The following is a 55,859-nucleotide window of genomic DNA, read 5'->3' as shown; positions in this document are numbered from 1 at the left end:
CAGCGCGATCCATTCCCCTTGCGACGCGAAATAGCCGGCCAGATTGGTGGACAGCGTGCTTTTGCCCACGCCGCCCTTCGGATTCGCCACCACGATTACCGTCATGAATTCTCCCGGAAAGAAGGCTGGGCGCCGCCAGCCGGTTTACCGCGCAGTTTGCTCTGACTTGCCCAGATGTGCCCTGATCCGTGCCCGTTTCAGGTTCACCCGCCGATCCAGCCGTTGATAATATCGACAAATTCACTGGGGCCGAAGCCCCCAAACGGCTATTGACCGCCTTACATCGCTGTTTTTTCCATCGAGGACCCGAATCTCATGAGCAAACTTCGCCCGGAATACTCCATCGAGCGCCTGCACGAACGTCAGAAGGGCAAGCTGCCCGGCTTGCTAGGCGTGCAGGTTCTGGCGCTGGAGGAAGGCACGCTGACCGCTGAATTGACCGTGCGCGAGGAGTTGCTGGCGCCGAACGGCTTTTTGCATGCCGCCACGGTGATCGGCCTCGCCGATACCGCCTGCGGCTATGCATGCCTCGCCCACCTGCCCGAGACGGCGCGCAATTTCACGACCATCGAACTGAAAAGCAATTTTCTCGGCACGGCGACGGAAGGCACGATCCGCGCGGTCGCCAAGGCCGTCCACCTGGGCCGCAGCACGCAGGTGTGGGACGCCACCGTCACCGATCCGAACGGCAAAACGATGGCGCTGTTTCGCTGCACGCAGATCGTGTTGTATTGATTGATTGGCGCGGGGGGATGCGGCGCAGGGTCCGGAATGCCCGGAACGCCTGAAGTACGCCTCGCTCAACGCAATAAAAAAAGCACGCGGCCACACGGCGCGTGCTTTTTTGTTGCCGGCGCGCTGAAGCGCCGGCGCGGTTTCGTGCCTAGGTGAGGCGTATCAGGCGGCCACTGCGCGCGGCGCCTTCGCACCGCTCAGCGCCAACGCACCGGCGCCGAGCAGCGACTGCACAACCAGAGTCACCGCCCAGAAAGCCGGATATTCCCAGCCGCCGTGCGGCGACGCGAACCCCCAGCCGTTCTGCAGATGCTGCGACGTTGCGCCGAGCATGAACGGGAGCAGCACCAGCGCGACCCAGCGGACCTGCACGCCAAGCAGCAGCGCAATACCGCCGATCAATTCGACGAACGCCGTCACATAGCCGAGCCAGCCTGGCAAGCCGAGCGAAACGAAAAACTGCGCCGTTCCCGGCAGCGTGAAAACAAAGATCTTCTGCAAGCTGTGCGCGAGATAGAGAACGCCCAAGGCAAGACGAAGGATCAAGGCGGCCAGATCGGCGGAGCGGTTCGAGTTCATGACGAGTCCTTTACGAGAGGGAGACGCCCCGCATCGGGCGTCGACGTCACGACTGTATTCGAACCAAATGAGGTGAAAAACCGCCTCTTAGGCTTTGATTATTTCCCAATGGGATTTAATCACCACCATCCGGTCAAGCTCGCTTAACCAATCGCAGCGAAAAGCTTCGGAAGATCGAGGTGCTCGGCAAGCGTGTCGGCCAGGCGATCCAGCGAGGCCTCACGCAACGCCGGGTAGTCGATTTTCTCGGCGTCGCTCAGTCCCGCCCACGCCAGCAGTGCGGCGCACGCGGCCGGCGTGTCGAACAGCCCGTGCACGTAGGTCGCGAGAATTTGGCCATCGGCCGAGATCGCGCCGTCCGGATGCGCATTTGGCGTTTCGCCCAGTTGCAGCGCGGGCGAGTTGAGCGCCGGGCCCTGCGTCTCGCCCATATGAATCTCGTAGCCGGCTACCTCGGGCGCCCCGGGCAGCGCGAGATGCCCCGTCACGTTCTTGAGCGTTTTTTCGCGCGTCAGCACAGTCGAGTAGTCGAGCCAGCCGAGGCCCGCGCTCGTTCCTGGCGCGCCTTCCACGCCGTGCGGGTCGGCCACTTCACGTCCGAGCATCTGCATGCCGCCGCAAATTCCGATTACACGGCCGCCGTAGCGCAGATGCCGTTGCAGCACCGTGTCCCAGCCTTGCTCACGCAGAAAAGCCAAATCGCCCGGCACATTTTTCGAACCCGGCAGGATGATCAGATCGGCCGGCGGAGGCGGCGTGCCGCTTCGCACGTAATGAAAATCGACCTGCGGATGCGCGCGCAGCGCGTCGAAATCCGTGTGATTGCTGATGTGCGGCAGCACCGGCACGACTACCCGCAACATCCGGTTCGGATCGTCGCTTTGGCCGCTGTGCGCCGCACGCAACTCGGGCGGCAGCATGTCTTCAGCGTCGAGCGTCAGACCGTGCAGATACGGCACCACGCCGAGCACCGGTTTGCCGGTCTTCGCTTCGAGCCAGTCGAGTCCGGGCTTGAGCAAACTGACATCACCGCGGAAGCGATTGATGATGAAGCCCCGCACACGCGCCTGCTCGCTGTCCGACAGACACGCGAGCGTACCGGTCAGATGCGCGAACACGCCGCCCCGGTCGATGTCGGCCACCAGCACGACCGGACAATCGACCGCTTCAGCGAAACCCATGTTGGCGATATCGCGGTCGCGCAGATTGATCTCGGCGGGACTGCCCGCGCCTTCGACAAAAATCGTGTCGTACGCCGCTTGCAGACGCGCATACGATTCCAGCACAGCCTTGAAGGCGACCGGCTTGTAGTCGTGATACGCGCGTGCATCGAGATTCATGCGCGCCTTGCCGTGGATGATCACTTGCGCGCCACGGTCGCTCGTCGGCTTGAGCAACACCGGGTTCAGATCGGTGTGAGCGGCAATGCCCGCGGCCACCGCCTGCAAGGCCTGCGCACGGCCGATCTCGCCGCCGTCGATAGTCACCGCGCTATTGAGCGCCATGTTCTGCGGCTTGAACGGTGCGACCCGCACGCCGGCGCGGCGCGCCAGCCGGCACAGACCCGCGACGAGCGTGCTTTTGCCTGCGTCGGACGTAGTGCCCTGAATCATCAGCGTGCCACGCGGCACAGGTACGGCGTCATGCGGGTTCGAAATGGCGGTCACGGAATATCGGCTTGGACGGTGAATAGGCAAATGCGGACAACGAATGCGGGCGATGAACGCGGCATTATCCCATCGTGCCGGCACGCGCTGCACGCCGGTACAATCACGCGATGATTTCCCGCGACCTCACCTTCGTTCTCGGCGGCGCCCGTTCGGGCAAGAGCGTGCACGCCGAAAAACTGGCGAACGACAGCGCCCTACCCGTCACGTACATCGCCACCGCGCGCGTAGCCGACGACGCCGAATTCAGCGCGCGGATCGCGCATCATCGCGAGCGGCGTCCGGCGCATTGGGCTTTGCACGAAGCAGACGTGGATCTCGCCGGCGCCGTCACGCAAATCGACGCGCCGGGTCACTGCATTCTGATCGACTGCCTGACGCTGTGGCTCGCCAACCTGCTATGCCCACCGGACGGCGACGGCTTGCCGGTCGATCACTATCACACGCACTTTGCCGCTTTCGAAGCAGCGCTCATCAACGCCAGAGGCAAGATCATCGTGGTCAGCAATGAAATCGGTTTGGGCGTGGTGCCGCTCGGCGCCGAAACACGCCTCTATGTCGACGAACTCGGGCGGCTCAATCAGCGCATCGCCGCATTGAGCACCCACGTCACGATGATGGTCGCGGGCCTGCCGCTCACCTTGAAGACAGCAGGAGGCGCGTGATGCTGTCGCTGCCTTTGATCGTTACGCTGGCAACGGCAGGGGTCGCCGTCGACCGTTGGCTCGGTGAGCCGCGCACGGCGCATCCGCTGGTCGGCTTCGGCAAATGGGCGATGCGCCTCGAAACGCACTACAACACCGGCCGGCGCTTGCGTCTCAAGGGGCTGCTCGCCTGGTCGCTGACGGTGATGCCGCCGGTGCTGATCGCCTGGTGGCTCGTCTCCGTGCTGCCTTTTTTTGCGGCCTGCGCGGTGCATGTCGTGTTGCTGTGGTTCGCGCTCGGCGCACGCAGTCTGCACGATCACATTGCGCCGATCGCCGAGGCGCTGGCGCGGCGCGATCTGGCGCAAGCGCGCCTCTTGACCTCGCGCATCGTGTCGCGCGAAACCGCTCATGCCGACGAAGCGGCGCTGTCACGCGCCGCCGTCGAATCGGCGCTCGAAAACGGCAACGATGCGATCTTCGGCGCACTGTTCTGGTTCGCGATCGCGGGCGGTCCGGGCGCACTGGGGTTCCGTCTGGCCAATACGCTCGATGCCATGTGGGGCTACCGCACGCCGCGCTATTTGCGCTTCGGCTGGGCCGCGGCGCGCATCGACGATGTGCTCAACTGGATTCCCGCGCGCCTTACCGCAGCGAGCTATGCCTTGCTCGGTGACACGCGCACCGCGCTGCGTTGCTGGCGCGAACAGGCGCCGCGTTGGGACAGTCCGAATGCCGGGCCGGTCATGGCGTCGGGCGCGGGCAGTCTGAATGTGTTGATCGGCGGACCCGCGGTGTATCACGGAGCGCTTGAACACAGGCCGACGCTTGGTTTCGGACACGCTGCGAAGGCCAGTCACGTTACGGCCGCATTGATGCTGGTCGAACGGACGGTCATTCTCTGGCTAGCTGTGCTGATCGTGCTGGCGTTGCTGAGTGTGCCCTTTCATGGTTGATCGAATGATTGAGCGCACGACCAATTCCGGCATCACCTTCAATGCCGTGATTCACGGCGGCAATCTGCACGAAGCGGCTGAGCGTTACGGCATTCCGTACGCGCAATGGCTCGACCTGTCGACGGGTATCAATCCGCACGGCTATCCAGTGCCACCGGTTCCCGCCGATGCCTGGCGCCGCCTGCCCGACGACGGTGACGGTTTTGCAGCCTGCGCAGCGCGTTACTATGGCGCGCCCGATGCAGCCCATGTACTACCCGTCGCGGGCAGCCAGGCAGCGATTCGCGCACTGCCGGTGCTTTTGCCACGTGCCCGGGTTGGCATCGCGCCGCTCACATATAGCGAATACGCCCCCGCATTCGAGCGTGCGGGGCATGAGGTCGTGCCACTGGATGTGTCCTGGGACACGTTGCCCGATGCGCTCACCCATGTGGTGGTCGTGAATCCTAACAATCCGACTGCCGAGCATCTCAGCGCCGGCAAGCTGCTGCACTGGCACGCGCAACTCACCGCACGCGGCGGCACGCTGCTGATCGACGAGGCCTTCGCCGATACGATGCCTTCAGCGTCGCTCGCGGCAAGCACCCATCGCGACGGGTTGATCGTGTTGCGTTCACCGGGGAAATTCTTCGGGCTCGCGGGTGTGCGCTCAGGTTTCGTACTCGGTGCGCCGTCTTTGCTCGACGCTTTGCGGCTTACGCTCGGGGCATGGACTGTCAGCGGCCCGGCTCGTCACGCCGTCAAAGCCGCGTTTGAAGATGTGGCATGGCAGCAGCAGATGCGAACGCAGCTCGATACTGAGAGCGCCCGTCTGGTAAGTCTCTTGCAAGCACACGGTTTCGCCACGCACAGCACACCGCTCTTCGCATGGACCGACGACGCACGCGCCACCGCCCTGCATGAAGCGTTAGCGCAACGCGGCGTGTGGACACGCATCTTCACAGCAACGGGCAGCGTGCGTTTCGGGCTGCCTGCCAGCGACACGGAATGGACACGCTTTGAAGAGAGTCTGCGCGAGGCTGTTCGATGATTCGACTCTCGCGCTTCGTCATCGCCGCAGCACTTGGAGCGAGCACGCTGCACGCGCACGCCGCGATCACCGTCACCGACGACACCGGCGCGACCGTCACGCTGTCCGCTCCCGCACAACGCGTCATCAGTCTCGCGCCGCACGTCACCGAACTGCTGTACGCCGCGGGCGGTGGCGCGAAACTGGTCGGCGCCGTGTCCTACAGCGACTATCCACCCGAAGCGAAGCAACTGCCGCGTGTCGGCGACAACAAGGCGCTCGACCTCGAACGAATCGTCGCGTTGAAGCCCGATCTGATCGTCGTATGGCGGCATGGCAATGCGCAGCGCCAGCTCGATCGCCTTCGTGAGATGCATGTGCCGTTGTTTTTCAGTGAGCCGCATCATCTCGACGATGTTGCCGTGTCGCTATCGAAGCTCGGGCAATTGCTCGGCACCTCGCCGACCGCCGATACCGCAGCGGCGGCATACCGTCAGGACATCGCACGACTGCGTACGCACTATGCGGGCCGCCCGCCTGTCGGCGTGTTCTATCAGGTGTGGGATCAGCCGTTGATGACGCTCAACGGCGAACATATGGTCAGCGACGTGATCGCGCTATGCGGCGGCCGCAATGTGTTTGCGAAACTCGAACCGCTGGTGCCGACCGTCTCGACCGAAGCAGTGCTAGCCGCGAATCCGGAAGCGATCGTCACCGCGGCACCCGGCGCAACCAAACCGGACACCGCCTTGCCGCAACTCGATACATGGCGCGCGTGGCCGAGCCTTAAAGCAGTGGCGAACAACAATCTGTTCGCCATCGACGGCGATCTGATCAACCGGCCGGCGCCTCGTATAGCGCAGGGGGCAAAGCAAATGTGCGAAGACCTGGAGCTAGCGCGCTCGCGCAGGAAGAACGGCACGCAGTGATACCGCTGCGAAAGCTGTGAAGCAGGCAGCGCCGCGTTAGCGCGAGACGGCGTCCGCCCGCTTGAACGGCCAGCGTTCGAATTCGGAAAGCCGCAGCCGATAGCGCGCAACATTACCCAGGTAGAGTTGATCGAGATCGGACTGAATCGCATCGACGAACGAAGATACCTCCGCCGCATCCACCTGATTCTGTGCGAGCGTTTCAATCTCACCGCGCGTACCAGCAAGGCCGCCGCGAATCACCTCCTGCACGACCTGTATCAACGCATTGCGATACTTGAGGCGAAACGCGTCCGGCTCGCCGATAGATTGTCGAATCGCCAGATAACGCTGACACGAGCGCTCGTACGCCCAGATGAAGACATCGCGCAACAACTCGACGCGATTGGCCTCGTACACCCCGAGCGTGCCGTCGACGTAGGCCTTTGCGGGAACGTCGATGAACGACAGCGGACACAGATTCTGCCGGATCAGCGGGATATTCGCGGTCAGACGCGAGACCCGTTTGTTGACGTCTTCGAACGGCTGCAGATAGGGCAGATGCACCATGCTGAAGAAAGCCTGCTCGAAAGGATCGTCGATCTGGGCGGCCTTGTTCAACACCGCCTCGAAGCATTCCGCGATTTGCTGCGGTACGGCGAGCGGAAAAAATACGGTGCCGCTGATCTCCACTTCGCGCGCGCGCAAACGGCCGCTGGCGAACGGGTCGGACATCAGGTTGTCGGAGAGAATCGCGTGCAGATTCAGTACGGTGAATCGATTGAAGCCCACTTCGTCCGCGCTCTCGACGATCATTTCGATCGCGGCCTTGTGGTTCAGGATCATCTGCGTTTCCTGAGCGTCCTTGCCTTCCGCAATATGCCCTTGCTCGATCAGCCGCACGGTGTCGAGCCGCGTGTAGGTATTGCCCTCGAGCCGCGACGACGCCCACGACAAATCGATCAGAAGCCGGCTCATGATGTCGCGTGCGTATGTGCCGGCCGGCCGCACATCCGCCGACGTGCGGCCCCATTCATGCAGCCGTTCACGCTGCGCTTGCGATAGATACGCATCCTGATTCGGACGATAGCTTTCGAGAAACGCACGGTTATAGCCGACCGGCCGGCGCTCGTGCAGCGGCCGGTTCACTTCCGCGCGCACCTCGAGGCCCGCACTCGATACGGGCACGTAGGCCTCGCCGGAAGTGCTTGCGCCAGCGATAGGCTGGGTGGGGGAAACAGCCACGGCAGGAGCCGCAGCCTGCTTGTAGGACACTGCCCGGCCGGCACCTTCCGAGACGATCCGGCCCGTTTCGAGCAACACGTCAAGACGACGTTGCAGCGTACGGCGTTGCATGGGATGGCGGCGCCCGGCAAGTGCCGCGGCAAGCGCACGAACGCCTCGCCCCTCGGCGCTTGCCGCGATGAGCTGCTCGATCAGATCCAGTTCCTGCTTGATGCCACTGCTGTTCACACGCGCCACCTCTTGCCAATGTGTCGCGATAACCCCTAATCGCGACACTTTTCATGGCATTGTGGCACAAATCGCGCGAATCGCGACACTTTTTTCGTCTAAAAGTGTCACTATTTCTGTTTTCGCGACAAATTCCCTGAAAAAGTGTCACGAATAAGGCTGGACTGACGCGATTCGGCGGACTGCGGGAACCAAGCTTCTTCCCTCACACATTCCACCTCACCAACGACCACTGCTGCGTCTCATCATCCCTGCGCAGCCAGACAACCCCTGCCATCTCCAACGACCAGCGCAGACAGCTTTCCACCGGCACCTCCAGCACCAGCGAAGCGATCACCCGTATGACGCCGGCATGCGTGACCACGTACGCGGGCGACAACTCGCGCGTCAGCGCAAACGCGTCGAACCACGCTCGCACCCGCGCGACGAATTGCGCGACGCTCTCGCCGCCATGCGCACGCGCGTGCTCGAAGTTGGCCGCCCAGGCGTCGAGCAGTTCGCGATCGATTGCGTCCCAACGCTGCTCCTCCCAATCGCCGAAATTCATTTCCTTCAGACGATCGTCGTGACTGAGCGCGCAACCGAAATCGTTCGCCATGACCGCAGCTAGTGTCGCGCAACGCGTCAACGGACTCGACATCAGCACACGCGGCGGCGGTATCTGCAAGGTCGCCAGTTTCAGCGCAAGAGCACTTGCCGATATCTCGACGTCTTCGGCGAGCGCTACGTCGCTGTGGCCGTAGCACACCCCTGAATCGAGCGCGACGGCAGGATGACGGATCAGGACGATATCCATGCGAGCCCCACGAGGTAGATGCTCAGTTCAAAGATCTGTTGCGCGAAGCCGAGGCAGTCGCCGGTGTAGCCACCAATGCGTCTGACGAAATAGCGGCCCAATGCAAAGCGCAACGCCACCAGTATGACAAGCGTCACGCAGGCGAAGCGCCAATTCGGCGAATCCAGCAAGTTCGGCCAGAGCAACAACGGCAGACCGAACACCGCGGCGCAGAGCAACGCGGGGCCGCTCAAGCGTTGCGCAACCGGTTTGGCTTTGCCTTCGGCTCGCACGTAGTCGAGTGTGGCCAGATAGCTGATGGCGAACACACGGCTCGCGGCATGCGCTGCAATCATCAGACTTGCGGCGCGCATCGGCGGCAACGCGGTGAGCGTTTGCCACTTCAGTGCTAGCGCAATCACGAGCGCGATGGCGCCGAAAGCGCCGATGCGCGAATCATGCATGATGCGCAACACGTCCTCGCGCGTATAGGCGCCACCGAACGCATCGACACAATCGGCGAGTCCGTCCTCGTGAAAGGCGCCGGTGACGAGAAGCGACACCGCCATCGACAGAAGCACCGCCACGCCCGCGGGAAAGACATGCAACGCCGCGAGATAGACCAGCGCGCTCAATCCACCGACCAATAGACCGACGAGCGGGAAATAACGCGCCGCCGCATTCAGATAGTGCGGCTCATAGCCGACCCAGCGCGGCACAGGCACGCGCGTGAAATAGCCGAGTGCCGTGAAGAAATAGCGGAGTTCAGCGAGCGGATTCATGAGTGAGCCGGACGCACGCTTCTGTATGACTGCGCTTCGTATAACGGCTCACGCATCGCGATTGGCGACACCGGCCGATTCGAAGCTGGCCATTTCGTTAATGAACGCCGCTGCTGCGCGCAGCAACGGCACCGCGAGTACCGCGCCGGTGCCTTCGCCGAGACGCATATCGAGCGAAAGCAACGGCAGCGCACCGAAATGATCGAGCATGCGCCGATGCCCCGCCTCGTTCGACGCATGCGCGAACACACAATACTCGCGGACGTTCGGTGCGAACGCATCGGCCACCAGCAACGCCGAGGTCGCGATGAAACCATCGACGAGGATCGTCATACGCGCTTGCGCGGCAGCGAGATAAGCCCCCACCATCATGGCGATTTCAAAGCCGCCGAAGGTGGCGAGCACGTTGAGCGGATCGCTGGACGCCGCGTGATGCGCGACTGCAGAGGCGAGTACGTTGCGCTTTTTTGCAAGCCCCGCGTTGTCGAGACCGGTCCCGCGGCCTACGCATTCGTCGATCGGCACGCCGCACAAGCGGCTCATCAGACACGCGGCCGACGACGTATTCGCAATGCCCATTTCGCCGAAGCCAATCACATTGGTGCCGAGCGCCGCGTGATGCCGCACGCGAGCCGCGCCCGCCTGCATCGCGGTCAGCGCCTGTTCATGCGTCATGGCGGGTTCATGCGCGAAGTTGCGCGTGCCGGCTGCGACCGGAATGTCGATGAGCCCCTCCGTCGACGGCAGCGGCGTGGCAATGCCTGAGTTGACCACTTCGAGTTCGACGCCGGAGACGCGGCTCAACGCATTGATCGCCGCGCCGCCCGTGAGAAAGTTAGCGACCATTTGCGCGGTCACCGCTTGCGGATACGGACTCACACCTTCCTGCGCAATACCGTGGTCACCGGCGAACACAATCATCGCAGGACGTGCGACTGTGGGGTGCGTCGTACGCTGGATCAGCCCCATCTGGCGCGCGAGCGTTTCCAGCCGCCCAAGACTGCCGGGCGGCTTGGTCTTGGTATCGATGATGTGTTGCAGTTCGGCACGTAGCGTTTGATCGAGCGGTTCGACTTCGGTCAATCCCGCCAATCCCGGCAATCCTGGTAAAGAAGTCATAGACGTTTCTAGAAAAGGGAGTGTTTTTATCAAGCGCTTAGCCTGCTGACGTGTCATGCGCCGCAGGCGATTCGTGACGCGAGCGCGGCGCGGGAATCAGCGCCTCATGCTCGCCGTCGCGAATCAGAATCAACGGATAGCCGAGCGCACGGCTCGTCAGCGTCGGCGTTAGCACGTCGTGCACCGGCCCGGCATACGCACCGCCGTTGCCGTCGAGCAGCAACGCATGCGTTGCGAAGCGCCGCGCCAGGTTCAAGTCGTGGCACGAAAACATCACTGTACGCCGAGGTTCGCGTGTCCAGGCGGTCAGCGCTTCGAGACAGTCGATCTGATGGTGCAGATCCAGATGCGAGAGCGGTTCGTCGAGCAGCAACAACGGCGCCTCCTGGCACAACACCGCCGCGAGAGCAACGCGTTGACGTTCGCCACCGGAAAGCGACAGCACGTCGCGCGCAGCGAATGCGGCGAGGCCCAAGACGTCCAGTGCGGCATGCGCGGCCGCGCGATCGGCCTCGCCCTCCCAACCCCAGCCGGTCAAATGCGGAAAGCGGTTCAGCATCACGATGTCGAGCACGGTCGCGCTGAAGGCGTCCGCAGCGCTTTGCGGCATCAGCGCGCGACGCTGCGCGAGCGGCAATGGCTGCCAGTCGGCGAGACGCACGCCGTCGAGTTCGACATGACCCGCCGATGGCGGCGCCAGACCGGCAAGCGTGGATAGCAAGGTCGTCTTGCCCGCGCCGTTGGGGCCCGCGATGCACCAGATCTCGCCCGCATAGAACGTATGCGTGAATGCGTCGAGCAAGGTGCGCATGCCCGCACGCAAGGTCAGGCGTTGCACGCTAAGCGCCGAATGCGGAGCGTTGTGTGCGTTCATCATCGGCGCCTGCGCAACAGCATCCACAGGAACACGGGCACGCCGACGATCGACGTGATCACGCCGACCGGCAATTGCGCGGGTGCGATCACCGTGCGCGCAATCAGGTCCGCGCCCATCACCGCGACACCGCCACCGAGCGCCGCTGCGGGCAGCAGCATGCGCTGATCGTTACCGAAGGCGAGCCGCAGCATATGCGGCACGACGAGCCCGACAAAACCGATCGTGCCGGCTGTGGTCACCGCCGCGGCTGCCGCCAGCGACGCCACCAGATACACGCGCAGGCGCAGCGGCATCACCGCAACGCCGAGCGCCTGCGCGGCGGCGTCGCCCCGCAGCAGCACGTTCAGACGCGGCGCAGCGGGTACGATCGCCATCAGCACGACGACGAGCGCGGCGAGCGCCGTCCATGGCACCGCGCCGCCGTTCAGATCGCCGGTCAGCCAGAACAACATGCCGCGCAGCCGATTGTCCGGCGCAAGGTTAAGCAACAGGGTAATGACAGCGCCCCAGCCGGCCGCGATCACCGCACCAGTCAGCAGCAAACGCGGCGACGTATCCTGCGGCTCGCCCCGCCACAATTCACGGCGTGCGAGTCCGAGCACCAGCAGGATCGACACGAATGCGCCGGCGAATGCGCTGGCGTCGACGATCCACCACGCACAACCGGCGATCATCGCGACCAGCGCGAACGTTGCCGCGCCGCCCGACACGCCTAATACATAGGGTTCAGCCAACGGGTTGCGCAACAGCACTTGCAGCAGCGCACCGGCCAGCGCAAGCAACGCGCCGCACGCGAAGCCGGCCAGCGCGCGCGGCAAACGCAGCGTGCGCACGATCTCGCCGGCAAGATCGCCGGACGCCACATGCGACGCGTGCGACGGCAGCAACGCCGCCAACACGCGCGCCGGCGCGAGCGACACACTGCCCAGTGCGAGCGACGCCATCAGCACAACCAGCGCGATTGCCGCGAGCACGAGCCAGATCGCGGCCGCGCGCTTTGCGCTCATCACGCGCAACGTGGTCGTGGGCATCGGGCTCGAGCTACGGTTCATCGGCACGTTCTCATGCAAGTACGTTCGTCATTGCTGCTGCCAACCGACCGTGACATACGCACCGCGCCGCGGCGAGTTATACGAGTAGGCCGTTTCATAGTCCTTGTTCAACAGGTTCTGGATCTGCGCGGCGACGTACCATGCCTTCGTGATGTTGTAGCGCGCCGACAGATTCACCACGCCATACCCACCCAGCGTGCCGCTGCTATCTTCGCGGGCGCCGCTGACAATCCACTCGCCGCCGACACGCCACCCGGCAATGCTGCGATTCACCGCCAGCGACGCGAAGCGCCTTGCACGCCGCACGAGATCGGTATCACTATCGAGGTCGACAGGATTCTGCAGCGTCACCGACGCACGCACATCCGTCTTGCCCACATGGCCGCTCCACGATCCCTCAAGCCCCTGCACCTTCGCACGGCCGACGTTCTCGGCCAAAAAGATGCCGGGCGTAACCTGCTCGTAGTCGATCAGATTCGAATAACGCGTCTGGAACGCGCTCAGACGCATCACGCCAAGCGCGTTCGATGCGTACTGCAACGCTGCTTCGATCGAATGGCTGCGCTCGGGCTGGATCGACGGATTGCCGCTGAGCGGATAGTACAGATCGTCGAAGCTCGGCGCGCGGAACGAATCCGAATAGCTTGCAGTCGCCTTCCAATGCTCGGTGATGTCGAAACCGTAGGCGAGATAGTAACTGTTCGCCCCGCCGAAATCGGAATACTGATCGCGCCGCACGTTGGCCTGAATCTGATTGCGCCCAAAGCGCCCCGTGTAGCCGACAAAGCCCGAATCCACATGCCGGTCGGGCGCAGTGAATGTATCCGAGTCGAGGCTCTGATCCAGATGCTCATAGCCGACCTGCAGTTTCTGCTGCGCGGCGAGCGCAAAATCGTTCTGCCACGTGTACTGGCGATTGTCAGTATCGAAGCGGCCGTTGTAGACGCCGTTGGTATTCGACACGCTGCGGTCGTCGCCTTCGGAAACGATGAAGTGCGTGGTCCACCAGTCGGTCAGTTTGCCGTTCGCGAACACCGACATCTGGCGCACTTTGCTGTAGAGGTTGTTCAGATCGGTCGGCACACCGTACGCGTTGTCATAGCTGTTATTGCCGTTCGACTGGAAATAGGTGGCGCCCGCGTCCCACTTGTCGCTGAACTTGTGACGCAGCGAAGCCGAGATGCTTTCGTTCAGATAGCCGTTCGCGTTCGGATTCGCGTTGGGCGCCTGCGACGGATTGAGCGAGGAGAAGCCGTCGTCTTTCGAACGCGCGAGCGAAATGCTGAAGGTGGTGTTGCCGTCTTTATCCAGCGAGCCGTTCACGCCGGCCTGCTGCGTCTGCGTGTGATAGCTGCCATAGCCCACCGAAAAATTGAAACGCGGCGGATGGTCGCCGCCGTCTTTGGTGAACACCTGCACCACGCCGCCAATTGCGCCGGAGCCGTAAAGCGCGGACACGTTGCCATTCACCACTTCGACGTGATCGATCTGGTCGAGCGGAATCTGCGCGAGTTGCGGCGCGCCCAGGCTCACGGAATCGACCCGCACGCCGTCGATCAGCAGAAGCGATTGCGTCGACGACGCGCCGCGCAGAAACAGGCTCGTCGTGGAACCCGGACCACCGGTGCGCGAGATTTGCGCGCCGGGCGCGAGTTGCAGCAGGCCGGGCAAATCGGTCGCGGTCGTATCGGCGATGTCCTGCTGGTCGAACAGCGTGGTCTGCGGGATCGCATCGGCGAGCGGTTGCGGCCCGCGCTCCGCGGTCACGACAACGGGCGACAACACCGCGGCTGACGAACCGCTCGCCCCCGTATCGGCAGAAGAAGATGACGACGAGGACGGTGACGCAGAAGAAGCAGTAGCTTGAGCATGCACGACGAGCGGCAGGCTCGCAAAGGCGAGCAACGCCGCGCGAGCGATAGGGGACAGCATGGGATGACATTCCTGTGGATAGCGTGCGCGGCCCGCTTCCCCGCGGGCCGATGCGTAACGAGGCGCCCGCGTTGTTTTACGTTTGCGCGGGAACGAGCCTCTCCCTCTGGCCGGTATCCGGGCTGGCGACACATCGATCCCGCCTTCCCACGCGTGACGCGCAGTGGCACACTCGCGTGTTAAGCATCAAACACGCGATCAGGATCGACCTGCATGACGAATGCGGTCGCTTACCGTTGCGGGGGCAGCGCAGGTTGGCGCGTTCAGGCGAAGCGCGCGCCCTGCTTCCCGTTTAACTGCGCACGCTGTGGAAAAGCGCGCGCGGGCACCAAAGTGCGGCCAGTTTAGGAGCGGCCCTCGGGTCCGTCAAGAATGGTTAATCCGTGCGCAAACTGTTCTGTTAAGTGCAGGTTATTGTCCGATGCATGAGTTGTTTTTCATCATATGGTCGATAAAAGGCGGCACAAAGCGATGTTGTTACGTCTCGAAACGAGACAATTGTCGGAACCTGCGACATTCCGCGCTAAAATGCGATGTCTTTAGAGGACGCAGCAGATGCTCACCGAACTCGAAACACTTTCACAGAATATCGGCAAGCTGATCACGATCAGCCAACGCCACAATGAAGCGCGGCTCGCGCTCGAAGATCAGCTCGCCCAAACGCGTGCCGAAGCCGAGGCCACGCGCACGGAACTCGCGCTGATGCGCGAGGAGCGCGATGCGCTGCAGGCGGAACGCGACGCGCTGTCGGCAAAGATCGACGACGCACAGGTGCGCCTCAATGCGATCCTCGAAAAACTGCCGCGGGCCCGCGCGCACAGCGAGCCTGATAATCAGCTCGATCTGCTCGAGGCCGCGCCGCATGAGGAAGAAGCGGAGAGCGACGTCACCCGCCATGGAGAAAATGCATGACCACCAAGCAGATCGAAGTATCGATTCTCGGCGTGCCCTATCGTCTCGCCTGCTCGCCGGAAACTGAAGGCGCGTTGCTTGAAGCGGTTGCTCGCGTCGACGCCGAGATGTCGAAGATCCGCAATAGCAGCAACGTGCGCGGCACGGATCGCATTGCCGTCATGGCCGCGCTGTCGCTGGCATCAGAACTGCTTAAGCTGCAAAGCAGCGTGCGGCACGGAGAAGCATTTCCCGCTGAAGAAATCCGGCGTACAATGCACCAAATGAACGAGCAACTGGGTACTGTGATTCAGCAGTACAGCATGTAAAAGTATCTTGTAGCCGGTCCTGAGATCGGCTGCGGATTCAAACGAGGTGCATGAGCAAAGATTCATGCAAACGTCTTGAATTCAATCGGTTTGACTTCCCTGCCTGGTTCGCCAAGGTCATATATTCCTTGAACCAATGCCATGTGCACGGTTGTGGAAATTTGTAGCACGGGTGTGCGCGTCACTCTGTCTGATGTACCCGAAGTGCTGCTAACTGCGACCAATTCTGAACTCCCGGTTCAGGATGCCGGCCTAGCGGCTAAGGCGGGGACCTTATTCAAACGGCATCGGACTTCGGTTCGGTGCCGTTTTTTTTTGGGCCTCGATTTTTCTTGCTGTATCAAACCTTTAACGTTCAACTCGATTCATGCGCTACTGGCTAATGAAGTCCGAACCGGACGAAGCAAGCATCGACCATCTCGCAGAGGCACCGCACCACACGTTGCCGTGGACCGGCGTGCGCAACTATCAGGCGCGCAACTTCATGCGCGACATGATGCAGGTCGGCGACGGTGTGCTGTTCTATCACTCGAGTTGCCCGGAGCCGGGCATTGCGGGGCTCGCGGAGGTATCGTCCACCGCGTATCCGGACCCCACTCAATTCGACAAGAAGAGCCCCTACTACGACCCGAAGTCGTCGCAGGAAACGCCGCGCTGGCTACTCGTCGATGTTGTGTTCAAGAAGAAGATCCCCTTGATTCCGCTTGCCGCGCTGCGCGAGCATGAAGAATTGAAGGACATGCGTGTGCTCGTCAAAGGCAACCGCCTGTCGATCACACCGGTGACCGAAGCTGAATGGCGCTTCATCACCAAACGTCTTGTTTGACCTTGCATACGCGCATGTGACCCGTTGCCGCTTGCGTCACGCGCATGTCCGTGCGCCGATGAACACAAACGTTCAGCAAACGTCAAATTAGGGAACCAAGCTCAGGTTACAAGCGCCTAACGGACTCGCAAACGTTGTGCCACCGCATGACGTTCGCTCCAATCGTGCACAACCTGTTCAAGCAAGGAGTCCAAGAATGACGAAAAACACCGCACGTGCACTCGCTCTCGCTCTCGTATGCGCCGCGCCTGCTGCGCTCGCGTTGACGCCGGCCATGGCCCGCGCGCAGGGCGTGACGCAATATCAGCCCGCGGGCGTGCTGTCGCTGAATGCGCAAGCAAGCTCGGAAGTGCCGCAAGACGTCGTCGATATCACGCTGTTCTATGAGCAGGAAGCGAGTGATCCGTCCGTGCTCACCTCCACGCTGAATCAGCGCGCCGATGCGGCGCTGCAAAAAGCCAAGGGCGTGAACGGCGTAACGGCTCGCACTGGCTCCTTCTCGATCTACCCGTCCACCGATCGTGACGGCCGCATTTCCGCATGGCGCGGCCGTACTGAAGTTGTGCTTGAATCGCACGACTTCGCCGCGGCGTCGAAGCTCGCGGGCCAGATGGCATCGATCATGCAGGTCGGCAACGTGCAGTTCTCGTTGTCGCCAGAAGCGCAGCGTGCCGCGGAGCAGAAGCTCACCGGCGAAGCCATCAAGTCGTTCCGTGAGCAAGCCGCTTCGTCAGCGCAGGCATTCGGCTACAACGGCTATTCGATTCGCGAGGTCAACGTCGGGCACAACGGTGTCATGCCGCGCCCAATGATGATGATGAGCGCACGCGCAATGGGTGCCGATGCGAAGGCATCCGCGCCGGTGCCGATTGAAGGCGGAACTTCGACTGTCACGGTCAATGTGTCGGGCTCGGTGCAGATGAAGTAACGCGTTTTACACCAGATGTCCTGCTGTAAAAGAAAAAGCCACGGCATGCCGTGGCTTTTTTTGTTGGCTTCTCACTACGATAAAACGTAGCGCTCAGTTTGCGCCGACTGGCTGCGCCGGTTCACGCCGCGCACGGCGATAGGACCACACCAGTATCCCGATGCCCACGAGGATCATTGGCAGCGAGAGCCATTGGCCCATCGAGAGACCCATTGCCAGGAGCCCAAGGAAATCGTCCGGCTCACGCGCGAATTCCACCGTGAAACGCGCGAGACCGTAGCCGATCAGGAACATTGCGGAAATCGCGCCCAATGGCTTCGGTTTGCGCGAGAAGAAGAACAGCACGAAGAACAGCGCCACGCCTTCGAGCGCGATCTCATACAACTCCGACGGATGACGCGGCAGCATGTGATATTGCGCGAACACTTCGTTCAGATGCCATTGCGCGGCCAGTTGCGGATGAGTGGTGAGCCACGTGGCGTCGTCCGGCGCGGCGCCGGGAAACAGCATGGCCCAGGGTGCCGACGGATCGGTCACACGGCCCCACAACTCACCGTTGATAAAGTTGCCGAGGCGCCCAGCCGCGAGCCCGGTCGGCACCATCGGCGCGACGAAATCGGTGACCTGCAGCCACGAGCGCTTGCGCTGATAGGCGAACAGCACCATTGCCAGCGTGACGCCGAGGAAGCCGCCGTGAAACGACATACCGCCTTCCCACACCTTGAAGATGTCGAGCGGATGCGCGAAGTAAAAGCTCGCCTTGTAGAACAGCACGTAGCCGAGCCGGCCGCCGAGGATCGTACCGAGCACGCCGTAAAACAGCATGTCGTCGATATCTTTAGCGGTCCAGCCTTGCGCGGCGACGTACGGCAAACGCAGCCGCAAGCGGCCGACGACGATCGCCGCGATGAACGCAACGAGGTACATCAGTCCATACCAGCGCACAGCAAGCGGCCCCAGATGAATGGCAACGGGGTCGAAATTCGGGTGAATGAGCATCGTGTTGTTATGGGCAGTTCAGGTTCAGAAGCGGATTTCTAGTCGGGTTTCAAGTAGCAGCCGGCGGTGTGCGCGTCATGCGGCGCATGCGTTGGACGGTTCCGCTTGCAATGCGTTCGCGGCAGCGGCTCACCTAAGCTCGCCTAAACACGAGGCGCCGAGAACTGCGCCTCCATGGTGGCCGCGTGCGCCCGCACGATCTCGATGAAGCCGGCCAGCACCGGACTCACCTCCGCCGTGCGCCAAACCAGCCCCGTCTCGATCGCCGGCACCGATTCGGAGAGCGGCCGGTACACGACACCCGTGCGGCGCAGATTACGCAACGATTGCGGCACCAGTGCGACGCCCATCCCGGCCGACACGAGGCTCACGATCGTCTGCATCTGGATCGCCTCCTGGCCGACCCGGGGCGCGAGGCCCGCCACGCCGTAGCAATCCATAATGATGTCATAAAAGCCTGGCGCCAGACGTCTTGGGAAGATCACGAGCGGCTCGTCGGCGACGTCGCGCAGGCTGATGGGCGTATCCAGCCACTCCGCGGGCGAGTCAGCCTTGGAACCTGCGGCGCTGCCCACTCGCTTCGCCATGTCCGTCGACATCGCGATCACCAGCGGCTCGCGGGCGATCGGCAGCCACGAGAGCTGGGTGGCATGGCGCGACGGTAGCGGCGCGATCACGAGGCCTGCGTCGATGCGCCCGGCCACCAGTTCGTCGATCTGCACGTCGCTGGTGGCTTCGGTCAGTTCGAGGCGCACCCGCGGATGGCGCGCGCCGAAATCGCGCAGCAGCAGCGGCAGCAGGCCGTAATCGGCCGTCGAGACGAAGGCCAGCGAGAGCGCCCCGGCCTCGCCTCGCGCGAGGCTCTGCGCCAGCGGCCGCAGCCCCTCGGCGCTCGCCAGCAGGCGCTGCACTTCGGGCAACAGGTCAGCGCCCACCGGAGTCAGCTCCACCGAGCGCTTGGTGCGCGCGAACAACTCGACGCCGAGCGTGTCCTCCAGCGCCCGAATCGCCTGCGACAATGGCGGCTGCGTCATGGAAAGACGCACGGCCGCCCGCCCGAAGTGCTTTTCTTCAGCGACGGTCACGAAATAGCGCAATTGGCGCAGGTCAGGAGTCGTAGGCAACATGATTAATATATTTTACGACCTAATCGAGCCTGAATAATATATTGGACACGCGCTTCGCAAAACTGCACCCTTGCGCAACGCGTCGGAACTAAACTGAACTGACCAGAACCGCCGTATCGGCCGACGCCGCCGGCAACGCATTGCAGCGTCACCGCAAGCCTCTGCGGCAGCACCTAAGTCCCGCACACGCAGCACGGATCAAAACAAAACAGATTGGAGTTCCCCATGGCATACAACCGTCGTTCGAAGAACATCACGCAAGGCGTGGCGCGCTCACCGAACCGCTCGATGTACTACGCACTCGGCTACGAAAAGGCCGACTTCGACAAGCCGATGATCGGCATCGCCAACGGCCACTCGACCATCACGCCGTGTAACGCCGGCCTGCAGCGACTGGCCGACGCGGCCGTCGCCGCGGTCAAGGGCGCCGACGCGAATCCGCAGATCTTCGGCACGCCGACGATTTCGGACGGCATGTCGATGGGCACCGAAGGCATGAAGTATTCGCTCGTGTCGCGCGAAGTCATCTCCGACTGTATCGAGACGTGCGTGCAAGGCCAGTGGATGGACGGCGTGGTGGTGATCGGCGGCTGCGACAAGAACATGCCGGGCGGCATGATCGGCATGCTGCGCACCAACGTGCCGAGCATCTACGTGTATGGCGGCACGATCCGTCCGGGCAACTGGAAGGGCACCGACCTGACCATCGTGTCCTCGTTCGAAGCCGTGGGCGAGTTCACGGCCGGCCGCATGTCGCAGGAAGATTTTGAAGGGGTCGAAAAGAACGCGTGCCCGTCTACGGGTTCGTGCGGCGGCATGTACACCGCCAACACGATGAGCTCGTCGTTCGAAGCGCTGGGCATGTCGCTGTTTTATTCGTCGACGATGGCCAATCCGGACCAGGAAAAGGTCGACTCGGCGGCCGAATCGGCACGCGTGCTGGTCGAAGCGGTCAAGAAGGATCTGAAGCCGCGCGACATCGTCACGAAAAAGGCGATCGAAAACGCCGTGGCCGTGCTGATGGCCACGGGCGGCTCGACCAACGCCGTGCTGCACTTCCTCGCCATCGCCCACGCGGCTGAAGTGGAATGGACCATCGAAGACTTCGAGCGCATGCGCAAGAAGGTGCCGGTGATCTGCAACCTGAAGCCGTCGGGCCAGTTCGTGGCGACCGATCTGCATAAGGCCGGCGGCATTCCGCAAGTCATGAAGATCCTGCTCGACGCCGGCCTGTTGCACGGTGATTGCATCACGATCACCGGGAAGACGATCGCCGAAGAACTGAAGGACGTGCCGAGCAAGCCGCGCGCCGACCAGCAGGTGATTTTCCCGATCGAGCAGGCGCTGTACAAGGAAGGCCATCTGGCGATCCTGAAGGGCAACCTGGCCGTCGACGGCGCCGTCGCCAAGATCACCGGTCTGAAGAACCCGGTCATCACGGGTCCGGCCCGCGTGTTCGACGACGAGCAAAGCGCGCTGGAAGCGATTCTGGCCGACAAGATCGTCGCCGGCGACGTGGTCGTGCTGCGCTACCTCGGCCCGAAGGGCGGCCCCGGCATGCCGGAAATGCTCGCGCCTACGTCCGCAATCATCGGTAAGGGACTCGGCGAAAGCGTGGGCCTGATCACCGACGGCCGCTTCTCGGGCGGCACGTGGGGGATGGTGGTCGGTCACGTGGCGCCGGAAGCGTTCGTGGGCGGCACGATCGCGTTCGTGCAGGAAGGCGACTCGATCACGATCGACGCGCACAAGCTGCTCCTGCAGTTGAACATCGACGACGCCGAACTAGAACGCCGCCGCGCTGCATGGCAGCAACCGAAGCCGCGCTACACGCGTGGCGTGCTGGCGAAGTACTCCGCGTTGGCGCTGCCGGCCAACAAGGGCGCAGTGACGGGCTAAGCGGGCAGAGCGCACTACGCTGATCCGCCTCGATTCACCTCGAGTCGCCGGGGCCAACGCCTAGCATCGCTCGACGCCACATCGGTTGCGTCAGTTACGAAAAAGCGCAAAGGGGCGCACGGGAAACCGTGCGCCCCTTTCCTTTTATAATGCGTGCACCACGAGTCGGGCACCTGCACCGACGGAGACCAGAATGAAATCAATGTCGTATGCAGCGCTCGCGTCGGCCAGCGTGCTGAGCGCTATGTTAAGTGCCGGCAGTCCGGCGGCGCACGCGGAGGTGCCCGCCGCCCTCGCGCTTGCCCAGCAACAGAACTGCATGAGCTGCCACTCGGTGACGCGTCCGTTCATGGGACCGGCACTGCATGACGTCGCCTCGAAATATGCCGGCCGCGAAGATGCCGCGACCTATCTGAAGCACAAGATTCTGGACGGCAGCACGGGCGTGTGGGGCGCGGTGCCGATGCCCGCGAATACGCAACTCACGCCCGATCAGGCGGCTACGCTGGCGAGCTGGGTGCTGACGCTCAAATAATCACACTTAAACGAAGACTCAAATGAACGCCGCTTGATGAAAGCGGTGAGCGCGCCCGTAGCGCGGCGCGCCCTCAGCCACGATCAGGCGCTGCCCGAGCGCCGCGCGATCTCCTGATCGACCGCTTCCCTGACCCAACCGGTCAATTCAGTCTCCAGCGCCAACGCGACTTCGCGTGTGATCTGGTTGACGAGCCAGGATGTGTGATCCTGCAACGCATCGCGGCAACGCGCTTCGATGATGCCGCGCCCGTCGCCCGTCAGAAAACCCGCGAACCGTCCGCGCAGACGTTCGGCGATGACATCGGCATCGAGGTTCGGTTGCGGCTGCGTTTCGTAAGCGATATCCGGCGGCACGATCGTACCCGCCTCGATCGGCGCATGCGGTTCAGCCCGATCGAAGACGCCTGCTGACGGCGCCATGGCCGGCTCATGCCCGTGCCGGTGATCGGAAGCGTGGTGTGCCCTCGAACGCTTTTTCGGGTGGGCGTGGTGCTCGGCAGGATGCGCTTCCTCCGACACGTGCGCGGGCTCCGGCGCGAGCGTCGGCTCCTTTGGCGCATGCTGGGATTCTGGCGCAGGCGCAGGCACCGGCTCAGGCTCGTGTGTGGGTTCCGGCGTAAGGACCGGTTCTTGCGCAGTGGCGGGATCGGACACTGGCTGGGTAGCCGGCGCCGCTGCGCCGCCCTCCGCCTGGCGCGCCTGGGCGGGATTGCCCGGCACGAGAATCTCGTTCAAAACCGGGATCGAACTATCGTTAGGATCGGACACGCGCGCTCTCCGTGTTTGAGTCCAAGCCGAGGCAGGCCGCGCGCGCGTCGAATCCATCCGACAAAAACATCACGCGACGCGGGCGAAATAGGACCCGGCTGGGGGCCTAACTGCCTTGCTTGTAGTTGTTCAAAGCATAGCCGCGATCGCGATAGAAACGATAGCGTTCGCGGCCAGCCGCGAGTTCGTCGTGTGCGTTACCGACCACTTCCAGCAATCTTTCGAAGCGGGCGAATTGCGCCGGCACCGTGGCGCCGAGATTGAGCAGCACCTGATGATGCGGCACATCATCGAGGTTCGAGGCCAGCACGATTGGCGTTTGCGCGGCAAGCGCCGTGCCCGCCATGCAGTGCGGCACGAAGTCGAGGGGTGAGAAGGTCCACAACTGCTCGTCGAAAGCCCGCAGACGCGCGGGCTCGGCCAGCACGATGGTCGGCTGGCCCGCCTGATACGCCTTGCGGATCAGGCGGCACGCATACAGCAGCGAATCGCCGACGTTCGAGTGAAAATCGATTCTCGTCATCGGCGGCTCCGCTTTGCGTCTACAGCAATGCCTGCAACCTTACTGCAATGCGTCATTGTGCAGCGCGACCGTCCGCGGCCCTATCGATCAGGAACTGCGCGAGCAAAGGCACCGGGCGGCCGGTGGCGCCCTTCGCCGCGCCGCTCTTCCACGCTGTGCCGGCGATGTCCAGATGGGCCCACGGATACGCGTCAGTGAAGCGCGACAGGAAGCACGCCGCCGTCACGCTGCCCGCCGGACGGCCGCCGATGTTCGCCAGATCCGCGAAATTCGACTTGAGCTGATCCTGATACTCGTCGTCGAGCGGCAGGCGCCAGGCCGGGTCGGAGGCTTCACGCGAGGCATCGAGCAGCTCGCCCGCCAGCGCGTCGTCTTTCGAGAACAGGCCGCTGTTGTGGTGACCCAGCGCGATGATGCAGGCGCCGGTGAGCGTGGCGATGTCGATCACCGCCGCCGGCTTGAAACGCTCGGCATAGGTCAGCGCGTCGCACAGGATGAGCCGGCCTTCGGCGTCCGTGTTCAGCACTTCGATCGTCAGGCCCTTCATGCTGGTGACGATGTCGCCCGGCTTGGTGGCGGTGGCCGACGGCATGTTCTCGACGGCCGGGATGATGCCGACCACGTTGATTTTCAAGCCCATTTCGGCGACGGCGCGCAACGTGCCCAGCACCGAACCGGCGCCGCACATGTCGTACTTCATCTCGTCCATGCCTTCGCCCGGCTTCAGCGAAATGCCGCCGGTATCGAACGTGACGCCCTTGCCGACCAGCACCACCGGCGCGGCTTTCGCGGCGCCGCCCTGGTACTGCAGCACGATGAACTGGGCCGGTTCGACCGAGCCGGCCGTGACCGACAGGAACGAGCCCATCTTCAGGGCTTCGCACTGCTTTTCGCCGAGCACTTCGACTTTCAGCTTCCAGTCTTTGGCGAGCTTCTTCGCGGTGTTGGCAAGATAGGTCGGCGTGCAGACGTTGCTCGGCAGGTTGCCGAGGTCGCGCGTCAGATCCATGCCATTGGCGAGCGCCGCGCCCTGCTTGGCCGCGAGCTTGGCGGCCTTCTCGTCGCCGGTGTTGACGCTGAACACGATGCGCTTCAGGGCGCGCGGCGCGTTGTCCGGCTTGCTCTTCATCTGCGTGAAGCGGTAGCTCAACTCGCGCAGCGCGAGGATCGCGGCGCGCACGCCCCAATCGACCGAGCGCTCGAGGATTGGCAGCTGGGCGAGCGTGAACGTAACCTGGACGATCTTGGTGCCGAGCAGTGCTCGCCAGGCGGCCCGCACGGCTTCGCCGTAGGCTTTCTGGCTGAAAGCATCCTGCTTGCCAAGGCCGACCAGCAGCACGCGCGAAGCGCCGATGCCTGAGACTTCATGCAGGAACAGGGTGGTGCCGGCCTTGCCGTCCATGTCGCCGGCCTTGATGACGCGGGTCAGGAGGCCCTTGGTGGCCGCGTCGATCTCCAGCGCAGCGCCCGAGAGCGTTTGCGACTCGAACACGCCGATTACGATGCAATCGGATTTCCCGGTCAGGAAACCGTTTGACGAGCCTTTGGTCCAATCACAGGCTTTTATGCTAAAGTCCATCGCGCTTGTCCTCGGATAAAATCTGGGCTTAGGATGAAAGCCGCAATTATCCGCTATTTTTCCCGCGGCGGCTGCACCGGAGGCGTGACGGGAACCAATCCGTACGTCACCGAGAGCGCCCCACCTCATCATCAATAATGATCTTCGAACGCTCCCTCCAGCGCGAACTCGCGTATACGGCTGGTGCCGTGTTCATGGTTCTCCTCACGCTCGTGCTGACGACGATGATGATCCGCATCGTCGGCCTCGCGGCCTCAGGCGAGATCGACCCGCGCGACGTGCTGGTCCTGATCGGCCTGACTGTGATCGGCTACCTGGCGATCATGCTCGTCGCGACCCTGTTCGTGTCGATCCTGTTCGTCCTGACACGCTGGTACAAAGACTCCGAGATGGTCGTGTGGCTGTCCTCCGGGGTCAGCCTGACGCAATTCATCAAGCCGATCGCCATTTTTTCCACGCCGATCATCATCCTCATCATGTTCTTCGTGTTCGTCGGCTGGCCGTGGTCGAACCAGCAGAACAAGCTGCTGCGCGCGCGCTTCCAGCAGCGCGACGAAGTCTCGCTGCTCGCGCCGGGTCAATTCCGCGAGTCGGCCACCAACCACCGCGTGTTCTTCATCGAGAAGATGTCGCCCGACCAGGCGCGTGTCGAGAACGTCTTCGTGACCAGTACGGAGAACGGCAAGGTCAACGTGGTCGTGTCGAAAACCGGCCACACCGAGACTCATAAGAACGGCGACCGCTTTGTCGTGCTGGAAAACGGCCGCCGCTATGACGGCGAACCGGGCCACCCCGATTTCCGCATCATGGAATTCGAACGCTACGGCCTGAAGATCCAGAGCCAGCCAGTCGTCAATACGCCCACTACCACCAGCCTGCCCACGCTGACGCTCCTGCGTAACCCTACCGATGAAAATCTCGCCGAGTTCGCCTGGCGCGCGGGGCTGCCGCTGATCGCGATCAACCTGATGCTGCTGGCGATTCCGCTCGCGCACCAGAACCCGCGGCGCAGCCGCACGATCAATCTGGTGATGGCCGTCCTGATCTATCTGACGTATTCCAATCTGTTGAACGTCGTGCAATCGTGGATCGAGCAAGGCAGGATGTCGTTCGCGGCTGGACTGGTGGGCCTGCACGTTGTCGTGGCGGTGATCGTCGCGTTCATCTTCTGGCTGCGCGTGCGCAACCGGCCGCTATTCACGCGGGCGATGTTCAGCCGTTCGCAGGGGAGCTGACCGATGCGCATCTATGAAAGGTACTTCGCGCGTCAGATCTATCTCACGTTCATCTTCATTCTGTTTGCGTTTTCGGGTCTGTTCTTCTTCTTCGACCTGATCAACGAACTGAATTCCGTCGGCCACGGCAACTACAAGTTCCAGTACGCGGTGCTGCGTGTCGCGCTGCAAACGCCGTCGCGCTTCTACGAAATCATTCCGGTTGCTGCATTGATCAGCGCGATCTACGTGTTCGCGCAGATGGCGGCGAACTCCGAATACACGATTTTCCGAGTGTCCGGCCTCGCCACCAATCAGGCGCTGCGCTCGCTCATGAAGATCGGCATTCCGCTGGTGTTCCTGACTTACCTGATCGGCGAAGTGGTCGGTCCGTACACGGATCAGTTGTCGGAACGCGTGCGGCTTGAGGCGTTGGGGTCGTCGGTATCGAGCAACTTCGAGTCCGGTGTATGGGTGAAGGACACGCTAACCGCGCGCGCGGACGGCGAGCAGGTGACGCGCTTCGTCAACGTCGGCGAATTGAAGCCGGACGCGACGATCAGCAACGTGCGCATCTACGAATTCGATTCGCAGTTCCGTCTCTCTAACGTGCGGATCGCGAAGAGCGGCACGTATCAGCCGCCGGGTCATTGGCAGCTGACCGATGTGACGGACACGCAACTGATCGACGTCCCCCCTCCTGCGGGCACGCCGGCAGATGCATTGAATCCGGTGTACCGTGCAAAGCAGGTGGCGTTGCCGGCGTATTCGCTGCGTTCGGAACTGACGCCGCAGATCTTGTCGGTGCTGTTGGTGTCGCCGGACCGGATGTCGATGTTCAACCTGTTCCGCTACATCCAGCATTTGACCGAGAATCATCAGGACACGCAGCGGTATGAAATTGCGCTGTGGCGCAAGCTGCTGTATCCGTTTGCGGTGTTCGTGATGCTGGTGTTGTCATTGCCGTTCGCGTATCTGCATACGCGTGCCGGCGTGGTGGGGGTGAAGGTTTTCGGCGGGATTATGCTGGGGATGAGTTTCCAGCTGTTCAATACGCTGTTCTCGCATATCGGCACGTTGAATACGTGGCCTGCGCCGTTGACTGCGGCTACGCCTGGGCTTGTTTATCTCGTGCTCGGGCTGGTCGGGTTGAAGTGGGTTGATCGCCATTAGGGGCCTTTGTCATGGCTACGCATGGACTTGTTTTGTTTGCGCATGGCGCAAGGGATGTGCGGTGGCGGGAGCCGTTTGAGAGGCTCGCTGAGAAGGTTCGCGCTGCGCGCGGCGCTGATGCCGGGGCGGTTTTGTTGGCTTTTCTTGAGTTGATGGAGCCGGATTTGCCTACTGCTGTTGGGGATCTTGTCTCCGACGGGTGCTCTGTTGTGACTGTTGTGCCTGTGTTTTTTGGGCAAGGTGGGCATGTGCGGAGGGATCTGCCGGAGGTGATTGAGAGGTGTCGGGGGGTGTATCCGGCTGTCGAGATTCGGTGTGCTGTTGCCGTTGGCGAGGATGAAGGGGTGTTGGATGCTGTTGCTGGGTATTGCCTTCGGCAAGGTTGATTTTTTGCCTGTGCGGCGCTTCTTTTCTGTTTGTCTGGGGCTTTGGCCTTTCCTTGTTCTGGCTTTCGTGCCTTTCCTTGCATTGTTAGTGGTCTATTAGCGTTGCCCCTGTGCGGGGCGGCACTTACTTTCTTTGCCGCCGCAAAGAAAGATAAGCAAAGAAAGCGGCTAGAAGCCCCTGCTAAGTGGGCACCGTGGTCTGCTACGGGTAGTGGTGCGACTGGAATCCGTGTCCTCCCGCGTTCCGCGTTAGTGACAAGGGACTCATCAGCTCCCACTCCGCACTACGTGCGTCGCGGACGGGTTTGCATTGGAAACCAAGGGCTTCGTTCAAGATCTATGGGAGCCGTCGGCTTCGCCTCGGCGACACGCCTCTGCGCTCTCCAGTGCCCCCGCCGCCTCAAATGACATGTCCGGTTGTGCTGAATCTTGGTTGCGGTTGCGGTTGTCGTTCCAACAGTGTTCTCGCACACTCCGCCTTGGCAGCAACGCAGTCATATCTCCAGATTAAGCCAGTCACGGCAAAACCATCTATTTACAACATAAAAAGGCGCTAGCGCCTTTTTATGTTCGTAGCCTAGTACCGCGGGTTTTTGTCAGTGTGCTGTTGCAATAGGGCGCGTGATCGTTTTAAAGCGTCCCTGCCTGTTGCGCAGTGTCCCCATTGCGCGCATGCCTCTGCAGTTCTCCGGTGCCCTCTGCGTGGCCTTCGCCAGAAGGTTCGCTGCGCGACGCGCGGTAATGCAGCTTTGAGGCACTCCCTTCGCATCAAGCGCGATGATCTGGTACAACTCGCGATCAATCTCGACTTCTCGCCGATAATCCTCACCAGTGTCGATCAGTACTTCCAGCAATTTTCGCTGACGATGCCGCTCTTCCCTCGTTACCGCCGGACTCCTGAATATCGAGGCCGCAAGCGTGACCAACTTGTCCAGTTGGCTTAGTTGCCGGTCAACAAGTCCGAAAGCGGACAGGGCAAGTTTTTCGTACTGAAGTGCGTCAACAGGTGGGCGCGATGTGGTTCGTGAATTCTTGACGGATTTACTCATGGCGCGATCTCCCTGAAACTTATCTGGACCGCCCGACGCACTAGCTTGTAGTTTGCAAAGTGGTGAGCGGGCTCAATGACAAGGTTGGCGACCGGTGCCAAACGAAAACCGGCAGGCCCGAAGGCCTCCCCATCACGGCCCGCCCATAAGACGCGCAGAGATCGACACAGACCTGCTGAGGCAGGTCTGCGTTTGGCAACAGGCCGCCAAGCCTGACCGTCGTTGTTTTGACGGCGAATTGAGTTTAAAACGTATCGTTTCGCGAGTGATCGCCTGCCTAGGCTAAAGAGCGTGGGAAACCATCATTTCCGAAATTTCCCAAACGCGCGCCCAAACACAGGACTACAGCACCGAAGAAACTTCACCAAAGAAACGGAGTATTGATAGACAACCGACGCGACGTCGCGCGAAGCGCGAGGGGGCAAACGCTTCCGGCGAGCACGAAGTGTGAGACGGGAAGTATGACGCCCTTGTCACTAACGCCGAATGCGAGAGAGCACAGATTCCAGATGCGCCACTACCCGTAGCAGACCACGGAGCCCACTTAGCAGGGGCTTCTAGCCGCTTTCTTTGCTTATCTTTCTTTGCGGCGGCAAAGAAAGTAAGTGCCGCCCCGCACAGGGGCAACACTAATAGACCACTAACAAATCAAGGAAAGGCACCAAAGCCAGAACAAGGAAAGGCCAAAGCCCTAAGAACACGGCCAAAACAAGCGCCGCAAAAGGCAAAACAAAAACCTCAAGCAGCCACCAACATCCCATCCGCGGAGCGCCCCACCTGCTGCCGAGCAGCAAACGCCTCCCCGATCATCAAAAGACTAGGCTGCGAAGCATCAAGCCACTGCTGAGCCTCGCCACAAGCGAGGCCCGAAAGCGTAAGAGTAAGCATCCGCTCACGAGGCGTACTACACGCCTCCACAATCGCCACAGGAGTCGCGCCATCGCGCCCAGCATCAATCAACTCTTGCGCTATCTCAGGCCCGCTATCCCGCCCCATATAGAACACGAGCGAATCCGCATTCACCTGCTCCCGAATCGCCGCAGTATCAGCCGCCCGGCTATGCGTAGCCAACGCAACACTGCGAGACACGCCGCGAAGCGTCAACGACCGCTTCAACGTCGCCGCACTGGCAAGCGCCGCCGTAATCCCAGGCACCACCTCATACTCGATACCCGCCGCCTCAAGCGCCCGCATCTCCTCATCAGCACGCCCAAACAACATCGGATCGCCGCCCTTCAACCGCACCACCACGTCGTGCTCAAGCGCCGCATCCACGATCTGCTTGTTGATGAACTGCTGCGCGGTCGACAACTGCCCGCACCGCTTGCCAACCGCAATCCGCCGCGCGTGGGAGGGTGCGTAGTCGAGCATTGCCGGCTCGACAAGCGCGTCGTGCAACACGACATCCGCCGTGCCGAGCAGCCGCGCGCCGCGCACCGTGATGAGATCCGCGGCCCCTGGCCCTGCACCGATCAGATACACCTTACCCATTCGCCTTAACCCCATTCGTCCAGTTCGTGCGAAACCCGAAGCCGCGAGCGCGCGTTAGTTGCCCAGTCGGTGACTCAAGCCGAAAATGCCCGGATCATCCCGGCCGCGACGGTGTGATGCGTCGCTTCGTCGATCAGCACGAATGCGCCCGTGCCCTGATGCGAGTCGTACACGTCGCACACCAGCGGCTTTTGCAACGTCAGCGATACGCGGCCGATGTCGTTCATCGTCAGGTCCTTGCGATCGGTTGCCTGCGACAACGTATGCACGTCGAGCACTTCCTTGATCGCGCCGATCCGAGCGAACACCGTGTTGGTGGTCTGCTTCAGCAGATACTTGCGTTGCGTCGACAGCGGCGTGTCGTCAAACCAGCACAGATCGGCTTCCAGCTTCTTCGCCGGTTCCGGCGCTGCTTCGCGCAGCACGAAGGTGTCGCCGCGCGATACGTCGACGTCTTCCGCCAGGCGAATTGTCACGGTTTGGCCGGCAAACGCGCGGTCCACCGCCGCCGTTCCGCCCGTCACCGGCGCGATGATCTCGGCAACCGTCGCTTCACGGTTCGCCGGCAGCACGACAATGGTATCGCCGACCTTCACCTCGCCCGCTTCGACACGGCCCATGTAGCCGCGAAAATCGTCAGCCTGGCTGCCGTCCTGACGCGCCACCCATTGCACCGGGAAACGCAGCGCCTGACCCGTCGGAACTTCCACCGGCAATGCTTCGAGCAAATCGAGCAGCGGCTCGCCCGCGTACCACGGCATGCTTTCGCTAGCGGTCACGATGTTGTCGCCCTTCAGCGCCGACACCGGCACGAAGCGCACATCGTTCAGACCGAGTTGCCGCGCGAGATCGACATACGCATCGCGAATCTCGTTGAAACGCGTTTCGCTGTAGTCGACGAGGTCCATCTTGTTGATCGCGACGATCGCGTGTTGCAAGCCGAGCAGCTTCACCAGCGCACTGTGGCGCTTGGTTTGCGGCAGCAGTTGCGCGACGCCATCGATGAACGTCACACGCGTTGCGTCGACCAGGATAATCGCTGCATGTGCGGTCGATGCGCCCGTCACCATGTTGCGCGTGTACTGCTCGTGGCCCGGCGTGTCGGCGATGATGAACTTGCGCTTAGCCGTTGCAAAGTAACGGTAGGCGACGTCGATCGTGATGCCTTGCTCACGTTCGGCTTCGAGGCCGTCCGTCAACAACGACAAATCGATTTCGTCGCCAACGGTACGCTTATTCTTCGCGCGCGACAGTGCGGAGAGCTGGTCGCTCAACACCGCTTTGCTGTCGTACAGCAGGCGGCCGATCAACGTGCTCTTGCCATCGTCGACGCTACCCGCAGTAATGAAACGCAGCACGCCGAGGTCTTCTGGTTGGTGAATACCGCTCATGATTGCTTTACCTTGGTTCGTGTGCTTAGAAATAACCTTGCTTCTTACGCTGTTCCATCGCGGCTTCGGAGACCTGGTCGTCCATCCGCGTCGCGCCGCGTTCCGTGATTTCGGTCACGGCCGTTTCGGCGATGATCTTCTCGAGATCATCCGCATCGCTTTCCACCGGGCACGTGCAGCTGATATCGCCCACCGTGCGGAAACGCACCAGCGCGGTTTCGCTGGTCTCGCCTTCACGCATCGGCGTAAGCGGCGTAACCGGCACGAGCAAACCATTGCGGCGCACGATTTCGCGTTGATGCGCGTAATAGATCGACGGCAGCTCAAGTTGTTCGCGGGCGATGTATTGCCACACGTCGAGTTCGGTCCAGTTCGAGATCGGGAACACGCGCAGGTGTTCGCCGTTATGCAGACGCGCGTTATACAGGCTCCACAGTTCCGGGCGCTGCGCCTTCGGATCCCATTGGCCGAATTCGTCGCGGAACGAGAAGATCCGTTCTTTCGCTCGGGCCTTTTCTTCGTCGCGGCGCGCGCCGCCGATCAACGCGGTGTACTCATGTTCGGCGATCGTTTCGAGCAGCGTCACGGCTTGCGCAGCATTGCGCGAATCCAGTTCGCGGCGCAGACGCACGGTGCCACGCTTGATCGAATCTTCAACGTGACCCACCACCAGTTCAGCGCCGATCTCTTTCGCACGGCGATCGCGGAAGTCGATCACTTCGTCGTAGTTGTGACCGGTGTCGATATGCACGAGCGGGAACGGCAGAACGGTCTTGCGATTTGCGCCAATGCCGAAGGCTTTCAGTGCGAGGTGCAGCACCACGACCGAATCCTTGCCACCCGAAAACAGCAATGCGGGCTTGCTGCATTCGGCGACCAGTTCGCGCAGGATGTGGATCGACTCGGCCTCGAGCCAATCGAGGTGATCCATCCGGTTCGCCGTGTTGGTAAGCGGTGCATTCACAGTGGAATCGAGCGTGGTGCTCATGTTTGGGTCCTTCGTTGATTCGCGTCGCAAACGGTTGCCTGCGTCGCGGAAGTATTCAAATCGGTATGTGAGGCGTTCAGGTCGGAAACCAAGGCCTGAACCACCTGAATGCTTTATGCCGAAGCGTTTTCGCTGCTGATGACAGTGATCGGCGTAATCGTCGTGATGTGCAGGCCGCACTCCTTCGTATCGCGCGATTCCCACCACCAGCGCCCTGCCCGGCTGTCTTCACCAGGACGGATCGCGCGGGTACAAGGCTCGCAGCCGATGCTCGGATAACCGCGCGCATGCAGCGGATTGACCGGCACGTCCAATGCTTTCAGATAGTCCCACACTTCGGCTTCGGTCCAGTCCGTCAGCGGATTGAACTTGGCGATATTGCGAGCGGCGTCGTGTTCTTCCTCGTGCAGTTCAGCACGCGTCACCGACTGCTCGCGGCGCTGACCCGTCACCCATGCGCTGACATCCGACAGCGCGCGGTTCAACGGCTCGACTTTGCGAATCTCGCAGCAACGCTTGCGCAGATCGACGCTTTCATAAAACGCGTTCAGACCATGCGAGCCGACATACTCTTCAACCGCGGCAGCCTGCGGGTGAAACTGCTCGATATCGTAACCGTAGCGCTCTTTCACGCGATCGAGCATGCCCAGCGTTTCCGCGTGCAGACGGCCTGTGTTCAGCGAGAAAATGCCGATCTTCACACCACGCGACAGAATCGCATGCGTGAGCAGCATGTCTTCCGCTGCGAGGCTGCTGGCGAGCTTCACGTTCGTGTGACGCGCGGCGATCGAATCGAGCAGCGCATCAAGGCGCTCGACCTTCGCAGCGAGTTCCGGCGTGAGCAATTGTGCGCCGCTCATGCCGAGGCCTTCGCCAGTTCGCCCGCTTCGCGGCGACGGAACAGCGGCGACGAGTTCACCGCGCCCTGATAGTTGAAGCTGAATTCGTCGAACGCCTTGAGCGCGTCGTCGAAGTCTTTGTCTTCGCGCAGTGCATAGGCGTCGAAGCCGCAGCGGAACATGAACGCCAGCTGATCGCGCAGCACATCGCCGATCGCGCGCAGTTCGCCCTTGTAGCCATAACGCTCGCGCAACAGGCGGCCAATGCTATAGCCGCGGCCATCGCGGAACACCGGGAAATCCACGCCGATCAGCGCGATCGTGTCGAAGTCGCCGACGATATCCGCCGGTTCGCTATCCGGCGCAAGCCACACGCCAATTTCAGCGGTGCTGCGCGAAGCGATCAGCGCGTCGCGCGAAGCTTGCCACAGCGCGAGCGGCACCAGCACCTTGCCGGCCGGCAAAGCGTCGACTGCGGGCAGCGTGCCGTCTTCAGCGGCGCGCACCACCGTCCAGTCATCGTTGACGATCGCGCGATTCTTGATAATAGAAGCCATCTGTTCAGTATCCTTTTCGCGGTTACGCGTGAGCCGGTTGACGCGAGGCGTACACACGTTCCTTGAACGGGGCCATGCCGATGCGGTTGTACGTTTCGATGAAGCGTTCGCCTTCGTGGCGATTCTCCACGAACGTGTCGATCACTTTGCTCATCACGTCCGGCATTTCTTCCGCCGAGAACGACGGGCCGATCACGCGGCCGAGATGCGCACCAGTTGCACCCGTGCCCTGCTCGCCGCCGAGCGTCACCTGATACCACTCCGAGCCGTCCTTATCGACGCCCAGAATGCCGATGTTGCCGACGTGGTGGTGACCGCAAGCATTGATACAACCCGAGATGTTCAGCGACACGTCGCCGAGGTCGTACACGTAGTCGAGATCGTTGAAACGCTCCTGAATCGCCAGCGCGATCGGAATCGACTTCGCATTCGCGAGCGAGCAGAAATCGCCGCCCGGGCACGCGATGATGTCGGTCAGCAAGCCGATGTTCGGCGTCGCGAAACCTTGCGCCTTGGCCTTTTCCCACAGCGCGAACAGGTCACGCTTCTTGACGTTCGCGAGAATCAGGTTCTGTTCGTGCGACACGCGGATTTCGCCGAGCGAGTACTCGTCGGCCCAATCGGCGACCGCTTCCATCTGCGCGTCGGTTGCATCGCCCGGGGCGATCGTGGTCGGCTTCAACGACAGCGTGACGGACGAATAGCCCGACACTTTGTGAGGACGCACGTTACGTTCGACCCAACGGGCAAACGCACGGTTTTCCAGCAGATGGTTCTCGAACGAAGCATCCGTATCCGGCAGCTTTTCATACACCGGCGGCTGGAAGTATTGCGACACGCGGTCGACTTCAGCTTGCGTCAGCGTCGAAGGACCGTCCTTCAGGTGTTGCCATTCTTCTTCGACCTGCGCCGAGAATTTCTCCGGGCTCAGCGCCTTCACGAGAATCTTGATGCGCGCCTTGTAGATGTTGTCGCGGCGGCCGTAGCGGTTGTACACGCGCAGCACGGCTTCGCAGTACGTCAGCAGGTGTTGCCACGGCAGATCCTTGCGGATGATCGCGCCGATGATCGGCGTACGGCCCATGCCGCCGCCGGCCAGAATGTCGGCCACCAGTTCGCCCTGCTCGTTCGTCTTCAGGTACACGCCCATGTCGTGAATCTGCACGGCGGCGCGGTCTTCCTTCGAACCCGACACGGCGATCTTGAACTTACGCGGCAGCCACGCGAATTCCGGGTGGAACGTCGACCATTGGCGCAGGATTTCTGCCCAGGGGCGCGGATCCACCACTTCGTCCGGCGCTACGCCGGCGAATTGGTCAGCCGTGATGTTACGGATACAGTTGCCCGAGGTCTGGATGCCGTGCATCTGCACAGCCGCAAGCTTGCGCAGGATTTCCGGCGTCTCTTCGAGCTGGATCCAGTTGTACTGGATGTTCGAGCGCGTCGAAAAGTGACCGTAGCCGCGGTCGTGCTCGCGCGCGATCTGGGCCAGCACGCGCATCTGGTCGCTGCGCAGGTTGCCGTACGGAATCGCGATGCGGTGCATGTACGCATGGCGCTGCATGTACAGGCCGTTCTGCAGGCGCAGCGGACGGAACTCCTCTTCGCTCAATTCGCCCGACAAGCGGCGGCGAACCTGATCGGCGTATTGCGCGACCCGCTCATCGACGATGGTCTGGTCGTACTGATCGTATTGGTACATTCGGGGACCCCAATTTTTTTGCGTGACACACGACGTTCCGGTTACGTCGCGCCCTGGATATCTCTATTTGTCAGTCCAGCCGAGTCAGGGTTTAGACCCATCTCTCATTTGCTTATGACAAATACAGATATCCATATTGAAAAAGATGGACAGATCGTAATAAACTCGCCTTATATTTCAAACGACTAAAAAATTCTTTTGATATGCGGAGAGGTTATATATGAACCTGCATCAATTCCGCTTCGTCCGCGAGGCTGTGCGGCAGAATTTCAACCTGACCGAAGCGGCCAAAGCACTGTTTACAAGCCAGCCGGGCGTCTCCAAGGCGATCATCGAGCTGGAAGACGAGCTGGGCGTCGAAATCTTCACACGACACGGCAAGCGCGTGCGCTCGCTGACCGAGCCGGGGCGCATCATTCTTCAGTCGGTTGAGAAGATTCTGCAGGAAGTGGAGAGCCTCAAGCGAGTCGGTAAAGATTACGCGGCCCAGGATCAGGGCAACCTGGTGATCGCCGCCACCCACACCCAGGCGCGCTACTCACTTCCGGCCGCGATCGCCGAATTCAAGAAGCGCTTCCCGAAAGTTCACCTTTCAATTCTGCAAGGCAGCCCGACCCAAGTGGCCGAAATGGTCATCCACGACCAGGCCGACCTCTGCATCGCCACCGAAGCGATCGCTAACTATAAGGAGCTGGTTTCGCTGCCCTGCTTCCAGTGGCACCACGTCGCCGTGATGCAACCGGATCATCCGCTGCTCGACCGCAAACTTTTGTCGCTGGATGATCTGACCCAATATCCGCTGATTACGTACGACAACGCGTTCGCCGGCCGCACCAAGATCAACGAGGCGTTCCGCCTGCGCGGGCTGCATCCGGACATCGTGCTGGAGGCGATCGACGCCGACGTGATCAAGACCTATGTGGAACTGGGTCTGGGCGTCGGCATCATGGCGGATATCGCGTTCAACGCCGAGCGCGACCGCCATTTGCGCGCCATGCCGGTCGGCCACCTGTTCGGCAGCAATGTGACGCGGGTCGCGCTGAAACAGGGCGCCTATCTGCGCAGCTATGTGTATACGCTCGTCGAACTGCTGTCGCCGAGCATGAACCGCAAGCTGATCGAACAGGCGCTCAAAGGCGAACACGAAACCTACGAACTTTGAACTGACTACGCTTCCTGCTACGGAGACCCTTGATGATGTCGCATAAGAACAAACTTCGCGGCCTCGCCGCTCTCGGCGCGCTCTTGCTCGCTACCGCAGCACAGGCCGACATCAAGGTCGGCATCGATCTGTCGAGCACCGGCCCCGCGGCCGTGATCGGCATCACGAGCAAGAACGCGATGCTGATGTGGCCGGCCACGATCGCCGGCCAGAAAGCGGACTACATCTTCCTCGACGACGCTTCCGACCCGGGCGCGGCGGTGCGCAACATCCGCAAGCTGATCAATGAGGACCACGTCGACGTGATCGTCGGCCCGAATATCACGCCGGCGGCAATGGCCGCGCTCGATCCGGTCGCCGAAAGCCAGACGCCGATGATCACGCTGATCGGCTCGGCAAGCGTGGTCGAGCCCCAGGAAGGCAAGAAGGTGTGGGCCTACAAGATGGCGCAGACCGACAGCGCGATGGCCGACGTAATGACGCGCTACATGTCGAACCACAACGTGAAGACGGTAGGCTTCATCGGTTTCGCGGACGGTTACGGCGAGAGCTGGCTCAACGAGTTCAGCAAGTTCGCGGCCTTGCGGCATATTCAGCTGGTAGCCACCGAGCGCTATAACCGGACGGATGCCAGCGTCACCGGCCAGATCCTCAAGCTGATGGCCGCCAAGCCCGACGCGATCCTGATCGCCGGCGCCGGCACGCCGACCGTGCTACCGCAGCGCACGCTGATCGAACGCGGCTTCAAAGGCCCGATCTATCAGACGCACGGCATCGCCACGCCCGAGTTCATCAAGCTGGGCGGCAAGGACGTGGAAGGCACGCTATTCCCAACGCAGCCGGTCGTGGTGGCGCGCACGTTGCCGGCCGATCATCCGGCGAAGAAGGCGGCGCTTGCGTTCACCAACGAATACGAGGCGAAGTACGGCCCGGGCAGCGTGACCCAATTTGCGGGCGATGCGGCGGGTGTGTACCCGCGTTTGCAGGATGCAGTTGCGCGTGCGTTGAAGACGGCGCAGCCGGGCACGCCGGCTTTCCGCACCGCATTGCGTGACGAACTGGAGCATGCGCATGAACTGGTCGTGCCGAACGGTGTGGTCAATACGAGCCCGAAGGACCACGTTGGTCTGGATCAGCGCGCGAGCGTGATGGGCATCATCAAGAACGGCAAGTTCGTTTATTTGAGCCAGTGAGGGTTGCGGCGCAAGTTCGGACGCAAAGTGGACACCGTGAAGGATCACGCCATCAGGGATAAGACCGCGCAATGATGCAACTTCGCACGCCCCGCGCGAAGTTGCTACAGTGGAAGTCTTTCCCCGACCAGCCGTCCCACATCATGCGCACCACCCGAGCCATCCACGCCGTCGAGCGGCTAAAAACCCGCAGCGGCAACCCGCAGTTCGCGGCGATCAGCCTGTCCGGCGGCCTGTTTTATCTGGTCGACAAATCGAGCGGTACCGATAAGAAAGTCTCCGATCCGCTGACGCTCGACGATTTCGTCAAATTCGTCGATGGTTTCGGACCGCCGAAGCCGCGCAAAGCGAGCAAGCTCGATATTGCTTTTGAAGAGCAGATCAAGAAGAGCAAGGGCGGTTGAGGCCGAGGGGCACGCGACGCCAACACCGGGCTATTAGCGGCGGCGGAGGTAGCTCGGCTACTACGCTCAACCATTCGCAATCTCTTGCCACTGACCGTCTGCCGCGCTGCTTGCCAACACGGCGTCGATAAAACGTAGGCCCGCCAGACCGTCATCCACCGTCGTGAGCAACAGGCTTTCAGGGGGCAACGGTTGACCTGCATTCAATGCTTCGATCTGTAACGCCGCATCCTTGTACAACTGCGCGAACGCCTCCAGATAGCCCTCAGGGTGCCCCTGAGGCACACGCGTCGCATGCGCCGCGATCGCACTTTTCACCCGTCCGCGTGTCAGTCGCTCAGCCGACCCACCGAGCGGCGTGAACCACAATTCGTTCGGATTCTCCTGATCGAAGGCGAGATTCGCTTTCGTCCCATACACCCGCAGACGCAGCGCATTCTCCGCGCCGCTTGCCACCTGACTCGCCCACAGCATGCCGCGCGCACCGTTCGAATAGCGCAGCATCGCCTGCACGTGGTCGTCGATACGGCGTCCCGGCACGAAGGTATGCAACTCGGCGGATAGCGACGACGGCGTCATCCCCGTGATGAAGGCAGCGAGGTGATAGGCATGCGTGCCGATATCGCCGAGGCAGCCGGCAGGTCCCGCTAAAGAAGGATCCGTGCGCCAGCCTGCCTGCTTGTTCGTACCGCTCGCTTCTATCGGTTCAGCCAGCCAGTCCTGCGCGTATTCGACTTGCACCACGCGTATTTCACCGAGCTCGCCTTGTTCGACGAGCTCGCGAGCATGGCGCACCATCGGATAACCGGAATACGTATGCGTCAGCGCGAACAGTTTGTTCTTCTCGCGCGCGAGCTTCGCGAGCGCCTCGCCTTCCGCCAACGAAATCGCCAGCGGTTTGTCGCACACCACATGAATGCCCGCTTCGAGAAAAGCCGTCGCCACCGGCGCATGCAGATGATTCGGTGTGACGATCGCGACCGCGTCGATACCGTCGTCGCGCGCGGCTTCGGCGCGCGCCATCTCGCGCCAGTCTGCATAGCTGCGCGCGATGCCGGCCTCAGCGGCGCTCGCCTGTGCGCGCTGCGGATCGGACGACAACGCGCCCGCTACCAGTTCGAACCGGTCGTCGAGCCGCGCCGCGATTCGATGCACCGCGCCGATAAATGCGCCCTGGCCGCCACCGACCATGCCGAGCCTGAGTCTTCTTTGTGCCATCGCACTCACTCCTTTGCGATCTGCTTCATCCACTTCACGGTTAGCTCGCAGCCAACTCGTTGTCAAATGCCTAGCACGCGTTTTAGCTGCGCTGCATCCACGCCACTGCCCGCGAAATCATCGAATGCATGATCAGCCACGCGAATGATGTGGCGGCGAATGAACTCCGCACCTTCACGCGCTCCATCCTGCGGATGCTTCAGCGCGCACTCCCATTCCAGCACCGCCCAGCCGGGAAAATCGTATTGCGCCATCTTCGAGAAGATCGCGCCGAAATCGATCTGTCCGTCACCGAGCGATCGGAAACGCCCCACGCGTTCGACCCAGCCGCTATAGCCGCCATACACACCTTGCTTGCCATTCGGACGAAACTCCGCGTCCTTCACATGGAACGCCTTGATGCGCTCGTGATAGATGTCGATAAACGCAAGGTAGTCGAGTTGCTGCAAAACGAAATGGCTCGGGTCATAAAGGATGTTCGCGCGCGGGTGTTGCTTCACGGCGTCCAGAAAGCGCTCGAAGGTCACGCCGTCATGCAGGTCCTCTCCCGGATGCAGTTCGTAGCACACGTTCACGCCCGCTTCGTCGAACGCATCGAGAATCGGCGTCCAACGGCGCGCGAGTTCCTCAAACGCGGCCTCTATTAAACCTGCAGGACGCTGCGGCCACGGGTAAAGATAAGGCCACGCCAGCGCGCCGGAAAACGACACGTGCGTATCGAGACCCAAACGCTGCGAAGCCTTCGCTGCGAGCTTCATCTGCTCGACAGCCCATTGCGTACGCGCGGCAGGATCGCCGCGCACATGCTGTGCAGCAAAGCCGTCGAACAAGACGTCATAGGCCGGATGCACGGCTACCAGTTGCCCTTGCAGATGCGTCGACAGTTCAGTGATCGTCACGCCCGCGACTTCCGCGACCTCGCGCAACTCGTCGCAATACGTCTGGCTCGCTGCCGCCTGCTCGAGATCAATCAGACGGGTATCACACGGCACCTGAATCCCCTTGAAGCCGAGACTCGCGGCCCAGCCGGCCAGATGCGCGAAGTTGTCGAACGGCACCTCGTCGCCCATGAATTGAGCGAGAAAGATCGCCGGCCCTTTGATGGTTTTCATCGTACGGTTCCTCGAACTGTGACGCGCCTGTCACGCCTCTACGACAGAGACATGGCAAGCGCGCGCCGGATGCCCAGGATCAGAACGGCGAGTCAGGAAAATAGAACTGCTGCGCGTTTTCTTTCGTGATCAGCACCGACGGAATGATCGTGGTCGGTGGCAGTTTTTCGCCCTTCAGACGCGCTTCTGCGGTGAGCTTGATCGCGTCGTAGATGAATTTCGGCGAGTACGATACGTCTGCCTTGATCATCGGCGCGCCGTCCATCACGTTCTTCACCATGCCCTTCGAACCCGCGCCGCCGAACACGATCTTGATGTCGGTGCGCTTGGCCTGCTCAATCGCCTTGATGACGCCCACGGCCATGTCGTCGTCGGCGGCCCAGACCGCGTCGATGTGTTTGAAGCGCGTGAGGTAATCCTGCATCACCTTGAAGGCGTCGTCGCGATTCCAGTTCGCATACTTACCGTCGAGAATCTTGATGTTCGGATACGCCTTCAGTACGCCCGTAAACGCGGTCCAGCGTTCGTTGTCGAGCGTCGTCGGAATGCCGCGCAGCGCGACGATGTCGCCCTTGCCGTCGAGCGCTTTCGCCAGATACTCGGCGGGAATCTTGCCGAACGCGGTATTGTCACCCGCAACGTACGCATCCTGTGCGCTGGTATCCGTCAGGCCGCGATCCACTACTGTCACGTACACGCCCTTCTTCTTCACCTGAGCCACCGGCTGCGTGAGCGAGGCCGATTCGAACGGGAAAATCACCAATGCGTTGATCTTGTTCACCGTCACCAGATCCTGCAGCTGGTTCGCCTGTTCGGGCGCGCCGGCCGCGGTCTTCACGATCACCTTAAGATCAGGGTGCGCTTTCTCCAGATCGGTTTTCGCCTTGTTCGCCCACCAGACGATGCCGCCCGTAAAGCCGTGGTCGGCAGTCGGAATCGCGACGCCCAGCGTGACCTTTTCATCGGCACGCGCAACGCCTGCCGTACCTAGTATTCCCAACGCCAGCATGCCGGCGCCGACCGTTCGAATGACCTGCTTCATGGTTGTGTCTCCTATTGTGAGGCGTTCATGCGCCCCGATTCTCGAACTTGCCGCTGTATTCCTTGAAGCTCAACGCCCACCACCTACCGCCGTCCGCGCTGCACAAACGCGACGAAGATAATCACGACGCCCTGCACCGCCGCGTTCAGATACACGCTGATGATGCTGGTCAGATTCAGAATATTGGCGATCACCGAAAGCAGGATCGCGCCGATCACCGTGCCGACCACGCGCCCTTCGCCGCCCTTCAGCGCAGTGCCGCCCACCACCACTGACGCAATCGCCTCGAGTTCCCACAGCAAACCCGTGGTCGGCGTGGCCGAACCGAGCCGCGGCACATACAGCACCGTCGCGACGCCGACGCAAATACCGAGCAGCACGTACGTCACGATCTTCACGGTATCGACGCGAATCGCCGCGTAGCGCGCAACCTGTTCGTTCGAGCCGATCGCCTGCACGTGGCGGCCAAACGCCGTGCGATTGAGAATCAACGCGCCGCCCGCCGCAACGACGAGGAACACCCAGATCGGAACGGGCACGCCAAAGAAGCTCGCGTAATAAACCGGTCCGTATAGATCGGACAGCGAGTTATCCAATGTCAGCGCGCCGCCGTCCGCGAGCCACGTCAGCACCGCACGAAAAATGCCCAACGTACCCAACGTAACGATGAACGGCTCGATGCGCCCTTTGGTAATCAGCAGCCCATGCGCGCAGCCGAACAACCCGCCGAGCACCAGCGCGAACACAATGCCGAGCGTGAGAATCAGCAAGGGCGCAAACGTATGACCGCCGACACCCGCAGCGAGTCCGTTCATCAGCCAGATCATGCTGCCCGCGATCAACGCCGCCATCGACCCGACCGACAGATCGATGCCGCCCGAAATGATCACGAAGGTCATGCCGACCGCGATGATGCCGATGAACGAGGTGCGCGTGAGCACGTTCATCATGTTGTCGAGCGTCGCGAAATCGCGATTGAGCAGCGTGCCGACGATGCACAGCAGGATCAGTCCAACGAGCGGCCCGAGCGCATACAGACGATGCGCGAAGCGCAACGCGCGGCCGGATTGGACGGCTTCAGTGGGTGCCGGTCGCATGGGCGATCAACTCCTCTTCGGTCAGGTGTTCGAGCGTGAGCGTGGTTTGCAGGCGTCCCGCGCGCATCACGGCTACGCGATGGCACAAACCAATCAGCTCGATCAGTTCGGATGAAATGACGATCACCGCGCGGCCCTGCGCAGCGAGACGATGGATCAGGAAATAGATGTCGCGTTTCGCGCCGACATCGACGCCGCGAGTCGGCTCGTCGAGCACGATCACGTTCGGATCAGGTTGCAGGAACTTGGCGAGCGCGAGCTTCTGCTGATTACCGCCAGAGAGCATGCGTGCGCGGCTCGACAGATCGCCTGTGCGAATGCCGAAGTCGTGCACGGCCTGAGTCAAAGCCGCACGCCCCGCTTTCATATCGAGCAGGGGATGCGCGTAGCGTTCGAGCGTCATCAGCGTGACGTTGTCCTGCAGGCTCAAGTTCACATGCAGGCCTTTGCCTTTACGGTCTTCACTCAGATACGTAATGCCGTGGCGCATGGCGTCGCGCGGGCTCTTCAGATCGGCGCGGCGGCCGGCGATTTCGATGCGACCCGCCGTGCGTTTGCGCAGGCCGATGAGCGCTTCGAAGGCCTCGGTACGGCCTGCGCCGACGAGGCCCGCAAAACCCAGCACTTCACCAGCGCGCACGTCGAAGCTCAGGTCTTCGACCCAGTCCGGTACAGCAAGGCCTTCTACCTTTAACGCGATCGGCGCGTCGGCAGGCACGGTGATCTTGTCGGGGAACATATCGGACACGTCGCGCCCGACCATCAGATTCGCCATCTGCTGCCGCGCAAGTCCCGCCGTTTCACTGCGTGCGACGAAGCGGCCATCGCGCATCACGATCACTTCGTCGGTGATGCGTTCGACTTCGTCGAGCTTGTGCGAGATGTAGACAATGGTCACACCATCGGCTTTCAGCTTCGCCATCAGCGTGAAGAGGCGCTCGGTTTCGGACGGCGTGAGCGTGGCAGTCGGTTCGTCCATGATGAGCAAACGCGCGCGCCGCGACAGCGCTTTTGCGATCTCCACCATCTGCTTTTCCGCGACGATCAACTCGCGCACCTTCGTATCCGGCGCCTTCTCGAGACCGACCTGTGCCAGAAAACGTGCCGCCTCGGCGCGCATCGCAGCATCGTCGACGAACCAGCCGCGCTTTTTCTCATGACCGAGATACATGTTCTGCGCGATCGTCAGATGCTCGGCGAGATTGAACTCCTGGTGAATCAGCACGATGCCGGCCGCTTCCGCGTCGCGCGAACCGATGAACTGCTGCGCGTGGCCGTCTACCAGCAAGGTGCCCGAGGTCGCCGTTTCGTAGCCGGCGAGGATTTTCATTAGCGTCGACTTGCCTGCGCCGTTCTCGCCGAGCAAACCGTAGATACGCCCGGGCGCCAGGTCAAAGCTCACCCCGTGCAGCACGCGCACTGGCCCGAAGTCTTTGCGGATATCGTCGAAGCGGATGGCGAGGCTCATGGCTTACGCGCTCCTGCGAATTACGAGCCGATGCGGCAGCAGCACGCCCGGCACGTTCGCCAACGGATTCGCGAGCCGTTGCAGCAGGAGGCGCGCGGCGGTTTCGCCGAGTTCGCGCATCGGTTGGGCGATGGTGGTCAGCGGCGGATCGACTTGCGCGGCGAGCGAGATGTCGTCAAAGCCGACCACCGCGACGTCGTCCGGCACACGCTTGCCGACGCTGCGCAAACCGTGGATCACACCGATCGCCAGCGTGTCGGAGACGGCGAAGATCGCGCTCGGCGCGTGAGGCTGCTGCACCAGCAAGGCCGCTGCCGATGCGCCTGCTTCGTAGTCGAGGCTGTTCAGGTTCATGCGCCAACGCTCGTCCGGCGTGATGCCCGCTTCGGTCAACGCATCCAGATAGCCTTGCTGACGCTGCCGCGCGTACAGATAGTCGACATCCGAATTGATGAGGCCGATGCGCTGGTGGCCGCGCGCGAGCAGATGCCGCACCGCGTCGCCCGCTGCCTTGTAGTTGTCGATGCCGACATACGGCACGCCCATCTCCGGATCGAACTCGCAGCACGCGACCCACGGCAGCGCGCTGGATGCCTCGCCGAGCGCCTGCTGGATGGTGGCGGGATCGAGGCAGATCGCGCCGTCCGCGCGGCGGCGGCGCAGCAGATCGAAGTAGCTGCGCTCGCGTCCCGGATCGGCGCCCGTGTCGCACAGCAGCATGAAATAGCCGTGCTGGCGCGCGACGCTGTCGATGCCGCGCACGATCTCCGCGTAGAAGGGGTTGCCGACGTCGGGCACCATCGTCAGCAGCAGGCGGCTTTCGGCGGTGCGCAGGTTGCGCGCGAGTTCGTTGACGCGATAGCCGCTGGCGTCGACGGCCGCCAAGACCTTGTCGCGCGTGGCGGGCCGCACGTTCTCGTGTCCGTTCAGCACGCGCGACACCGTCGCCACCGAGACCCCCGCCTGCTCCGCCACCTGAGCAATCGAAAGGCCCTCAGCCGGATGCTGCGGCTGAGCCTCAGGCTGCGGGCGCGCTTTCGACGACGGCGACGAAGTCGCTCGGGCCGCTTTGGACACCGACTTGGACAAGGGAATCAGCCTCGAAAATGTAATCGATTACATTTTTGCGCGATGGAGGCAGGAATCGCAAGGACGGATCGCTAGGGATTAACACGGGGTCGAGCAGGCATGGCGAGAGCGGTCCGAGGCGCGACACGGCGGCGCACTGCCCGCGACGGCGTGGATTCGCGCCGCCATTTGGTACAATCCCGCAGTTACCCTGCCGTGGCCTGCCATACGAGAGGCTATACCCCGGAGGCTGTACCCCGGAGGCTGTACCCCGGCGTTACACCCGGAGTCGCCCCCCGAGGCCGCCGGCCAGTGGCAAAGAATCGCAAACTCGCCAAACCACACTGCCGAATCCACCATGAACATCGAGCAAGCGCGTTTCAACATGATCGAACAGCAGATCCGCCCCTGGGAAGTGCTCGACCAGGACGTGCTGAATCTGCTCTCGATCGTCAAGCGTGAAAACTTCGTCCCCACCGCCTACCGCGATCTGGCCTTCGTCGACTTCGAAGTGCCGCTCCCGGCCGGCCAGCACATGCTGGCGCCGCGCGTAGAAGCGCGCGTGCTGCAGGAACTGGCGGTGAAGAAACACGAAAGCGTGCTCGAAATCGGCGCCGGCTCGGGTTACATGGCCGCCCTGCTCGCGCACCGCGCGCAGCACGTGCTGACGGTCGACATCGAACCGGAACTGGCTGAACTGGCGAAGAACAACCTCATCGCCAACGGCGTGCTGAACGCCGAAGTCGTCACGGGCGACGCCTCGCGCGGCTGGGCCAACGCCGCACCGTACGACGTGATCTGCGTCTCCGGCGGCCTGCCGGTGCTGCCGCAGGAAATCCTCGAACACCTGAAGATCGGTGGCCGCCTGGCGGCGTTCGTCGGCACCGCGCCGGTCATGAAGGCGCAGATCATCACGCGTATCGACGAGAAGCAGTACCGCATTGCCGACGTGTTCGAAACTTATGTCGAACCGCTGATCAACGCCGTGCAGCCGCCGCGCTTCAAGTTTTAAATCGCACGTTTCGCACGTTTTTCCGGACGGCCGGCACGCCGCCGTCCTCTGAACTGGATGTCCTGCTGATGCAAAATCTGACCGCTCCCGCACTCGCTGAATGGCTCGCCGATCAATCGCGCCCTGCACCCGTGCTGCTCGACGTGCGCGAACCGTGGGAAATCCAGACGGCGTCGATCGCCGGCGCCGTGTCGATCCCGATGCGTGAGATTCCCGCGCGCAGCGAAGAGCTCGACGACGACGTGCAAATCGTCTGCGTGTGCCATCACGGCGCGCGCAGCGCCCAGGTCGCGATGTTCCTCGAATCGCGCGGCCATACCAACGTCTTCAATCTGCAAGGCGGGATCGACGCGTGGTCGCGTCAGGTCGATCCGACCGTTCCCACTTATTAAGCGCGCTGCTGTCGCCGGTCGATGATGGTTCGTTGACTGCGCTTCCACAAGTGCCGGCCGTGCCGCATCCGGGTGTTGCGGTTAAAGGTGCTGCCGGGAAGCTCGGAAGACGGGCTATGCCGAATGCGGCGGCTCCTCAGTAAGCCGCGCTTATTTTTTTCCTTCTCCGATTGACCCTCTGCCTGCGCGCGACATTTCATTCGTTGCGCGTGCTGTCTGCTGCTTGTCGCTGCGTGCCGACGCATGTGACTCTTCGCACATCCTCAGGGCGCTGATCGCTTTCGACCTCCCTGACACCACCCGTTCATTGCGCTCCTTCCGGTCTGCGCCGCAGTATTTTCCTAAAGTTTCCTGAGCTCAACCCGGGCACCATGCTCCGACCATTTTTGGAGGAGCAAGGTGATGAAGGTTTTGAAGATCGCGATGCTGACGGCAACGCTGTTGCCGCCAGCATCGTATGCGGTTTTAGGCGGCGCGCCGAGCTCCAGTTCATCCTTGCCGGTGATGCTGCGTGCCACGCCGCAGTCTACCGACGCTGCAAGCACGGGCACCGGCGCAGCCAACACAACCGCCACTGCTCCCTACTCCGTGCGCGAGTCGCGCGACGCCGACGGCGTCACGATCCGCGAATACGTGCTGCCCAGCAATGTCGTGTTCGCGGTCACCTGGGAAGGGCCGATACGGCCGGATATGAAGGCGCTGCTCGGCAGCTATTTCCCCAACTACGTGAACGCCGGTGAAAGCCGTGTGCGCGGACCCGGCCCCATGGTCGAAGGCAATGACGACTTTCGCGTCGAGTCCGCCGGCCGCCTCGGCCACTTCTTCGGCGTCGCCTATCTCCCCCGCCTGAAACCCGCCGGCGTCCGCCCGGGCGATCTGAAATAAGACGGCCAACGAGTTACTGAGAATATGAAAACCATTCGCAAAACGTTCTGGGCGGCCATGACGGCCGCCAGCGTTCTACTTGCGGCTTGCGGCGGTGGAAGCAGTGGGAGCAGCGGTGACGGCAGCTCCATCGGCTGGAACGCCACGCCTGACTGGATCACCCCGCCTAACGGCTCCGGCGGCACCAGCGGCTCGGGTAACGCCGGCTATACGAGCAACATCAAAACCGACAAGAACAATACGGTAACCGTCCGCGTCGACAACTCGATGGGCAGCATCAACATGCTGTACGCGTCGATCCAGGTGTGCGCGCCCGGCACGCAGGGCAAGGGGCCGTGCGTAACCGTCGACCGCATGCTGGTCGACACGGGGTCGACCGGAGTACGCATTGCGGCGAGCGCGCTGCAGTCGCTCAATTCACAGTTGCTCACGCAAGTCGGTGCTCCCGACGACAATACCGGCGCCTTCCCGATCGCTGAATGCATGACGTTTGCCTCCGGCTTCACATGGGGCTCGGTCAAGCGCGCTGACATCACGATCGGCAACCGGACGGCGAGCAACATCCCGATCCAGGTGACCGGCGACGGCGCTTTTAGCACGCCAGCTGACTGCGCTGCACGCGGTGGGGCGGACCTCAGCACCGCCAGAAGTCTCGGCGCCAACGGTATCCTGGGAATTGGACACGGCGTTCAAGACTCAAAGGACGCGCTGCAGAAGGCGGTACCTGGACTCTACTACTACTGCCCATCGGCGAATTCCTGCGTCAGTACACGCATGACTGTTGCCAAGGAGGTGATGAACCCGGTTGCGGCATTCGATGCCGACTACAACGGCACGGTCATCCGCTTGCCGGCGATTGCAGCGGGCGGCCAGGCGGGTGTCTCAGGTCAGTTGATATTTGGCGTCGGCACCCAATCGAACAATACGCCGCCGGCCAATGCCAACATCTTTGCGCTCGACGAGTACGCCACTATGACGACCCAGTATCACGGCACCGTGCTTAACTGGAGCGCCATCGATAGCGGCACGAATGCGTACGTGTTTCCCGACGACACGATTCCCACGACTTCCGAGTGGGAGTGGTACACGCCGTCGAGCCCGCTCAACCTGACGGCAACAATGGAGCCCACCGACGGTTCCAGTCCGCCGGTTAGCGTGACCTTCCCGATCGACAACGCCCTGAATCTGATGGCAAGCGGTAACGCTGCGTACAACAACGTCGGTGCGTACTCCACGCACAACCGCATGTTCCTCTGGGGCTTGCCGTTCTTCTATGGCCGCAGCGTATATACGGTCATCGGAAACGCCAAGATCGGCAAACTGACTGGACCGTTCGTCGCGTTCTGACGATTGCGTCGTGTCTTGTTTGGGAGGCAGCGTTGCGAGACGTCTGCCTCCCGCTTTCCTACCTCCTGCCGCCGCGCGGAAGTAGCCGAATCGCATCGGTGTTTCCTACTTATCGTTAGGACGTTTCAGAGCCTCTCATTAATCGCCCGCAGGCAACATGCTCCGACCTGATTTTTGGAGCAATGTGATGAGATTTGTAAAGATCGTGCTGGCCGTGTCGGCTCTTTTGCCGCTCGCGTCGCATGCGGCGTTGGGTGGGGCACCGGGTGCGGGTTCGGCCCCGAAGTCCTTGCTCCAATCGGCAGCGCCCACTTCCCCTTCTGCTGCAACCACGGCCTATACCGTGCGCGAGTCACGTGACACCGACGGCGTCAGGATTCGCGAATACGTGCTGCCTACCAATGTCGTATTTGCCGTCTCGTGGCAAGGGCCGGTGCGCCCCGACATGGTTGCGCTACTCGGTAGCTATTTTCCGAACGCTGTCGCCGCCGGTGCGGGCCGCGCGCGCGGCACCGGTCCGTTGATCGAACGCAATGGCGATTTTCAGATCGAGTCGGCGGGCAGGGCAGGAAACTTCTTCGGCAAGGCCGTTCTGCCGCGCCTCCTCCCCGCGAATGTTCGTGTTGACGATCTGCAGTGACACGGCACATCGATTTCACGGAACACAAGAAACATGACAACCCTCAATAAGAAACTTTGCTTCGCGTTGCTAACGGCTAGCTTGGCTCTATCAGCATGCGGCGGTGGCGGTGGCGACGAAGGCAATTCGGACGCGACTAAAGACAACGATAAGCCGGCGACGCCGGCGCCGAGTCCTGCGCCTTCGCCGAGTCCGAGTCCGAGTCCGAGTCCGAGTCCGAGTCCGACTCCCACTCCGACTCCGACTCCGACTCCGACTCCGACACCAACTCCAACTCCAACTCCAACTCCAACTCCGACTCCGACACCGACACCGACTCCGACACCGACGCCAACCCCGACGCCAACCCCGACGCCAACCCCGACACCAACCCCGACACCAACTCCGACACCAACTCCGACACCAACTCCGACACCAACGCCGGTCGCCGACATAAACACCGTCCCGATCACGATCGAACGGTGGGCGGGAAATTTCGCCAACCAGCCGTACGTGACCGTTACTATCTGCGTCCCTGGTATGCAGGGTGCCAACCAATGCGCGACGATCGACCACATGTTGATCGACACTGGATCAACCGGAGTGCGTGTCCTGGCAAGCGCGTTGGGCTCAGCGCTCGCGGGCCGCTTGCCGGCGCAGACCGGAGCAACCGACGACCCAACGAGCGGCGCGCCTATAGCCCAATGTGCACCATTTGCGTCGGGCTACACGTGGGGCCCTATCAAGCGTGCCGACGTGACGATCGGCGGTAAAGCGGCTGGCAATCTGCCGATCCAGGTCATCAGCGACGGCTCGTATGCCGTCCCATCGGATTGCGCGTCGAGAGGCCTCGGGAATATCGGCGCGGCGGCCGATCTCGGCGCCAATGGGGTGCTTGGTATCAGATCCATGGTCCGCGACTTTCCGCGCGCGGCTCAATATGTTCTATCGGCAACCTACTACTATTGTACGTCCACGGGCTCGTGTACTAACACGCGAGTACCGCTCGACACGCAGGTTATGAACCCAGTCGCCAATTTCACTTCGGACAACAACGGCACGATCATCCGTCTGCCTGCGTTGCCCGCAGATGGTCAGGCGAGAGTCACCGGCGAATTGGTATTCGGCGTCGGCACACAGCAGAACAACGCGTTGCCATCGAAGGCAAACATCGTGTCGCTTGATCAGAACGGCTACTTTACGACCACGTATAAGGGCGTCTCGTATAGCAGCACGATTGACAGTGGCAGTAATACAACCTATCTCTGGGATACAGCGATTCCCTATTGGGGCACCGACAGAACGGGCTATATGTATACGCCTTCGACTACGCTCAGCCTATCGGCAATCCTAACAGGCGTTGTCAAAGGCGCAACACCAGTCACGGTGCCATTCTCGGTAGCGAATGGATGGGCCCTGACGGCGAATCAGAATGCGGCCTACGACAACCTCGCCACTCCATACTCTGGATTGTTCCTCTGGGGGTTGCCGTTCTTCTTCGGCCGTGACGTATACACGGTACTGGACGGCGCCCGTGCCGGATCTCAGATGGGGCCGTTCGCCGCCTTCTGATTTCCGAAACCGTGTACGTGTGACACATGAGGCCGGCGCCGTGAGGCGCCGGCCTCTTTTCTTGCTACCACTCCCGCCGAATCCACACCGCGATATCCACGCTCGCGTTCGATAAACCTCATGCGCTGCCCATCACCACCCGCAGCGTAGGCAGAGCACGCCCATGCACAACGGCGCAGCGACCATGCACCGCCGACGCCCGCTGGCCGATCAACACGCTTCGTTGCGGCGCGGCACGCACCTGAACGAGGCGCACGCCCCGCTCCTGCACCAATTTTGCGCCGCGTTGCGCATAACTTAGGCGGCACATCACCGCCTCACAGCACGGCATCCGTGGACTTCAAGTCGAAATTACTACATGGCATGTGCCTTGCAGTACACAAGCGGCAAGTCATGCGGGATAAGCCCTGCTGGCTGAAATCGACGCCCATAAACATTCACCATCAATGGCAAGGGGAAATACATGAAACGTCGTAGTCTGTTGAAGTTCGGCTCCATGTCGGGCGCATTGGCGCTTGCAGGTCAGGTTCCGTTTGCTCAGGCGCAATCGGGCAGCGGTCCGATCAAAGTAGGCGTTCTACATTCCCTCTCCGGCACGATGGCGATCTCGGAGACATCGCTCAAAGACACCGCGCTGATGACCATCGCGGACATCAACAAGAACGGCGGCGTCATGGGCCGCCAACTGCAGCCGGTGGTCGTGGACCCGGCGTCGAACTGGCCGCTGTTCGCCGAAAAAGCGCGTCAGCTGATCACTCAGGAAAAATGCGCGGTCGTGTTCGGCTGCTGGACGTCGGTGTCGCGCAAGTCGGTGCTGCCGGTGTTCGAAGAACTGAACGGCCTGCTGTTCTACCCGGTGCAGTACGAAGGCGAAGAAATGTCGCGCAACGTGTTCTACACGGGCGCCGCGCCGAATCAGCAAGCGATTCCGGCAACCGAATACCTGATGAGCGCGGAAGGCGGCGGCGCCAAGCGCTTCTTCCTGCTGGGCACCGACTATGTGTACCCCCGCACGACCAACAAGATCCTGCGCGCGTTCCTCAAGTCGAAAGGCGTGCAGGAAGCCGATATCCAGGAGGTCTACACGCCGTTCGGCCACAGCGACTATCAGACCATCGTCGCGAACATCAAGACCTTCTCGCAGGGCGGCAAGACCGCGGTGATCTCGACCGTCAACGGCGACTCGAACGTGCCGTTCTACAAGGAACTGGGTAACCAGGGGCTGAAGGCGTCGGACGTGCCGGTCGTCGCATTCTCGGTCGGCGAAGAAGAACTGCGCGGCATCGATACGAAACCGCTCGTCGGCAATCTCGCGGCATGGAACTACTTCATGTCGCTTCGCAACCCGGCCAACGAGAAGTTCAAGAAGCAATGGGCGGCATGGGTCAAGGACAACAACCTGCCGGGCGGCACCAAGCGCGTGACGAATGACCCGATGGAAGCGACGTTCGTCGGCATCCATATGTGGAAGCAGGCCGTCGAAAAAGCGAAGAGCACGGACGTGGACAAGGTGCGCGTGGCGATGGTCGGCCAGACGTTTGCGGCGCCGTCGGGTTTCACGCTCGAAATGGACGGCAATCACCATCTGCACAAGCCGGTGATGATCGGCGAAGTGCGTGCCGACGGCCAGTTCAACGTGGTGTGGCGTACCAAGACCGCGGTTCGCGCGCAACCGTGGAGCCCATTCATTGCCGGCAATTCGAGCAAGCCGGATGTGGTCAGTTCGATTCCGGCATTCCTGAAGCGCTCGCGAGTCGCCTGAGCCTGAGTCTGAACCTTCTGGGCAGAGCCGGAACTGAACCACGGCTCTGTCCGGCAGGACACTGCAAGACGCAAGACAACGGCGTGGCACCGGTGCATCACCTCGATGCCGCGCCGCCTCGCCGGTTTTTCTTCAAAGGCCATCATGGCGTTTTCATTTCCGAAATTCGCACGACGTAGCATCGGCGGCCTTGCGCTCGCGCTTATCGTTAGCGCGCCGCTTGCCGCCTTCGCGCTCACGCCGGCCGATGTCGCGCCGCTCGCCGGTGACGACTTCGATGCGAAATCCGCGGCAATCGACAAACTGATTGCCAACCACGACAAAGAATCGCTTGCGGTGCTCAAAGCCCTGTCCGAAGACAGCGCGCTCGCCACCGATTCCGGCGCAGTGCTGCTGCAAGACGGCGACACGGCACGCGATGCCGTCACTGGTAAAACGGTCGCCGCGGGCGACGCGCAGCCGGTCACTCTGAACAACCTGCTGCGCTCGAAAGTAGCGGGCGCACTCTCGGGTCTGCAACTCGACTCGCCCGATGCCGCCACGCGCGACGCCGCCGTCACCGCACTGCTGCAAAACCCCGATCCGTCGATTAAACCGCTCGTCGACGCAGCTCGCGCGAAGGAAACCGACCCGGCGCTGAAGAAGCGCCTCGACACGCTGTGGGCAATGACCGCGTTGCACGACGCCGACCCGGCCAAGCGTCTCGAAGCCGTGCAACTGGTTGCCGCGCGGCACGATCTCGACATGAACGAACTGCTGCGCCCGCTCGTCGCGAAGAAGCCAGACGGCACCTTCAACGAAGCCGACGATCGCGTGCGCTCCGCCGCGCAAAGCGGCATCGACGAACTCGATTCGATCCAGCGCCGCAGCCAGATCGCGGGCACCTTGTTCGCAGGCTTGTCGCTCGGCAGCGTGCTGCTGCTCGCCGCATTGGGTCTCGCAATCACGTATGGGCTGATCGGCGTGATCAACATGGCGCACGGTGAATTCCTGATGATCGGCGCTTACGCCACCTACGTCGTGCAGAACCTGTTCCAGCGCTTTGCGCCCGGTGCGTTCGACTGGTATCCGCTGCTGGCCGTGCCGGCGTCTTTCGCTGCAGCAGGACTCGTCGGCATCGTGCTCGAACGGCTGGTGTTGAAGCATTTGTACGGCCGTCCACTCGAAACCTTGCTGACCACCTTCGGTGTCAGCCTGATTCTGATTCAGGCGACACGTATGGTGTTCGGCGCGCAGAACGTGCAGGTGATCAACCCGGCCTGGATGAGCGGTGGCGTGACGGTGCTGCCCAATCTGATCCTGCCGTACAACCGGCTGGCGATTCTGGCGTTCTCGCTGATTGTCGTCGGGATTGCGTGGGCTGTCCTGACTAAAACCCGCCTGGGTCTGTTCGTGCGAGCCGTCACGCAAAACCGGCGGATGGCAGCATGCGTCGGTGTGAAGACCGCGCGTGTCGATTCGTATGCGTTCGCGTTCGGTGCGGGCATTGCCGGCCTAGGTGGCTGTGCGCTGTCGCAGATCGGCAATGTGGGCCCGGATCTCGGCCAGAGCTACATCATCGATTCGTTCATGGCCGTGGTGCTCGGCGGTGTCGGTCAACTCGCCGGCACGGTGATCGGCGGCTTCGGTCTCGGGTTGATCAGCAAGGCGATCGAGCCGTTCTGGGGTGCTGTGCTCGCCAAGATCGCGGTGCTCGTGCTGATCGTGCTGTTCATCCAGAAGCGTCCGCAGGGCATGTTCGCCCTCAAGGGCCGCAGCGCGGAGGCATGAGATGACATCGGCTACCTCTTCGGCTCACGTCGGCTCAGCGAGCAGTGGCGCTATTGCCGGACGCGAAGCGCAGTCCGGCTTCGCGCTCGGCTTGCCGCCGCGTCCCGCGCTGCTGTCACGACGCGCGTGGCTCGCGCTAATCGCACTGATCATCGTGTTCGGTCTTGGCGTGCCATTCGCCACGCTGGTGGTCCCGGAAACGAGCGCGTTCCACCTGTCCGCGTACGCGATGACGATCACTGGCAAGTTCATGTGCTACGCAATCGCTGCGCTGGCACTCGATCTCGTGTGGGGCTACTGCGGCATTCTGAGTCTGGGTCACGCGTTGTTCTTTGCATTGGGCGGTTACGCGATCGGCATGTACCTGATGCGCTCGATCGGCCACGAAGGCAAATACGGCAGCGACCTGCCCGACTTCATGGTGTTTCTCGATTGGCATCAACTGCCGTGGTACTGGGAAGGCACGCAGCATCTCGGGTATGCGCTGCTGCTGGTAGTGCTGGTGCCGGCGGTGGTCGCATGGGTGTTCGGCTTCTTCACATTCCGTTCGCGGGTGAAGGGCGTGTACCTGTCGATCATTACGCAGGCGATGACGTTTGCCGCCATGCTGCTGTTCTACCGCAATGAAACAGGTTTCGGTGGCAACAACGGCTTTACCGATTTCAAACGTATCAGTGGTTTTCCGATTACGCATCCGGGCACGCGCACTGCCCTCCTGCTGATCACGTTCGCAGTGTTGATCCTGGCCTTCATCGGCGCGCGGGCAATCGTCACGTCGAAGCTCGGCCGCGTGGTCACTGCGGTGCGCGATGGCGAAACGCGTTTGATGTTCCTCGGCTACAGCCCGCTCGCGTACAAGCTGTTCGTGTGGACCGTCTCCGCTGTTTTGTGCGGGATTGCCGGCGCGTTGTATGTGCCACAAGTCGGCATCATCAACCCAGGCGAGATGTCGCCAGGCAACTCGATCGAGATGGCGATCTGGGTCGCGGTGGGCGGACGCGGCACGTTGATCGGACCGATCATCGGCGCGTT

At 61.9% G+C, this 55,859-nt stretch carries 56 protein-coding genes, 1 other RNA gene and 1 riboswitch (2 of these 58 only partly in view); of the genes, 27 read left to right on the top strand and 30 right to left on the bottom strand.

Annotation, left to right across the window (positions count from 1 at the left end; genetic code table 11):
- Window positions 1-105: the 5' portion of a ParA family protein gene (locus KHO30_RS29175; RefSeq protein ID WP_200618753.1), read on the bottom strand. Its footprint begins 534 nt before the window's first position; the window shows 105 of its 639 coding nt (coding positions 1-105); it begins with the start codon at window positions 103-105; its stop codon lies off the left edge, out of view.
- A 210-nt stretch (window positions 106-315) separates the two neighbouring features.
- On the opposite strand from KHO30_RS29175, the gene KHO30_RS29170 reads away from it, so the two are divergent.
- Window positions 316-735, top strand: coding sequence for a PaaI family thioesterase (locus KHO30_RS29170; protein ID WP_093636233.1), 420 nt, complete (start codon window positions 316-318; stop codon window positions 733-735).
- A gap of 162 nt (window positions 736-897) precedes the next feature.
- Here the strand turns inward: KHO30_RS29170 and KHO30_RS29165 are convergent, their stop codons facing one another.
- Complete coding sequence (locus KHO30_RS29165) at window positions 898-1,314, bottom strand: DoxX family protein (RefSeq protein ID WP_054035112.1); 417 nt, start codon at window positions 1,312-1,314, stop codon at window positions 898-900.
- A 143-nt stretch (window positions 1,315-1,457) separates the two neighbouring features.
- Window positions 1,458-2,927: a cobyric acid synthase gene (locus KHO30_RS29160; RefSeq protein ID WP_211703064.1), complete on the bottom strand. Its 1,470-nt coding sequence runs from the start codon at window positions 2,925-2,927 to the stop codon at window positions 1,458-1,460.
- Between the two features lie 164 nt (window positions 2,928-3,091).
- On the opposite strand from KHO30_RS29160, the gene cobU reads away from it, so the two are divergent.
- The 4 genes from cobU to KHO30_RS29140 are packed head-to-tail and all read left to right on the top strand — an operon-like array spanning window position 3,092 to window position 6,519.
- On the top strand, window positions 3,092-3,646 hold the full coding sequence (cobU, locus tag KHO30_RS29155; RefSeq protein ID WP_211703052.1) for a bifunctional adenosylcobinamide kinase/adenosylcobinamide-phosphate guanylyltransferase: 555 nt from the start codon (window positions 3,092-3,094) through the stop codon (window positions 3,644-3,646).
- Complete coding sequence (gene cbiB, locus KHO30_RS29150) at window positions 3,646-4,581, top strand: adenosylcobinamide-phosphate synthase CbiB (protein ID WP_093636229.1); 936 nt, start codon at window positions 3,646-3,648, stop codon at window positions 4,579-4,581. The genes cobU and cbiB overlap by 1 nt, the downstream gene beginning before the upstream one ends.
- Window positions 4,574-5,611 carry a threonine-phosphate decarboxylase CobD gene (gene cobD / locus KHO30_RS29145; protein WP_244864157.1) on the top strand — a complete coding sequence of 346 codons (1,038 nt, stop codon included), beginning with the start codon at window positions 4,574-4,576 and terminating at the stop codon, window positions 5,609-5,611. Before cbiB ends, cobD begins: the two co-directional genes overlap by 8 nt.
- Window positions 5,608-6,519 (top strand): cobalamin-binding protein, encoded by a 912-nt coding sequence (locus KHO30_RS29140; protein ID WP_211703051.1) that lies wholly within the window; start codon window positions 5,608-5,610, stop codon window positions 6,517-6,519. Before cobD ends, KHO30_RS29140 begins: the two co-directional genes overlap by 4 nt.
- A gap of 36 nt (window positions 6,520-6,555) precedes the next feature.
- Here the strand turns inward: KHO30_RS29140 and KHO30_RS29135 are convergent, their stop codons facing one another.
- From KHO30_RS29135 to KHO30_RS29105, 7 genes are all read right to left on the bottom strand, one after another.
- Window positions 6,556-7,971 carry a Fic family protein gene (locus KHO30_RS29135; RefSeq protein WP_244864156.1) on the bottom strand — a complete coding sequence of 472 codons (1,416 nt, stop codon included), beginning with the start codon at window positions 7,969-7,971 and terminating at the stop codon, window positions 6,556-6,558.
- A gap of 205 nt (window positions 7,972-8,176) precedes the next feature.
- Window positions 8,177-8,767, bottom strand: a complete 591-nt coding sequence (cobC, locus tag KHO30_RS29130) for an alpha-ribazole phosphatase (protein ID WP_211703050.1) — start codon at window positions 8,765-8,767, stop codon at window positions 8,177-8,179.
- The gene (locus tag KHO30_RS29125; RefSeq protein WP_093636219.1) at window positions 8,752-9,528 is read right to left on the bottom strand and encodes an adenosylcobinamide-GDP ribazoletransferase; all 777 of its coding nucleotides are present in this window, start codon (window positions 9,526-9,528) and stop codon (window positions 8,752-8,754) included. Before KHO30_RS29125 ends, cobC begins: the two co-directional genes overlap by 16 nt.
- 48 nt (window positions 9,529-9,576) lie before the next feature.
- Complete coding sequence (cobT, locus tag KHO30_RS29120) at window positions 9,577-10,647, bottom strand: nicotinate-nucleotide--dimethylbenzimidazole phosphoribosyltransferase (protein ID WP_200618759.1); 1,071 nt, start codon at window positions 10,645-10,647, stop codon at window positions 9,577-9,579.
- Window positions 10,648-10,684: 37 nt separating this feature from the next.
- Entirely contained in the window at window positions 10,685-11,524 is an 840-nt protein-coding gene (locus KHO30_RS29115; protein ID WP_211703049.1) for an ABC transporter ATP-binding protein, read from the bottom strand.
- Window positions 11,521-12,576, bottom strand: coding sequence for a FecCD family ABC transporter permease (locus KHO30_RS29110; protein WP_211703048.1), 1,056 nt, complete (start codon window positions 12,574-12,576; stop codon window positions 11,521-11,523). Before KHO30_RS29110 ends, KHO30_RS29115 begins: the two co-directional genes overlap by 4 nt.
- 27 nt (window positions 12,577-12,603) lie before the next feature.
- Window positions 12,604-14,508 (bottom strand): TonB-dependent receptor domain-containing protein, encoded by a 1,905-nt coding sequence (locus tag KHO30_RS29105; RefSeq protein ID WP_211703047.1) that lies wholly within the window; start codon window positions 14,506-14,508, stop codon window positions 12,604-12,606.
- Window positions 14,509-14,599: 91 nt separating this feature from the next.
- A riboswitch (cobalamin riboswitch) is annotated at window positions 14,600-14,856 on the bottom strand.
- A 207-nt stretch (window positions 14,857-15,063) separates the two neighbouring features.
- Between KHO30_RS29105 and KHO30_RS29100 the strand changes: the two genes are divergently transcribed.
- The 5 genes from KHO30_RS29100 to KHO30_RS29080 all read left to right on the top strand — a co-directional run bounded on the left by KHO30_RS29100 (window position 15,064) and on the right by KHO30_RS29080 (window position 17,482).
- On the top strand, window positions 15,064-15,420 hold the full coding sequence (locus KHO30_RS29100; RefSeq protein ID WP_054035121.1) for a hypothetical protein: 357 nt from the start codon (window positions 15,064-15,066) through the stop codon (window positions 15,418-15,420).
- A complete protein-coding gene (locus KHO30_RS29095; RefSeq protein ID WP_054035122.1) occupies window positions 15,417-15,728 on the top strand; it encodes a cell division protein ZapA in 312 nt (103 codons plus the stop codon). Before KHO30_RS29100 ends, KHO30_RS29095 begins: the two co-directional genes overlap by 4 nt.
- A gap of 93 nt (window positions 15,729-15,821) precedes the next feature.
- Window positions 15,822-16,003, top strand: a non-coding RNA gene (ssrS, locus tag KHO30_RS29090) — 6S RNA.
- 92 nt (window positions 16,004-16,095) lie between these two features.
- Complete coding sequence (locus KHO30_RS29085) at window positions 16,096-16,554, top strand: EVE domain-containing protein (protein ID WP_054035123.1); 459 nt, start codon at window positions 16,096-16,098, stop codon at window positions 16,552-16,554.
- 196 nt (window positions 16,555-16,750) lie between these two features.
- The gene (locus KHO30_RS29080; RefSeq protein WP_093636208.1) at window positions 16,751-17,482 is read left to right on the top strand and encodes an SIMPL domain-containing protein; all 732 of its coding nucleotides are present in this window, start codon (window positions 16,751-16,753) and stop codon (window positions 17,480-17,482) included.
- A gap of 93 nt (window positions 17,483-17,575) precedes the next feature.
- Here KHO30_RS29080 and lgt read toward each other — a convergent pair whose 3' ends face one another.
- A complete protein-coding gene (gene lgt, locus KHO30_RS29075; protein ID WP_200618765.1) occupies window positions 17,576-18,481 on the bottom strand; it encodes a prolipoprotein diacylglyceryl transferase in 906 nt (301 codons plus the stop codon).
- Window positions 18,482-18,624: 143 nt separating this feature from the next.
- On the bottom strand, window positions 18,625-19,608 hold the full coding sequence (locus tag KHO30_RS29070; RefSeq protein ID WP_211703046.1) for a LysR family transcriptional regulator: 984 nt from the start codon (window positions 19,606-19,608) through the stop codon (window positions 18,625-18,627).
- Between the two features lie 225 nt (window positions 19,609-19,833).
- On the opposite strand from KHO30_RS29070, the gene ilvD reads away from it, so the two are divergent.
- On the top strand, window positions 19,834-21,507 hold the full coding sequence (gene ilvD / locus KHO30_RS29065; protein WP_200564325.1) for a dihydroxy-acid dehydratase: 1,674 nt from the start codon (window positions 19,834-19,836) through the stop codon (window positions 21,505-21,507).
- Window positions 21,508-21,700: 193 nt separating this feature from the next.
- Window positions 21,701-22,042, top strand: a complete 342-nt coding sequence (locus KHO30_RS29060) for a c-type cytochrome (protein ID WP_211703045.1) — start codon at window positions 21,701-21,703, stop codon at window positions 22,040-22,042.
- A gap of 83 nt (window positions 22,043-22,125) precedes the next feature.
- Here KHO30_RS29060 and KHO30_RS29055 read toward each other — a convergent pair whose 3' ends face one another.
- From KHO30_RS29055 to KHO30_RS29045, 3 genes are all read right to left on the bottom strand, one after another.
- The gene (locus KHO30_RS29055) at window positions 22,126-22,812 is read right to left on the bottom strand and encodes a DUF2486 family protein (RefSeq protein ID WP_211703044.1); all 687 of its coding nucleotides are present in this window, start codon (window positions 22,810-22,812) and stop codon (window positions 22,126-22,128) included.
- 106 nt (window positions 22,813-22,918) lie between these two features.
- Entirely contained in the window at window positions 22,919-23,335 is a 417-nt protein-coding gene (locus KHO30_RS29050) for a DNA polymerase III subunit chi (protein ID WP_093636194.1), read from the bottom strand.
- Between the two features lie 52 nt (window positions 23,336-23,387).
- Window positions 23,388-24,914 carry a leucyl aminopeptidase gene (locus KHO30_RS29045; RefSeq protein WP_093636192.1) on the bottom strand — a complete coding sequence of 509 codons (1,527 nt, stop codon included), beginning with the start codon at window positions 24,912-24,914 and terminating at the stop codon, window positions 23,388-23,390.
- Between the two features lie 137 nt (window positions 24,915-25,051).
- Here KHO30_RS29045 and lptF point away from each other — a divergent pair, with 137 nt between their 5' ends.
- The 3 genes from lptF to KHO30_RS29030 are packed head-to-tail and all read left to right on the top strand — an operon-like array spanning window position 25,052 to window position 27,687.
- On the top strand, window positions 25,052-26,149 hold the full coding sequence (gene lptF / locus KHO30_RS29040) for an LPS export ABC transporter permease LptF (protein WP_093636190.1): 1,098 nt from the start codon (window positions 25,052-25,054) through the stop codon (window positions 26,147-26,149).
- 3 nt (window positions 26,150-26,152) lie between these two features.
- The gene (gene lptG / locus KHO30_RS29035) at window positions 26,153-27,301 is read left to right on the top strand and encodes an LPS export ABC transporter permease LptG (RefSeq protein ID WP_054035129.1); all 1,149 of its coding nucleotides are present in this window, start codon (window positions 26,153-26,155) and stop codon (window positions 27,299-27,301) included.
- 11 nt (window positions 27,302-27,312) lie between these two features.
- Window positions 27,313-27,687: a sirohydrochlorin chelatase gene (locus KHO30_RS29030; protein ID WP_093636188.1), complete on the top strand. Its 375-nt coding sequence runs from the start codon at window positions 27,313-27,315 to the stop codon at window positions 27,685-27,687.
- A 596-nt stretch (window positions 27,688-28,283) separates the two neighbouring features.
- On the opposite strand, the gene KHO30_RS29025 is transcribed toward KHO30_RS29030, so the two are convergent.
- The 7 genes from KHO30_RS29025 to KHO30_RS28995 form a co-directional block, all read right to left on the bottom strand.
- Entirely contained in the window at window positions 28,284-28,736 is a 453-nt protein-coding gene (locus KHO30_RS29025) for a hypothetical protein (protein ID WP_211703043.1), read from the bottom strand.
- A gap of 738 nt (window positions 28,737-29,474) precedes the next feature.
- Complete coding sequence (gene cobA, locus KHO30_RS29020; RefSeq protein WP_054042847.1) at window positions 29,475-30,227, bottom strand: uroporphyrinogen-III C-methyltransferase; 753 nt, start codon at window positions 30,225-30,227, stop codon at window positions 29,475-29,477.
- Between the two features lie 74 nt (window positions 30,228-30,301).
- On the bottom strand, window positions 30,302-31,618 hold the full coding sequence (locus KHO30_RS29015) for a sulfate adenylyltransferase subunit 1 (protein ID WP_200650715.1): 1,317 nt from the start codon (window positions 31,616-31,618) through the stop codon (window positions 30,302-30,304).
- A 25-nt stretch (window positions 31,619-31,643) separates the two neighbouring features.
- Window positions 31,644-32,606, bottom strand: coding sequence for a sulfate adenylyltransferase subunit CysD (cysD, locus tag KHO30_RS29010; protein ID WP_054042851.1), 963 nt, complete (start codon window positions 32,604-32,606; stop codon window positions 31,644-31,646).
- 113 nt (window positions 32,607-32,719) lie between these two features.
- Window positions 32,720-33,466, bottom strand: coding sequence for a phosphoadenylyl-sulfate reductase (locus tag KHO30_RS29005; RefSeq protein WP_211703042.1), 747 nt, complete (start codon window positions 33,464-33,466; stop codon window positions 32,720-32,722).
- Complete coding sequence (locus KHO30_RS29000) at window positions 33,463-34,002, bottom strand: DUF934 domain-containing protein (RefSeq protein ID WP_200650713.1); 540 nt, start codon at window positions 34,000-34,002, stop codon at window positions 33,463-33,465. Before KHO30_RS29000 ends, KHO30_RS29005 begins: the two co-directional genes overlap by 4 nt.
- Window positions 34,003-34,024: 22 nt before the next feature.
- On the bottom strand, window positions 34,025-35,704 hold the full coding sequence (locus KHO30_RS28995) for a nitrite/sulfite reductase (RefSeq protein WP_211703041.1): 1,680 nt from the start codon (window positions 35,702-35,704) through the stop codon (window positions 34,025-34,027).
- A 220-nt stretch (window positions 35,705-35,924) separates the two neighbouring features.
- Here KHO30_RS28995 and KHO30_RS28990 point away from each other — a divergent pair, with 220 nt between their 5' ends.
- The 3 genes from KHO30_RS28990 to KHO30_RS28980 all read left to right on the top strand — a co-directional run bounded on the left by KHO30_RS28990 (window position 35,925) and on the right by KHO30_RS28980 (window position 38,463).
- The gene (locus tag KHO30_RS28990) at window positions 35,925-36,866 is read left to right on the top strand and encodes a CysB family HTH-type transcriptional regulator (protein WP_007175965.1); all 942 of its coding nucleotides are present in this window, start codon (window positions 35,925-35,927) and stop codon (window positions 36,864-36,866) included.
- Window positions 36,867-36,898: 32 nt separating this feature from the next.
- On the top strand, window positions 36,899-38,059 hold the full coding sequence (locus KHO30_RS28985; protein WP_200574772.1) for an ABC transporter substrate-binding protein: 1,161 nt from the start codon (window positions 36,899-36,901) through the stop codon (window positions 38,057-38,059).
- Between the two features lie 143 nt (window positions 38,060-38,202).
- The gene (locus tag KHO30_RS28980) at window positions 38,203-38,463 is read left to right on the top strand and encodes a hypothetical protein (protein WP_012432018.1); all 261 of its coding nucleotides are present in this window, start codon (window positions 38,203-38,205) and stop codon (window positions 38,461-38,463) included.
- A 66-nt stretch (window positions 38,464-38,529) separates the two neighbouring features.
- Here the strand turns inward: KHO30_RS28980 and KHO30_RS28975 are convergent, their stop codons facing one another.
- The 6 genes from KHO30_RS28975 to KHO30_RS28950 form a co-directional block, all read right to left on the bottom strand.
- On the bottom strand, window positions 38,530-39,681 hold the full coding sequence (locus tag KHO30_RS28975; RefSeq protein ID WP_211703040.1) for a Gfo/Idh/MocA family protein: 1,152 nt from the start codon (window positions 39,679-39,681) through the stop codon (window positions 38,530-38,532).
- Between the two features lie 62 nt (window positions 39,682-39,743).
- Entirely contained in the window at window positions 39,744-40,793 is a 1,050-nt protein-coding gene (locus tag KHO30_RS28970) for a sugar phosphate isomerase/epimerase family protein (protein ID WP_211703039.1), read from the bottom strand.
- A 79-nt stretch (window positions 40,794-40,872) separates the two neighbouring features.
- Complete coding sequence (locus KHO30_RS28965; protein ID WP_211703038.1) at window positions 40,873-41,835, bottom strand: substrate-binding domain-containing protein; 963 nt, start codon at window positions 41,833-41,835, stop codon at window positions 40,873-40,875.
- Between the two features lie 83 nt (window positions 41,836-41,918).
- Window positions 41,919-42,932, bottom strand: coding sequence for an ABC transporter permease (locus KHO30_RS28960; protein ID WP_093636277.1), 1,014 nt, complete (start codon window positions 42,930-42,932; stop codon window positions 41,919-41,921).
- A complete protein-coding gene (locus KHO30_RS28955) occupies window positions 42,913-44,400 on the bottom strand; it encodes a sugar ABC transporter ATP-binding protein (protein ID WP_211703037.1) in 1,488 nt (495 codons plus the stop codon). The genes KHO30_RS28960 and KHO30_RS28955 overlap by 20 nt, the downstream gene beginning before the upstream one ends.
- 3 nt (window positions 44,401-44,403) lie before the next feature.
- Window positions 44,404-45,489 (bottom strand): LacI family DNA-binding transcriptional regulator, encoded by a 1,086-nt coding sequence (locus KHO30_RS28950; protein ID WP_200618777.1) that lies wholly within the window; start codon window positions 45,487-45,489, stop codon window positions 44,404-44,406.
- A gap of 337 nt (window positions 45,490-45,826) precedes the next feature.
- Here KHO30_RS28950 and KHO30_RS28945 point away from each other — a divergent pair, with 337 nt between their 5' ends.
- The 5 genes from KHO30_RS28945 to KHO30_RS28925 all read left to right on the top strand — a co-directional run bounded on the left by KHO30_RS28945 (window position 45,827) and on the right by KHO30_RS28925 (window position 49,744).
- The gene (locus tag KHO30_RS28945; protein ID WP_093636283.1) at window positions 45,827-46,480 is read left to right on the top strand and encodes a protein-L-isoaspartate O-methyltransferase family protein; all 654 of its coding nucleotides are present in this window, start codon (window positions 45,827-45,829) and stop codon (window positions 46,478-46,480) included.
- Between the two features lie 68 nt (window positions 46,481-46,548).
- Window positions 46,549-46,872, top strand: a complete 324-nt coding sequence (locus KHO30_RS28940; protein ID WP_054042884.1) for a rhodanese-like domain-containing protein — start codon at window positions 46,549-46,551, stop codon at window positions 46,870-46,872.
- A 402-nt stretch (window positions 46,873-47,274) separates the two neighbouring features.
- The gene (locus tag KHO30_RS28935; protein ID WP_211703036.1) at window positions 47,275-47,757 is read left to right on the top strand and encodes a DUF2844 domain-containing protein; all 483 of its coding nucleotides are present in this window, start codon (window positions 47,275-47,277) and stop codon (window positions 47,755-47,757) included.
- 24 nt (window positions 47,758-47,781) lie between these two features.
- Complete coding sequence (locus tag KHO30_RS28930) at window positions 47,782-49,104, top strand: DUF3443 domain-containing protein (protein ID WP_211703035.1); 1,323 nt, start codon at window positions 47,782-47,784, stop codon at window positions 49,102-49,104.
- A 187-nt stretch (window positions 49,105-49,291) separates the two neighbouring features.
- Window positions 49,292-49,744, top strand: a complete 453-nt coding sequence (locus KHO30_RS28925; protein ID WP_211703034.1) for a DUF2844 domain-containing protein — start codon at window positions 49,292-49,294, stop codon at window positions 49,742-49,744.
- A 136-nt stretch (window positions 49,745-49,880) separates the two neighbouring features.
- Here KHO30_RS28925 and KHO30_RS39350 read toward each other — a convergent pair whose 3' ends face one another.
- A complete protein-coding gene (locus KHO30_RS39350) occupies window positions 49,881-50,162 on the bottom strand; it encodes a hypothetical protein (RefSeq protein ID WP_244864155.1) in 282 nt (93 codons plus the stop codon).
- Window positions 50,163-50,176: 14 nt separating this feature from the next.
- Here KHO30_RS39350 and KHO30_RS28920 point away from each other — a divergent pair, with 14 nt between their 5' ends.
- Window positions 50,177-51,295 (top strand): DUF3443 domain-containing protein, encoded by a 1,119-nt coding sequence (locus KHO30_RS28920; RefSeq protein WP_280531452.1) that lies wholly within the window; start codon window positions 50,177-50,179, stop codon window positions 51,293-51,295.
- Between the two features lie 118 nt (window positions 51,296-51,413).
- Here KHO30_RS28920 and KHO30_RS28915 read toward each other — a convergent pair whose 3' ends face one another.
- Window positions 51,414-51,551 (bottom strand): hypothetical protein, encoded by a 138-nt coding sequence (locus KHO30_RS28915; RefSeq protein WP_211703032.1) that lies wholly within the window; start codon window positions 51,549-51,551, stop codon window positions 51,414-51,416.
- A 207-nt stretch (window positions 51,552-51,758) separates the two neighbouring features.
- On the opposite strand from KHO30_RS28915, the gene urtA reads away from it, so the two are divergent.
- The 3 genes from urtA to urtC all read left to right on the top strand — a co-directional run.
- Window positions 51,759-53,057: an urea ABC transporter substrate-binding protein gene (urtA, locus tag KHO30_RS28910; protein WP_171926778.1), complete on the top strand. Its 1,299-nt coding sequence runs from the start codon at window positions 51,759-51,761 to the stop codon at window positions 53,055-53,057.
- 144 nt (window positions 53,058-53,201) lie between these two features.
- A complete protein-coding gene (urtB, locus tag KHO30_RS28905) occupies window positions 53,202-54,827 on the top strand; it encodes an urea ABC transporter permease subunit UrtB (protein WP_234486530.1) in 1,626 nt (541 codons plus the stop codon).
- A gap of 1 nt (window position 54,828) precedes the next feature.
- Window positions 54,829-55,859 carry the 5' portion of an urea ABC transporter permease subunit UrtC gene (gene urtC / locus KHO30_RS28900; protein WP_211703031.1) on the top strand. 154 nt of this gene lie beyond the right edge of the window, so only the first 1,031 of its 1,185 coding nucleotides appear in the window; it begins with the start codon at window positions 54,829-54,831; its stop codon lies off the right edge, out of view.

Origin of the sequence: Paraburkholderia aspalathi (assembly GCF_905220735.1) — a bacterium.
Taxonomy (GTDB): domain Bacteria; phylum Pseudomonadota; class Gammaproteobacteria; order Burkholderiales; family Burkholderiaceae; genus Paraburkholderia; species Paraburkholderia aspalathi.
This window is presented reverse-complemented; position numbering and strand designations above follow the sequence as displayed.

What these genes read in the sequence shown, in the direction of transcription:
- KHO30_RS29170 (WP_093636233.1), top strand. Translation starts at nt 316, where the DNA reads ATGAGCAAACTTCGCCCGGAATACTCCATCGAGCGCCTGCACGAACGT.
- KHO30_RS29165 (WP_054035112.1), bottom strand. Translation starts at nt 1,314, where the DNA reads ATGAACTCGAACCGCTCCGCCGATCTGGCCGCCTTGATCCTTCGTCTT.
- KHO30_RS29160 (WP_211703064.1), bottom strand. Translation starts at nt 2,927, where the DNA reads ATGATTCAGGGCACTACGTCCGACGCAGGCAAAAGCACGCTCGTCGCG.
- cobU (WP_211703052.1), top strand. Translation starts at nt 3,092, where the DNA reads ATGATTTCCCGCGACCTCACCTTCGTTCTCGGCGGCGCCCGTTCGGGC.
- cbiB (WP_093636229.1), top strand. Translation starts at nt 3,646, where the DNA reads ATGCTGTCGCTGCCTTTGATCGTTACGCTGGCAACGGCAGGGGTCGCC.
- cobD (WP_244864157.1), top strand. Translation starts at nt 4,574, where the DNA reads ATGGTTGATCGAATGATTGAGCGCACGACCAATTCCGGCATCACCTTC.
- KHO30_RS29140 (WP_211703051.1), top strand. Translation starts at nt 5,608, where the DNA reads ATGATTCGACTCTCGCGCTTCGTCATCGCCGCAGCACTTGGAGCGAGC.
- cobC (WP_211703050.1), bottom strand. Translation starts at nt 8,767, where the DNA reads ATGGATATCGTCCTGATCCGTCATCCTGCCGTCGCGCTCGATTCAGGG.
- KHO30_RS29125 (WP_093636219.1), bottom strand. Translation starts at nt 9,528, where the DNA reads ATGAATCCGCTCGCTGAACTCCGCTATTTCTTCACGGCACTCGGCTAT.
- cobT (WP_200618759.1), bottom strand. Translation starts at nt 10,647, where the DNA reads ATGACTTCTTTACCAGGATTGCCGGGATTGGCGGGATTGACCGAAGTC.
- KHO30_RS29115 (WP_211703049.1), bottom strand. Translation starts at nt 11,524, where the DNA reads ATGATGAACGCACACAACGCTCCGCATTCGGCGCTTAGCGTGCAACGC.
- KHO30_RS29110 (WP_211703048.1), bottom strand. Translation starts at nt 12,576, where the DNA reads ATGAACCGTAGCTCGAGCCCGATGCCCACGACCACGTTGCGCGTGATG.
- KHO30_RS29105 (WP_211703047.1), bottom strand. Translation starts at nt 14,508, where the DNA reads ATGCTGTCCCCTATCGCTCGCGCGGCGTTGCTCGCCTTTGCGAGCCTG.
- KHO30_RS29100 (WP_054035121.1), top strand. Translation starts at nt 15,064, where the DNA reads ATGCTCACCGAACTCGAAACACTTTCACAGAATATCGGCAAGCTGATC.
- KHO30_RS29095 (WP_054035122.1), top strand. Translation starts at nt 15,417, where the DNA reads ATGACCACCAAGCAGATCGAAGTATCGATTCTCGGCGTGCCCTATCGT.
- KHO30_RS29085 (WP_054035123.1), top strand. Translation starts at nt 16,096, where the DNA reads ATGCGCTACTGGCTAATGAAGTCCGAACCGGACGAAGCAAGCATCGAC.
- KHO30_RS29080 (WP_093636208.1), top strand. Translation starts at nt 16,751, where the DNA reads ATGACGAAAAACACCGCACGTGCACTCGCTCTCGCTCTCGTATGCGCC.
- lgt (WP_200618765.1), bottom strand. Translation starts at nt 18,481, where the DNA reads ATGCTCATTCACCCGAATTTCGACCCCGTTGCCATTCATCTGGGGCCG.
- KHO30_RS29070 (WP_211703046.1), bottom strand. Translation starts at nt 19,608, where the DNA reads ATGTTGCCTACGACTCCTGACCTGCGCCAATTGCGCTATTTCGTGACC.
- ilvD (WP_200564325.1), top strand. Translation starts at nt 19,834, where the DNA reads ATGGCATACAACCGTCGTTCGAAGAACATCACGCAAGGCGTGGCGCGC.
- KHO30_RS29060 (WP_211703045.1), top strand. Translation starts at nt 21,701, where the DNA reads ATGAAATCAATGTCGTATGCAGCGCTCGCGTCGGCCAGCGTGCTGAGC.
- KHO30_RS29050 (WP_093636194.1), bottom strand. Translation starts at nt 23,335, where the DNA reads ATGACGAGAATCGATTTTCACTCGAACGTCGGCGATTCGCTGCTGTAT.
- KHO30_RS29045 (WP_093636192.1), bottom strand. Translation starts at nt 24,914, where the DNA reads ATGGACTTTAGCATAAAAGCCTGTGATTGGACCAAAGGCTCGTCAAAC.
- lptF (WP_093636190.1), top strand. Translation starts at nt 25,052, where the DNA reads ATGATCTTCGAACGCTCCCTCCAGCGCGAACTCGCGTATACGGCTGGT.
- lptG (WP_054035129.1), top strand. Translation starts at nt 26,153, where the DNA reads ATGCGCATCTATGAAAGGTACTTCGCGCGTCAGATCTATCTCACGTTC.
- KHO30_RS29030 (WP_093636188.1), top strand. Translation starts at nt 27,313, where the DNA reads ATGGCTACGCATGGACTTGTTTTGTTTGCGCATGGCGCAAGGGATGTG.
- KHO30_RS29025 (WP_211703043.1), bottom strand. Translation starts at nt 28,736, where the DNA reads ATGAGTAAATCCGTCAAGAATTCACGAACCACATCGCGCCCACCTGTT.
- cobA (WP_054042847.1), bottom strand. Translation starts at nt 30,227, where the DNA reads ATGGGTAAGGTGTATCTGATCGGTGCAGGGCCAGGGGCCGCGGATCTC.
- KHO30_RS29015 (WP_200650715.1), bottom strand. Translation starts at nt 31,618, where the DNA reads ATGAGCGGTATTCACCAACCAGAAGACCTCGGCGTGCTGCGTTTCATT.
- cysD (WP_054042851.1), bottom strand. Translation starts at nt 32,606, where the DNA reads ATGAGCACCACGCTCGATTCCACTGTGAATGCACCGCTTACCAACACG.
- KHO30_RS29005 (WP_211703042.1), bottom strand. Translation starts at nt 33,466, where the DNA reads ATGAGCGGCGCACAATTGCTCACGCCGGAACTCGCTGCGAAGGTCGAG.
- KHO30_RS29000 (WP_200650713.1), bottom strand. Translation starts at nt 34,002, where the DNA reads ATGGCTTCTATTATCAAGAATCGCGCGATCGTCAACGATGACTGGACG.
- KHO30_RS28995 (WP_211703041.1), bottom strand. Translation starts at nt 35,704, where the DNA reads ATGTACCAATACGATCAGTACGACCAGACCATCGTCGATGAGCGGGTC.
- KHO30_RS28990 (WP_007175965.1), top strand. Translation starts at nt 35,925, where the DNA reads ATGAACCTGCATCAATTCCGCTTCGTCCGCGAGGCTGTGCGGCAGAAT.
- KHO30_RS28985 (WP_200574772.1), top strand. Translation starts at nt 36,899, where the DNA reads ATGATGTCGCATAAGAACAAACTTCGCGGCCTCGCCGCTCTCGGCGCG.
- KHO30_RS28980 (WP_012432018.1), top strand. Translation starts at nt 38,203, where the DNA reads ATGCGCACCACCCGAGCCATCCACGCCGTCGAGCGGCTAAAAACCCGC.
- KHO30_RS28975 (WP_211703040.1), bottom strand. Translation starts at nt 39,681, where the DNA reads ATGGCACAAAGAAGACTCAGGCTCGGCATGGTCGGTGGCGGCCAGGGC.
- KHO30_RS28970 (WP_211703039.1), bottom strand. Translation starts at nt 40,793, where the DNA reads ATGAAAACCATCAAAGGGCCGGCGATCTTTCTCGCTCAATTCATGGGC.
- KHO30_RS28965 (WP_211703038.1), bottom strand. Translation starts at nt 41,835, where the DNA reads ATGAAGCAGGTCATTCGAACGGTCGGCGCCGGCATGCTGGCGTTGGGA.
- KHO30_RS28960 (WP_093636277.1), bottom strand. Translation starts at nt 42,932, where the DNA reads ATGCGACCGGCACCCACTGAAGCCGTCCAATCCGGCCGCGCGTTGCGC.
- KHO30_RS28955 (WP_211703037.1), bottom strand. Translation starts at nt 44,400, where the DNA reads ATGAGCCTCGCCATCCGCTTCGACGATATCCGCAAAGACTTCGGGCCA.
- KHO30_RS28945 (WP_093636283.1), top strand. Translation starts at nt 45,827, where the DNA reads ATGAACATCGAGCAAGCGCGTTTCAACATGATCGAACAGCAGATCCGC.
- KHO30_RS28940 (WP_054042884.1), top strand. Translation starts at nt 46,549, where the DNA reads ATGCAAAATCTGACCGCTCCCGCACTCGCTGAATGGCTCGCCGATCAA.
- KHO30_RS28935 (WP_211703036.1), top strand. Translation starts at nt 47,275, where the DNA reads ATGAAGGTTTTGAAGATCGCGATGCTGACGGCAACGCTGTTGCCGCCA.
- KHO30_RS28930 (WP_211703035.1), top strand. Translation starts at nt 47,782, where the DNA reads ATGAAAACCATTCGCAAAACGTTCTGGGCGGCCATGACGGCCGCCAGC.
- KHO30_RS28925 (WP_211703034.1), top strand. Translation starts at nt 49,292, where the DNA reads ATGAGATTTGTAAAGATCGTGCTGGCCGTGTCGGCTCTTTTGCCGCTC.
- urtA (WP_171926778.1), top strand. Translation starts at nt 51,759, where the DNA reads ATGAAACGTCGTAGTCTGTTGAAGTTCGGCTCCATGTCGGGCGCATTG.
- urtB (WP_234486530.1), top strand. Translation starts at nt 53,202, where the DNA reads ATGGCGTTTTCATTTCCGAAATTCGCACGACGTAGCATCGGCGGCCTT.